Consider the following 56,551-nt stretch of genomic DNA (forward strand, 5'->3'; position numbering starts at 1 on the left):
GCTTTATGCCAAATTCAAAGGCTGGGGCAAAAACGATGGTGACGGTCGCCTGAGTTTTGGCAAGGCAACATGGCAAGCCAGCTGGGCTCTCCTCATGCCGGTGATTGTTTTGGGCGGCATTTACGGCGGGGTCTTTACGCCCACCGAAGCTGCGGCCGTGGCGGTGTTTTATTCATTCATCGTCGGCACCCTGATCTACCGTGAAATAAGTTTCAAAGACATTTACACCATCCTTCGCAAATCGGTCATTTCGAGTGCTGTGATCATGTTCATCATTGCAAATGCCGGGCTGTTCGCCTTCATGATCACCCGTGCAGGCGTGCCAGGCGCCGTTGGTATGTGGCTGGAAGAGGTGTTGCAGTCGCCCATTTATTTCTTGCTAGGCATCAACGCAGCCCTGTTCATCATCGGCATGTTCATCGAAACCGGCGCGGCCATCCTTGTACTGGCTCCCATTCTGGTGCCGGTGGCCGTGCACTTCGGGATCGACCCAGTCCACTTCGGTATGGTGATGGTGGTGAACTTGGCCTTGGGCATGATCACCCCGCCCTTTGGCGTGAACCTGTTTGCCGCTTGCACGGTGGCCAAAATCTCGCTCGATCGTGTCGTCAAAGACCTGATCCCCTTCATCTGCGTGATCCTGGCGTGCTTGATGCTGATCAGCTACGTGCCTGAAATTTCTCTGACTTTGCGGGATATTGTGTTCAACAAATAAAGTTAGAATTTGTATCTGTCAGGAGAGCGCCTGACCTGCTTCATCCCCATGAAACATGGTCAGGCCGCCGAAGGCGCAGGCGGTTTGAAAGCTGCTGAACGCTCAGGCAAAAGGACTGACAAAACGTCTTTTTTAAAGGCGTTACCTCACTGGAGAGAGGTGCCGGGCCATCGGGCCACGGCATCCACCGAAGGAGCAACCCGCAGAACGCCTTGGCATACGAGGCCTCCCGGCGAATCTCTCAGGTAAAGCGGACAGCGAGGGCAAGCCACAGCATCTGCTGTGGTTTTTGATTGCCCTTGGAGTTTTCTGTGACCGCTACCACCAACTTACTCAATACCCCTTTGAACGCCCTGCACCTGGAGTTGGGCGCGCGCATGGTGCCCTTTGCGGGTTACAGCATGCCGGTGCAATACCCGGCGGGCCTGATGGCCGAACACCACCACACCCGCACGGCCGCCGGCTTGTTTGATGTCTCGCACATGGGTCAGCTCAGCCTGTCGGGGCCTGAGGCAGCGGCCGCTTTAGAGAGCCTGATACCCATTGACGTGATGGGCCTGGGCATTCACAAACAGCGCTACGGCCTGCTGCTCAATGACGAGGGCGGCATCGTCGACGACCTGATGTTTGTCAACCGGGATGTGTCGAATGGGGGTGAGCTTTTCGTGATCGTCAACGGTGCCTGCAAGCATGGCGATCTGGCATACATGCAGCAGCGCATTGGCAGCCTCTGCAACATCGAGCCGCAATTTGACCGCGCCCTGCTGGCCCTGCAAGGCCCGCAAGCGGTGACCGCCTTGCAGCGCCTCTTGCCCGGCGTCGAAAAGCTGGTGTTCATGACCGGCGCAGCCTTTGCCGTGGACGGTGCTGACTTGTACGTGACCCGCAGCGGTTACACGGGCGAAGATGGTTTTGAAATTTCGCTGCCTGCGCACGCCGCCGAAGCCTTCGCGCGCCGCCTGCTGGCCCAGCCCGAAGTCAAACCCGTGGGCCTGGGCGCCCGCAATTCGCTGCGCCTAGAAGCCGGCCTGTGCCTGTACGGCAACGACATTGACACCAGCACCACCCCCATTGAAGCGGGCCTGAACTGGGCCCTGCAAAAAGTGCGTCGCACGGGCGGCGCGCGGGCGGGTGGCTTCCCGGGAGCGGCAAAAATATTGGCGCAACTCGACGGCACGGCCCCCCCACAGCGCCTGCGGGTAGGCTTGGTGGGCCTGGAGCGCGTCCCGGTTCGCGAACACGTGGCCTTGCACAACGAGCAAGGCCAAATGGTAGGTGAGGTCACCAGCGGACTGCTGGCCCCCACTGCCGACAAACCCATCGCCTTGGCCTATGTGCAGGCAGAATATTCTGCCTTGGGCACACGCCTGAACGCCATGGTGCGCGGCAAAGCCGTCCCCATGGCTGTCAGCCCCCTGCCCTTCGTGCCCAACCGCTATCACCGCGGCTAAAAAATTTAATCGGCATCTGCCCCCGATTCAACAAACGTTTCAATGACCCCGATTCAAAAATCCAAACCCACCAGGAGCTCTGACATGATCAAGTACACCGAAGACCACGAATGGTTGCAAATTGACGGCGACACCGCCGTTGTCGGCATCACACACCACGCGCAGGATGCGCTGGGCGATGTGGTGTTTGTCGACCTGCCCGAGGTCGGGAAAAGCTTTGCGGCCAAAGAAGTGGCTGGGGTGGTCGAGTCGGTCAAGGCGGCCGCCGACGTTTACATGCCTGTGGACGGCGAGATCATCGAGGTGAACGAGGCCCTGCGCGCCGACCCCTCCCTGGCCAACTCAGACCCTTTGAACCAGGGCTGGTTTTTCAAGGTCAAGCTGTCCAACCCAGCGCAAGCCGACGCCCTGCTGGACGAAACGGCCTACAACCAATTCTCCGCTGGCTAAAAAGTTACCCCGCGCACCCCGTTTTGATCAGGAGCGAATATGCTGATGTCCACACTCAAGCCCTTGGGCGAACTCGAAAATCCATCCGAGTTCATCGCTCGCCACATTGGCATCAGTGCCGCCGATGAGCAGCACATGCTCAGCGTGATTGGCGAAGCCTCTCGCCGCACCCTGATCGAATCCATCGTGCCGCGCAGCATCGCGCGCTCCCAGGCCATGGATTTGCCAGCCCCGATCACCGAAGCCGCTGCGCTGGCCGAGCTCAAAAGCATGGCGCAAAAGAACCAGCTGCTCAAGAGCTTCATCGGGCAGGGCTACTACGGCACGCACACACCGGGCGTGATCCTGCGCAACATCCTGGAAAACCCCGCTTGGTACACCGCTTACACGCCCTACCAGGCCGAGATCAGCCAAGGCCGCATGGAAGCGCTGGTGAACTTCCAGACCATGGTGACCGACCTGACAGCCATGGATATCGCCAACGCCTCCATGCTCGACGAGGCCACCGCAGCAGCCGAGGCCATGACACTGGCGATGCGCACCGTCAAAAGCAAGAGCCGGGTCTTCGTGGTCTCACGCGCCTGCCACCCGCAAACCATCGAAGTGATCCAGACGCGTGCCCAACCGCTGGGCATTGAGGTGCTGGTGCCGCAGAGTGCTGACGCCTTCAGTGCTGCGCTCCAAGCCGAACACTTTGCCGTGCTGGTGCAGTACCCCTGCAGCACTGGGCTGGTCGAAGACCTCAGCGGCTATGCCGCTCAGAGCCATGCGCAGTCGGCCGCGTTCATCGTGGCCGCTGACCTGCTGGCCCTCACCCTGCTCAAGCCCCCTGGCGAAATGGGTGCCGACATCGTGGTGGGCACCACGCAACGCTTTGGCATGCCCATGGGCGCAGGCGGCCCACACGCCGCCTTCATGGCTTGCCGCGACGCCTACAAACGCTCCCTGCCCGGCCGCTTGGTGGGCGTGAGTGTGGACGTGCATGGCAAACCCGCCTACCGCCTGGCACTGCAAACCCGCGAGCAGCACATCCGCCGCGAAAAAGCCACCAGCAACATCTGCACTGCGCAGGTGCTGCCCGCCGTGGTGGCCAGCATGTACGCCGTGTACCACGGCCCCGAGGGATTGAAGCGCATTGCGCGCCGCGTGGCGACTTACACCGCGATCTTCGCGCAAGGCCTGCAGAGCCTGGGGTACAAGTTGCGCAAAGAGACCGCTTTTGACACCGTATGGATCGCCATCGGCGAGTCCTCGGCCTCGCTCATCGCGCGAGCCCAGCAAGCGGGCATGAACCTGCGCAAGGCTTGCGACAAGAGCGTGTCGATTTCGCTGGACGAAACCACCACGCGCGAGGACATCACCGCCCTGTGGCAAATTTTCGCCAGCGAGTCAACCACCCAGGCCTCATCACTGCCCAGTTTCGATGTGTTTGAAAAAGGCGCAGAGCCCCTGATCCCGACCGAGCTCCGCCGCAGCAGTGCCTTCCTCACGCACCCGGTGTTCAACCGCTACCACTCCGAAACCGGCATGCTGCGCTACATCCGCCAGCTGTCCGACAAAGACTTGGCGCTGGACCGCAGCATGATCCCGCTGGGCAGCTGCACCATGAAGCTCAACGCCACCAGCGAGATGATCCCCATCACCTGGCCCGAGTTTGCCAACGTGCACCCCTTCGCCCCAGCAAGCCAGCTGCAAGGCTATGCCCAGCTGGACCAGCAACTGCGCGAGTGGCTTTGCCAGGCCACCGGTTACAAGGGCATCAGCCTGCAGCCCAACGCTGGCTCGCAAGGCGAGTACGCAGGTTTACTGGTCATCCAGGCCTACCACCGCGCACAGGGTCAAGGGCACCGCAACATCTGCCTAATCCCCTCGAGTGCGCACGGCACCAACCCCGCCAGCGCGCAGATGGTGGGCATGCAGGTGGTGGTGACCCAGTGCGATGCCAACGGCAACGTGGACATGGACGACCTGCGCGCCAAATGCGAGCAGCACAGCGACAAGCTTGCCGCAGTGATGATCACCTACCCCAGCACCCATGGGGTGTTCGAGACGCAAGTCAAAGCACTTTGTGAACTGGTGCACCAGCACGGTGGCCGGGTCTATGTGGACGGTGCCAACATGAACGCGCTGGTCGGCGTGGCGGCCCCCGGAGAATTTGGCGGCGATGTGAGCCACCTGAACCTGCACAAAACTTTCTGCATTCCGCACGGCGGTGGCGGCCCCGGTGTGGGCCCCGTGTGCGTGGTGGAAGACCTCGTGCCCTACTTGCCCGGCCATGCCACAGGCGGCCTTCCAGTCAATGGGGTGGGGGCCATCTCTGCCGCGCCCCTGGGCAATGCCGCCGTGCTGCCCATCAGCTGGATGTACTGCCGCATGATGGGCGCCGAGGGACTGAAGCACGCCACTGAATCGGCCATCTTGGCTGCCAACTACATCAGCCAGCGCCTGGCCGACCACTACCCCACCCTGTACGCCAGCCCGACACCCGATGGTCGTCACCTGGTGGCCCATGAGTGCATCCTCGACTTGCGCGGCCTCAAAGACAGCTCAGGGGTGATGGCGGAGGACGTGGCCAAACGCCTGATGGATTACGGTTTTCACGCGCCCACCCTGTCCTTTCCGGTGGTCAACACCTTGATGGTCGAGCCCACCGAGAGCGAAACCCTGCAAGAGCTGGACCGCTTCATTGAGGCCATGATCGCCATCCGCGAAGAAATTCGTCTGATCGAAAACGGCACCTGGCCGCAAGACAACAACCCGCTGAAAAACGCACCGCACACCGCCGACAGCCTGCTGGTTGGCGAATGGGCACGCCCCTATGGCCGAGAGATCGGCGCAGCGCAAGCCCATCGCGTGCCTGGCAGCGTGAAGTACTGGCCCCAGGTGGGTCGGGTCGACAACGTTTATGGCGACCGCAACCTGTTTTGCAGCTGCATTCCAGTGAGCGACTACGCATGAGGGCGTTCATCGTGGTCTCTGACCACGATGAATTGCCTGAATAAATCTTTCTCTTTTTTTCACAACACAAGGCCACACCGTTTAAAATTGGTTTCCCGCATCGGGAGAGACTGTCTCAGTTGTAGACAGCGCCGAAGGAGCAACCGCCCCGGAAACTCTCAGGCCAAAGGACCGATGCAGGCAGGCCCCCAATCTAGGATGGGGCGCCACACACTCTGAAGAGCGACCGAGGTTCGTCACCCGGTTCACCGCAGGAGCAAACTGAACAAAACGTTCGGTGAATCTCTCAGGTTTCAAACAGAGGGGGTCATGCAACACGCATTCGGCGTGCTGCGTGCCTTACTGTTTGAGACGTTGATTTGAGAGAGCTTGCATGAATCATTCAGCAAAACACATGGTCATCATTGGTGGTGGCATCACGGGCGTGACCAGCGCCTACGCCCTGGCCCAACAAGGCATCCAGGTCACCCTGATCGAAAAAAACCGCTACCCCGGCATGGAAACGTCTTATGCCAACGGTGGGCAGTTGTCGGCCTCCAATGCCGAAGTCTGGACCCACCCGTCCACGATCCTCAAGGGCCTGAAGTGGATGCTCAAAAGCGATGCTCCCCTGCTGATGAACCCCACGCCCACCTGGCACAAAATCAGCTGGATGGCCGAGTTCATCGCCGCCATTCCCAAGTACAAAGACAACACGGTGGCCACCGCACAACTGGCCATTGCTTCGCGCGAGCACCACTTTGCCTGGGCCCAAGCCGAAGGCATTGAATTCGACCACAAGCGCGAGGGCATTCTGCACATTTACCGCGACAAAAAAGGCTTCGATCACGCAGGCCAAGTCTCCAAATTGCTGGCGCAAGGCGGCCTGCCCCGCCGCGCGGTCACCCCCGATGAAATGAATGCGATCGAGCCTACATTGCACGGCGATTATTACGGTGGCTATTTCACCGAAAGCGACTCGACGGGCGACATCCACAAGTTCACCTACGGCCTGGCCAAAGCCTGCGAGCGCATGGGCGTGAAAATCCTCAATGAACACGAAGTCCTGAGCGTGGCGGCCAACGGTCAAAGCGCTTTTGTCCAAGTGCAACACGCAGGCGAGACCGACACGCTGACGTTTGACGGCATCGTCATTTGTGCCGGCGTGCACAGCCGCCGCTTGGCTGCGCAACTGGGCGACCGCATCAACATTTACCCGGTCAAGGGCTACTCCATCACGGTCAATCTGCCCGATGCCGCCAGCCAGGGTGCCGCTCCCCAAGTCAGCTTGCTGGACGACGAAACCAAGCTGGTCACCAGCCGCCTGGGCGATGACCGCTTCCGTGTCGCTGGCACCGCCGAGTTCAATGGCATCAACCTGGACATTCGCGCTGACCGCATCCAGCCTTTGATCACCTGGGTCAACCAGTGCTTCCCGGACATCGACACCCGCCGCGTGGTGCCCTGGGCCGGTTTGCGCCCTATGATGCCCACCATGCTGCCGCGCGTGGGCGCAGGCAAAAAATCGAATGTGTTTTACAACACCGGCCACGGTCACCTGGGCTGGACCTTGTCGGCCATCACGGCGCACCAACTGGCTGGTCATGTGATGAACAGCACCAGCAGCGCCATGCGCCCGGCCCTGAAAATTGCCACCGCCTGAACCGCGCTCACACCATGACGCTTCACATCCTGCCCGTCGATTACCTGAACCCGGCTCACCGCTCGGCGCTGGTGATGCTGCTGAACGCCTACGCCCTGGACCCGATGGGCGGTGCACAAGCGCTGGCGCAGGATGTGCAAGACCGCTTGTGCGATGACTTGGCCGCTCGCCCCGATGCAGCCAGTTTCATCGCCTGGCGGGGGGATGCGCCAGTGGGCCTGATCAACTGCATGGCGGGTTATTCCACCTTCAAGGCCAAGCCGTTGTTGAACATCCACGACATCGCGGTGCTGCCAGACTGCCGTGGCCAAGGGGTAGGCCAGGCCCTGCTGGCGGCAGCCGAGCAACTGGCGATCGATCGCGGCTGCTGCAAGCTCACGCTGGAAGTGCTCACGGGCAATGCGCGCGCCCTTCAAAGTTATCTGCGCTTTGGCTTTGCGCCTTATGCCCTCGACCCTGCTGCGGGTCAGGCCAGCTTCATGCAGAAGTGGCTTTAGCCAGCTGCCACTGTTCTTTCAGCCACCGCTTGAACTCAGCGTCGTTCTGAATGCGGCGCAAGTCGCTCGCCAGACTGTCCATGTTTTGGCGCTGGTCAGCCTGAATGCGCTGCAAGGACTGGGTCATCGCCGCCTCATCGGCTTCAGCCCGCACTGGCACACACAATTCACGGCTCAGGCGGCTTTGCAATTGCTCCAGGTCGTCTTCAAGCGCTGCCACCTGCTCCTTGAGCAACAAGGACATGGCCTGTAATTTGTCATCGGCCATGCGTGCTGTGCTTTGGGGGTTGACCTGCGTGACCTGCATTTGCAGGCGCAGCAAGGTGGTCAGGTCGTTTTTTTCATAAGCCGCATTGACCTCACTCATCAGCCCGGTCTTGCGCAAGCGCTCTGATTCAAGGGGCTCACGGTCAGGATGCAAGGCGCTGGCCAACTGCCTGAATATCGTGCGGATGGCGCTTTTGGCATCGGTCTCGCGCGCCATCGCCGAAGAAATTTCACCTTTTTCGACCGCAGCGCTTTTCTTATTCGCTTTGCGGGCCGCGCGCTTGGCGGCCTTGCGTTCCTCGTCGGCTTGTTGCTGGCGTTGCCATTGGCGCATGCCGGCGGCCATCATTTCTTCGGGGGTCTGGTATTGGCTGGGTTTGTCAATCGGCTGGCCCAGGGCTTCTTCAATTTTTTCCCGCAGGCGCTGCGCTGCTTCAGCTTGTTCCTGGGCCGCTTCTTGCGTGTCCTCGTCGCTCACGTACACGTTGGCCAGGGCCTGCACTTGGGGGTCGCTTACAGCCGCCAGCGCCCCGAGCAGGTTGCGCAACTTGCCACGGGCCATGCGTTGCTGCTGCACGGTCAAGTTTGCCGATTGCAAGCGTTCATGCAAAAAGAAAAGCAGGTTTTTGCGGTGCACCTGTGCCTGTTGCACGGACTCTCTCAAGGCCTGAATGTGCGCGTAACGGTGCTGGTCAGACCAAGCCTCAAGACGCTGAATATGCCCGGTCAGCAGCTCGACCCGGGCCAGCAGTTCGTTGAAGCGCTGCTGGGCAGGCGTGAGCTTGGCTTGTGGCGTGGCCTGCACCGCCAAGGCGGACAGGAAAGACAGGGCGTGAGAGGGCGTTTCGGGGGAAGAGGTCATCTGTAGAGCATCGTGCGGCAATCTAACCGTGCCTTTGGATGGTAACGCCTCCCCTTGTCGAAGCGACGCCCTTGCGCCCGTTGATAATCCCCCCACCGATTTGAAATCTGCCCACCCCCATGCCAAGCCCCGCCCCGTTCAAGATCCTGAGCATCATCCCGCCGATGACGCAGCTGAACACGCCCTACCCGTCCACGGCTTACCTGACGGGGTTTTTGCGTTCCCGGGGTTTTGATGCTGCGCAGGAAGACCTGGCGCTGGCCACGGTGCTGGCTTTGCTCAACCGACAGGGCCTGACCGATTTGCGCGATGTGGCGCTGGCCTTGCCTGTCGAAGACCGTTCAGGGCCGGTCAATTTTTTCCTCGACCATTTTGCGGACTACGCCCAGACCATCGACCCGGTGATCGCCTTTTTACAAGGCCGTGACAGCACCCTGAGCCACCGCATCGCGGGGCGGGGTTTTTTACCTGAAGGCCCCCGCTTTGTGGCCCTGGATGCCTACGAAGACGACGGCACAGGCGACCCGATTGGCTGGGCCTTTGGCGCTTTGGGCCAAACCGACCGCGCCCGGCATTTGGCCACCCTGTATTTGAACGACTTGGCCGACGTGTTGCGCGATGCTGTCGATGAGGGTTTTGAGTTCGTGCGCTACGCCGAACGCCTGGCCGCCAGCCAACCCAGCTTTGACGCCTTGGCCGAGGCGCTGGCACAGCCCCCCCATCTGATTGACACCACGCTCGAGCGCCTGGCGCTGCAGGCCATTGACAGGCACCAGCCCCAGCTGGTGCTTTTGTCAGTGCCTTTTCCTGGCTCGGTTTATGCGGCGTTTCGCATTGCCCAATGCATCAAGCGCGCACACCCGGACATCCGCATCGGGCTGGGCGGCGGCTTTGTCAACACCGAGCTGCGCGAACTGGCTGACGCCCGCGTGTTTGACCATGTCGACTACATCACCCTGGACGGTGGCGAGCGGCCTTTGCTCAACCTGATCGAGCACCTGCAAGGAAAACGCAGCACCCAGCGCCTGGTGCGCACCTTCATCAAAAACGACGCTGGCCAGGTTCAATACATCAACCTGCAAGAGCCCGACATCGCCTTTGAAGAGGTGGGCACACCCACCTGGGATGGCTTGCCCTTGCAAAAATATTTGTCGCTTCTGGACATGCTCAACCCCATGAATCGGCTGTGGAGCGACGGCCGCTGGAACAAGCTGACGGTGGCACATGGCTGCTACTGGAAGAAATGCAGCTTTTGCGACGTGAGCCTGGACTACATCAGCCGCTACGAAACGGCCAGCGCCAGCACGCTGGTGGACCGCATCGAGCAAATCGTGGCCGAAACAGGTCAAACCGGATTTCACTTTGTGGACGAAGCGGCGCCGCCCAAAGCCCTCAAAGCACTGGCCGAAGAACTGCTGCGCCGGGGTGTGCAAATTTCGTGGTGGGGCAACATCCGGTTCGAAAAAACCTTCACCCCCGAGCTGTGCGAGTTGCTGGCGCAAAGCGGCTGCATCGCCATGTCGGGTGGGCTCGAGGTCGCCTCTGACCGCTTGCTGCAACTCATGCAAAAAGGCGTCTCGGTCGAACAAGTGGCACGGGTGACCAAAGGCTTTGCCGATGCGGGCGTGCTGGTACATGCCTACCTGATGTACGGCTTTCCGACCCAGACCGTGCAAGACACGGTGGATGCCCTTGAATACGTGCGCCAGATGTTTGAAAACGGCTGCATCCACAGCGGCTTTTTCCACCGCTTTGTGTGCACGGTGCATTCACCCGTGGGCCTGAACCCCGATGCCTACGGCGTCAAGCTGTTGCCCTTGCCCGAGGGCCAGTTTGCGCGCAACGATGTGGGCTTTTTAGACCCCACCCCGCTGGGCCAGGGCATCGACCACGACTTGCTGGGCCAGGGCCTGAAAAAGGCCATCTACAACTTCATGCACGGTGTGGGCGTGGACAACGATGTGCGCCAGTGGTTTGAGCTGCCCAAAGGGCAATGCCCCAAAACCACCGTGCCCCGCCACAAAATCGCCAAAGCGCTGGGCTGAAGCCCGCGTCCTCTCGGAGCTCGCATCACCAGGAGATGGCTTGCCCCTGGTGGTCCACAAACTGTGCACGCCCTGTGGGCTGCAAGCCATCCAGCACGGCCAGCAAACGCCGTGCCGCTTCGTCAGGACGCATCGCATCGTCGCCCACAAACGGCTGGCTCAAGCCCGATTGGACGGTGCCTGGCTGCAAAGCCACCACCACCGCCAGCGGCCTGCGCCGGGCAATTTCGATGGCCGATGTTTGCAGCAGCATGTTGAGTGCAGCCTTGGCCGCGCGGTAGCCATACCAGCCGCCTTTGCGGTTGTCTTCGATGCTGCCCACGCGCGCCGACAACTTGCCCCAAATGACGCGCTGGCCAGTGGCCAACAAGGGCGCGAAGTGCTTGAGCAACAAGCTGGGCCCCACGGCATTGAGGTGCAGCGCGGCCAGCAGGTGTGAGGCATCCAGCTCGTCCAGGCGCTTTTCGGGGCCGCGCCCGTTCACGGTCAAAGCGCCCGTGGCGTCCAGCAGCAAATGGAATGGCCCTTGAGATGCCAACGCCAGCGCGCAGGCCTGGATGCTGGGCTCACTCAGCACATCCAGCCCCGGCATGCTTTGCCGCGACACGCCCAGCACCGCCGCGCAACGCGGGTCGCTTTGCAGTTGCTGCAGCAAGGCGCTGCCAATGGCACCGCTCGCGCCAAACACCAGGGCCCGGTAGCCCTCAGGCAGGGAATGCATCATGGTCGGGTTTTGCTCGCATTGCGGTCTTGCGGTTGGAGGTCGTATGCACAGCGAAAACCGATGTACACCGCATAAAAATCCGCCGGCTTGAAGGCCTGCACATCGGCCTTCATGTTGAAAGCGCCGTACCACCAGGAGCCGCCCACGGTTCGGCGTTCCGGGCCACGGGCCTCGCTGGTCCACTCCCAGACATTGGCGCCCATGTCGTACAAGCCGTTCACCCCTTGGCGGGTGGCACCGGCCGGCGCAGCGCGTGGCCAGGGGTCGGTGTCGCTGGTGTTGGCCCCTTGTGGGCTGTCGCCAGTGCTCCAGGGGTAGGTTCGCCCTTTGACCCAAGGGGCCGGCGGTGCATCGCGCAGTTCGGTAAAACCAGCCTTTTGCCACTCGGCGCCCGTGGGTAAGCGGCCCCCGGCCCAACGGCAATAGGCTTGGGCTTCGGCAAAATCCAGGTGCACTGCAGGCAGCTCGGCACGGCTGGCCACGCCAGCGGCCTGACCATCGGGATGTCGCCAGGACCAGCCGGGGCGTCGCTCCCAGCCAGCCCCGTACTCAAAGCCGCCACCCTCTTTTTCTGCCCGGGTCACGGTGCCGGTGGCCCGCACATAACGCTCAAACTGGCCAATGGTGACCTCGGTCCGGTCAATGGCCCAGTCGCCCAAAGGCACTTTGTCGCCCACCTGGGCCATCGCGCCGTGCATGAAAAAAGCCATGCCGTACAACAAGCCACGCAACCAAGTCGCAGAAAACAACATGGGGTACGTCAAGATGCCGCCTCCCCCGACCAACGCCGCACCCACTTTTGCAAGCGCGGTCGCAGTGGCAAAAACAAGCGGTAAGCCCACTCAAACAACCAAGACATCGGCGGCCAGGCGGACAACCAGCCCAGCCAGCGCCAGCCGGGAAACAACCGCCACATTTGTGAGAACGCCGCTGCCCCACTGAACAAACGCCCCTGGCTGTCGCGCACATGAAATCGGGCCATGGCCGCCTCGCAGCTGAGCCCGCCGGTGTCCTGACCGGTACTGACATCGACCCAGGCCATGGACAGCGCTTGCGGTAAGCGTTGGTAAATGGCGATTTCGCGCCGACACAAAGGGCAGGAGCCATCAAAGTACACCGTCAAAACTGGGGGTACAACGGGCAGGGTTGGGCTCATGTGGCCAGATCTCCACGCACCAGCAAACGCCCTTGCCGGTCCACCACAAAGCCTTCACCCAGGCCAGGGTAGGCACTGGTCAGCCCGGTCATGATGACCTGGTGCGTGACCCACACTTCGGTGCGCCCGGCAGGCATGGCCAGCAAGCGCTCGCGCAAGGCCTGGAGCTGGGCAACCGGATCACCCTGGCCTGCAAAGGTGCTGTTCAGGGCCGACCAATCCTCGTATTGGCCAAACGCCAGCCGGGCCGTGTCTTGGCAACGGCACCATTGGCTGCTGCGCACGGCATCGGGCTTGAAACCATTGGCCTGCATCCAAGCCCCCAAGCCGCGCGAGGCTTTGCGGCCCGCTTCGCTCAGGTTGCGCTGGGTGCTGCACTGGCCCAAGACAAAACCGGGCGGGTCGCCCAAGCCCGCTTCGGTGGCGGCATGGCGAATCAACAACACGCCGCCCTGACGCCGCCAGACCCGGCTCAATTCGGCCAAGTCACCTTTGCTGGCCACTTGCGCCCAGACCGGCAAGGCCAATGAGGCCAGCATCGGAGCCGCCATAGCCGTACTCAGGCTGGTCAACATGGCCCTGCGGTGCAACAGCTTGGCGGTGTGTTCGCTCATGACCAATACCTGCGGCTCAGGACACTTCGCCCGAGGCGATGCGGCGCAATGCCTGCTCGAACACCTCCACCGGCTGCCCACCCGAAATCAGGTGTTTGTCATTGATGATGACGGCCGGCACCGAACGGATGCCTGCTTGCGCGTAAAACTGCTGGCGTTCACGCACCTCGGCGGTGTGGGCATCGCTGTCCAGCACCACTTGCGCCGCGGCCACATCGAGGCCTGCTGCAGCCACAGCCGCGAGCAAGACCTGGGCGTCTTCGATGCACTCTGCGCGGCCTTGATAAGCCTGCAAGAACGCTTTTTTCAGGGCGTGCTGAGCGACTGCACCCTGGCCTTCGGCCCAATGCAGCAAACGGTGGGCATTGAAGGTGTTGTAGACCCGGCCGCGCCCACCGATGTGAAATTCGAAACCAACTTCGGCCCCCCGCGCAGCAATCGTCTGGCGAATCTGTGCCTGCTGCTCGGAAGTCGAGCCGTATTTTTGGGTCAGGTGCTCGCCCAGATCCTGCCCGCCCGGGGCCATGTGGGGGTTCAACTCGAAGGGCTGGAAGTGCAAATCGGCCTGCACATCCCCCTGCAGGCGCTCGAGTGCCATCTCGAGGGCACCCAAACCGACCGCACACCAGGGGCAGGCAATGTCGGACACGAAATCAATTTTGAGGGTTGTCATGGTCAGGATCTTTAAAAGAGTTATTTTCTACGCGTCAGCCAATGACCGCTGGCAGCCAGGCGCAAAAGCCCAGTGCCTGCAGGGGCTGGGCCTCACGCCCTCAGGATGCCCAGCAATGCTGCATGGAATGGCTCAGGGGCTTCATATTGAACCCAATGCCCGGCGGCGGGCACGGTGTGCCATTGCCCCCAACGGGTCGACAAGCCTTGCATGGCCGCTTGCAGTTCGGGCAGTCGGCCACGGTACAAGGCATCGTGCTCACCATAAATGGCGCTCACTGGCACCTGAAATCTCGGCAAAGTGCGGGCCACGATGTCGGTGGACGACAGGCGGCGGCGCGGCATGCGGTCGCGCTGCACATTGGCCGTGTGCAAGGCCAAGGCCAGGGTGTCAAGGCTTTCGGGGCGCTGCAGCATCAAGGCCATTAGGTTGTGCCGGTGCACCTGTTCTTGCGCCTCGGCGGTGGTCAAATGCCGCCAACCTTTGAGCGGGACGCGCTCGGACACCGTCAGGCCCATGCCCGGCGCACCCACCAACACCAAGCGGACGGCATCCTGGGGGTGATCGGCCAACCACAAGGCGGCGGCCATGCCACCAAATGAAAAACCCACCAGACTCACTGGCCCGGCGCAAAACCCATCGGCCTGCAGCTGCAACAGGCCTGCGTGCAAATGGGCGGGCAAAGCGTCCACATCGTTGCAGCCTGCGGGCAAGTCCGAGTCGCCAAAGCCAGGCAAGTCGGGCACCAGCACACGCCAGCCGGCCTTGACCAGGGGGGCAATGTTGCGCACCCAGTGTGTCCAACTGCCGCTGCCACCGTGCAACAACACCACCGTCGGTTGCAAGGCCCCACCCACGGCATGCCAAGCGTGCCAAACCGTGGCGACGCCGTTCAGACGGGTTTCCAGCCGCTGGGCTTGGGCCAGCGCCAGGCTCAAATCAGAGGGCAGAAAATTGGGCAGCACGGCACAACTCATGTCGAAATTCATGGAACTATTCATGGCGAAATCGGTGGCTCAAGCGGCTGGGCGCTGAAAGAACTAAGGGGTCCGCACAAGGCGCGGATGTTGCAAACGCCAAACCTTGTAAGCCGCTGCCGTGGCCACGATGCTGGTAAGACAGCTGACCCAAAAAACGCTTTGCAGGCCCCAGCGCTCGCTGATCACACCGCCCAGCAAGGCCCCCAAAACGCCCGGAAAACCGTAAGCCACCACGGTGTAAAGCGCCTGTCCGCGCCCACGCAAACGGCCCGGAAAGTGGTGTGAAATCAAGGCGATGCAGACCGTGTGGTGCGTGGCAAAGGTGATGGCGTGCAAGGTCTGCGCCAGCAGCAAAACCCATAAGACATCGGCCCACGTCACGGTCAACCCCATGCGCAGCAACATGGTGAGCGAACACAGCACCAACCAGCCAGTCAATGAAACACGGGGCAACCAGCGCGACTGGGTGAAAAACCACACCACCTCCACCGCCACCGAGACGGCCCACAGCACACCGATCATGGTTTTGCTGTAGCCCAAGGAATCCAGGTAGAGCGAGAAAAACACATAAATACCGATGTGCGAAAGCACATGGAAAAAGGTGGAGACAAAAAACCACTGCACCGGTTTTAGACGCAACACTGGTCCCACTGGCACATGCACATGCACATGGTGCGCAGATTCCTTGATGTCCGGCATCCAACAGACACTCAACAACACCGCGCCCAAAGTCAGAACCGTCCAGCCCGGAAAATGCCGCATGCCAAAAGCCTCAAACCAGGCGCCCGCCAAAAACACCGTGACCAAAAACCCCATGGAGCCCCACAAGCGCACACGCCCATAACGTTTGGTGTCAAAAGCCCCGCCCTGACTGACCAGGTGGGCCATGGCCGCTTCACTCATGGGCATCATGGAGCTGGTGTGGGTGAACATGACCAAAAAGACCAGGCCCAGCCCCAAAGGACCCCAGTCCAGAAACAGCAAACAAGCCGATGCAAAGGCCACGCCGGCCCCAATGCGCAACAACTTGACGCGCTCACCCGTGCGGTCGCTCAAGGCCCCCCAGGCATAGGGTGCAAACAAACGGGTGGCCGCCTGCACGGCTGTGAGCAAGCTGATGGTCAGCAGGCTCAGGCCCATGTCTTTCAGCCACAGCGGCAGGTAGGGATTGAAAAACCCGATGTGGGCGAAGTAACTGGCCGACAGGGCGGCAAACGGCAAGAGCTGACGGCGTTGCGTCATGCCTTATGGCTTGACAGCGGCAATAGGGGCCAAAGAGTGCTCAACATCGCCACACTGGGCGCGGTGCTGCAAGGCGTGCTCCATGACCACCAGCGCCAGCATGGCCTCGGCAATCGGCGTGGCCCGGATGCCCACACAGGGGTCGTGGCGGCCTTTGGTGATGACTTCGGTTGGCTGGCCATTCGAGTCGATCGAGTCACGCGCAATCAAAATCGAACTGGTGGGCTTCACGGCAATCGACACCTCGATGTCTTGACCGGTGCTGATGCCCCCGAGCACGCCACCGGCGTTGTTGCCGACAAAACCATCGGGCGCGAGCGTGTCCCCGGCAAAGCTGCCTTTTTGCGTGACACAGCCAAAGCCAGCGCCGATCTCCACACCCTTGACGGCATTGATGCCCATCATGGCGAAAGCAATGTCGGCATCGATCTTGTCAAACAAGGGCTGGCCCAGGCCGACCGGCACAGCACGGGCCACCACGCGCAAGCGGGCACCGCAAGAATCGCCCGACTTGCGCAGCGCGTTCATGTAGTCCTCCAGCGCCGAGACATCGGCGACCGGGGCAAAAAACGGGTTGGCCTGCACGTGGTCCCAGCTCTCAAAACCAATCGGCATGTCGCCGATCTGGGTCATGCAGCCCACAAACGTGGTGCCGAATTTTTCCTTCAGCCACTTTTTGGCCACCGCGCCTGCGGCCACCATGGGCGCAGTCAGCCGAGCCGATGAGCGCCCACCGCCACGCGGGTCACGCAAGCCGTATTTGCGCCAATAGGTGTAGTCGGCATGCCCCGGCCGAAAGGTCTGCAGGATGTCGCCATAGTCCTTGCTGCGCTGGTCGGTGTTCTGGATGAGCAGGCAAATCGGGGTGCCGGTGGTCAGGCCCTGGTACACGCCCGAGATGATTTGCACCGCGTCGGGTTCGTTGCGTTGAGTGACGAATTTGCTGGTTCCGGGCCGGCGCCGGTCCAGGTCGGGCTGGATGTCGGCCTCAGACAGCGGCATGCCAGGAGGGCAGCCGTCGATCACGCAGCCAATGGCCGGGCCATGGGATTCACCAAAATTGGTGACCGAGAAGAGATTTCCAAAGGTATTGCCGCTCATGGGGTGGGATTATCCCAGAGCGGGGGCTTGGGCTGGCCAGGCCCCCTCAAAGTTTGACGTCTTCGGACTCGGGGGCCGAGCCATCGGGCCAATCGCGGATGTAGGCCTTGAGCATCTTGTTTTCAAAGTTCTGGCTGTCCACCACGGCCTTGGCCACGTCATAAAAGCTGATGACGCCCATGAGCATGCGCTGGTCCATGACGGGCATGTAGCGGGCATGGTGCTCCAGCATCATGCGGCGCACTTCGTTGATGTCGGTGTCTCCGGAGCAGGTCTGGGGTTGCGCGTCCATGGCTTCGCGCACGGTTGTGGCACCCACCTGACCGCCGTTTTTGACGATCTGCTGGATCACCTCACGGAAAGTCAGCATGCCCAACAGATCGCCATTCGCCATGACCACCAGTGAGCCCATGTCTTTTTCGGCCATGTCGTTCATGGCCCGAGACAAAGGTTCATCGGGATGCACCGTGAACAGTGTGCCGCCCTTGACGCGGAGGATGTCGCTGACTTGCATGGTGTGTCTCCTGAGGGTCGATCCGGTTTAGATGACATGCCAATATAGCCCACAATGAACGCTGATAGTCAGGCCAAAAGCTTGCCAAACACTTTGTATTTTTTCGGAGACCCCTCATGGCTGGTTACAGTGACCCCGGTTTTGACACCTTGGCCCTTCACGCAGGCGCCGCGCCCGACCCGAGCACCGGCGCCCGGGCGGTCCCCATCCACCTGACCACATCGTTTGTCTTTGAGTCCACCGACCAGGCCGCAGCGCTTTTTAACCTCGAGCGCCCGGGCCATGTCTATAGCCGCATCAGCAACCCGACCAACGCGGTGCTGGAGCAACGCATCTCTGCTCTGGAAGGCGGCATTGGGGCCATCACCACGGCCAGCGGACAAGCGGCTTTGCACCTGACAATCGCCACCCTCATGGGCGCAGGCTCGCACATCGTGGCGTCCACCGCTTTGTATGGTGGCTCACACAACTTGCTGCACTACACCCTGAGCCGCTTCGGCATCAGCACCACATTTGTCAAACCTGGCGATCTGGAAGCCTGGCGTGCCGCCGTGCAACCCAACACCAAACTGTTTTTTGGTGAGACCGTGGGCAACCCCGGGCTGGACGTGCTCGACATCCCGGCCATCAGCGCGATTGCGCACGACAACGGTGTGCCGCTGCTGGTCGATTCCACCTTGACCTCACCCTGGCTGATCCAGCCTTTTGACCACGGAGCCGATCTGGTCTACCACTCGGCCACCAAGTTCCTGTCGGGCCACGGCACGGTGGTCGGCGGCGTGGTGGTCGATGGCGGCAGTTTTGACTGGGACAAGTCCGGCAAGTTTGCCGAACTGAGCCAGGCCTATGCGGGCTTTCACAACATGGTGTTCAGCGAAGAAAGCACCGTGGGGGCATTTTTGCTGCGGGCCCGGCGCGAAGGCCTGCGTGACTTTGGTGCCTGCATGAGCCCGCACACCGCCTGGCTGATTTTGCAAGGCATCGAAACCCTGCCCCTGCGCATGGCCAGGCACATGGAAAACACCACCAAGGTGGTTGAGTTTTTGGCCTCGCACCCCTTGGTGAGCCGGGTCGGCCACCCCATGCTGGAAAGCCATCCCTCGCACGCGCTGGCGCAAAAGCTGCTGCCGCGTGGCGCGGGCTCGGTCTTCAGCTTTGACATCAAGGGCTCACGCGCCCAGGGGCAAAAGTTCATTGAAACCCTCAAGGTCTTCAGCCACCTGGCCAACGTGGGCGACTGCCGCAGCCTGGTGATTCACCCGGCCAGCACGACCCATTTCCGCATGACCGACGAGGCCCTGGTCGCCAGCGGCATTGGCCCGGGCACGATCCGCCTGTCCATCGGGCTGGAAGACCCGGCAGACTTGATCGACGACCTGAAAAAAGCCTTGAAGGCGGCGGAGAAAGCCGCATGAAAACCTCTGTTCAAGGCCACGACCTCTACGCCTACACCGGTGGCAAGCCCTTCAACCCGGCGCAGCCCACGGCCGTCTTCATCCACGGCGTGCTGAATGACCACAGCGTCTGGATTTTGCAAACCCGCTACATGGCCCACCACGGCTGGAATGTGCTGGCGATTGACCTGCCCGGCCATTGCAAAAGCGACGGCCCACCGCCGCACAGCGTGCAACAGGCCGCCGACACCGTGATCGCCCTGCTCGACGCGCTCCAGGTCGAAAAAGCCGCCCTGATCGGGCACAGCTTTGGCTCGCTGATCGCGCTGCAAGCCACTGCACAAGACGCCCAGGCCCACCCCGGGCGCATCGGCCACTTGGTGATGGTGGGCACGGCCTACCCCATGCGGGTTTCGCCCGCCCTGCTGGAACAATCAATCAGCGCCCCATTCAAGGCGATTGACATGGTCAACAGCTTTTCGCATTCCACGCTGGCACCGCCGCCCTCGGCTTTGGGCCCCGGCACCTGGCTTTATGGCGGCAGCAAGGCGCTGATGCGGCGCGTGCTGGCCAGCAACACCCAGGCCAACGTGTTCAACATTGGCTTCAAGGCCTGCGACAGTTACAACGGCGGCGAAATGGCCATGCCCCAAGTTCAATGCCCTGTGTTGTTTGTGCTGGGCGATGCTGACCAAATGACGCCGCCCAAAGCGGCGCAAAGCCTGATCGCCCTGTGCGCCAAGCCCAAGGTGGTCAAGCTGCCTGCAGGCCACTCGCTGATGACCGAAGCGCCTGAAGGCGTGCTGCAAGCCCTCAAGGATTTTTTAAAAACATGACCCTCAGCATCACCCCGCCCATGAGCACCCTGCGGGCGCAACAGATCGCCCAAACTCTCGACCTGCGCGCCCTCCCCCCTGATTTTTTGAACAATCCGTACGGGGTGTACGCCGCATTGCGAGAGGCCGAGCCGTTCAAACGCATGCCCGATGGCGCGTATTTCCTCACGCGCCACGCCGATCTGGTGGCGGTGTACCGCGATGCCAAAGTGTTCAGCTCCGACAAGCAGGTTGAATTTGGCCCCAAATACAACCATGCGCCCTTCAACCAGCCCCCCTACGCCCCACCGGGTGGTGTGGCCCCGCTGTTTGAGCACCACACCAACAGCTTGGTTTTCAACGACCCGCCACTGCACACCCGGGTGCGGCGTCTGATCATGGGCGCCCTGACGCGCCGCGCCATCGAGGCCATGGAGCCCGGCCTGGTGCAACTTGTCGACAGCCTGCTGGACAAGATCGAGGGCCAAGGCGGCGGCGACCTGATCGAAGACTTTGCATCGGCCATTCCGGTCGAGATCATCGGCAACCTGCTGGACGTGCCCCATGCCGACCGTGAGCCGCTGCGCGGCTGGTCGCTGGCCATTCTGGGCGCGCTGGAGCCGACCCTCACCCCCGAGCAAGAAGCCTTGGGCAACCGCAGCGTGAACGAGTTTCTGGCCTACCTGCGCGCGCTGGTCGCCCAGCGCCGCCAACACCCGGGCGACCCAGAGCACGATGTGCTGACCCGGCTCATCCAAGGGGAGGAAGGCGGCGACGCCCTGAGCGAAGTCGAGTTGCTGCAAAACTGCGTGTTCTTGCTCAATGCCGGGCACGAAACCACCACCAACCTGATCGGCAACGCGCTCATCAGCCTGCAGGAATGGCCGGCGCAGCGCGATCGGCTCAAGGCCGACTTGCTGGCGGCCGCCTCCAGCGAAGAACGTGAGCAGATCCTTAACCTGGCGGTGGACGAATTTTTACGCTTCGAGTCGTCCAACCAGCTCAGCAACCGACGCGCCCTGCAAGCCACCCAGGTCAACGGGGTCGATCTGCCTGCAGGGGCCTTGATCACGCTGTGCATCGGCGCGGCCAACCGCGACCCCGCTGTGTACCCCCAGCCCGAACAGCTCGACCTGCGCCGCACCGGCAACAAGCACCTGGCTTTTGGGTTTGGTGTGCACCAGTGCGCAGGCCTGAGTCTGGCGCGGCTCGAAGGGCGCATCGCCATCGGGCGGTTTTTGCAGCGCTTTCCGGATTACCAGCTGACCCAGGCCCCGGTGCGTGGCGGCCGTGCACGGTTTCGTGGCTTTTTAAGCGCGGCCTTTCGCACAGCCTGAGTTCCTTCGGAGCATCCTCGCACCGCAAGCCCTCCAGCACCCAGGCTTCGAGGGGGTTTAGCGGCTGAGCTGATTGGCCTCGGGCAGCAACTGCGCCACCACAAGGTGCTCAAGTCCTGTTTGCAGCCACACTGGGTCTGCCGCTGACGCACGCAACACCAGCAGCCGCTCAGCCAAGGGCGCCACGCTGGTCTGTGCCGGGTCCATCAGCAACACTTGTCGGGCTTGCCCCTGGTCGTTTTGCTCGGTCAGGCGGCCCACCCAATCGAGGCTTTGCAAAACATCGAGCACCTGCCGCAGCTCGCTTGCCTCCACGCGCAAGCGCAATGCCAATTCGTCCGTGCTAAAACCTCGCTGCTGAGATGCCTTGGCGGCGTTCAACTCGGCCAACACCTCCAGTGCCAGCCTGAAGCCCCAGCCTGGGCCATCGGGCTTGCGCCAGGTCTGCCGGCCCAATTCGGGCAGGCTGGAAGCCAGCACCGCACCCAGCAAGACAATCAGCCAGGTCACATAAATCCAGACCAGCAAAATCGGCAGCGCTGCAAAAGCGCCATAAATGACCGAATAAGTGGGCACCTGCAGCAAGTAAACGGCCAACAATTTCTTGGCCAGTTCCAGCCCCCCGGCCACCAAAAAGCCGGCGGTGATGGCATGGCGCCAACGCACACGGGTGTAAGGCACATAAAAATACAAGCCACTGACACAGGCGGTCAGCAGCAGAAACTCAAAACTGTCGAGCAACCAACGCACTGAGCCCGGCAACACATCCACCACATCGCGCGAGGCCGTCACCACATAAGAAGTGATGGCCAGGCTGGCGCCCAAAAACAAGGGCCCCAAAGTGATGGCGGACCAATACAGCAAGACCCTTTGCGGCAAAGGCCGCTGACGCCGCAAGCGCCAGATTTGCCCCATGGTGCGTTCGATCGTCACCATCAAGGCCACAGCGGTCATCAGGACTGCCACCAATCCAACCGTTCCCAATCGGCTGGCCTTGCGAGAAAACTGCGTCAGGTAACTGAGCACCTGGCGGGCAATGCTCTCAGGCACCAGGCTCTCGATCAGCCAGCGCTGGATCGTGTCCTGAAATTTTCCAAAGACAGGAAAGGCCGCAAAGACGGCCAGGCCCACCGCAAACAGCGGCACCAAGGCGAGCACGGTGGTGAAAGTGAGGGAACTGGCGCTCACGCCCAAGCGGGCGTCGCGAAAGCGCTCGGCCAAAACGCCCGCCATCTGACGCCAGGGGAAAACCATCAATTCTTGCCACCACAGCGACAACTGTGCTTTCCATGTGGACTTCAGGGGGTTCGATTGCATGCCCGGTATGATGCCACCGCAATGAACACCACCTCCGAAAACAAACCTGCCGGCGTCGATTTCACCCGTTGGATGGCCGTTGGCAGCCTGCTGGGCCTGATCATTCTGGGCCTGGCCTGGGAACTTTGGCTGGCCCCCCTGCGGGAGGGTGGCACTTTGTGGGCCATCAAGGTCTTGCCTTTGTGTATCCCCCTGGCGGGCCTGCTGAAAAACCGCATGTACACCTACCGCTGGGTCAGCATGCTGGTCTGGCTTTACTTTACAGAGGGCGTTGTGCGGGCCTGGGGCGATGCCTGGCCATCCAACGCACTGGCCGGACTGCAAATCCTGTTGTGCACCACCTTGTTTGTGGCTTGTGCGCTGCATGTGCGGATCCGCTTCAAGGCGGCCAAGGCCACGGGCAATTTTGTGCCCGTGCCCAGAGACTGAGCGCCCCCGACCAAAGCCGCTGACCAAAAATTGCTTCCCCCGACACGCCAGACCATGACCGTTCCAAGCACCGCCCAAATCGCCTTGATGGCCTTGCTGCGCCAGATTTGCGGCCCAACCCATGTGCTGACCCACCAAGACCCGGGTGCCGACTTGAGCCCCTGGGAACAAGACTGGCGCAAACGCGTCAAAGGCCTGGCCTTGGCGGTGGTGCGCCCTGGCAACACGCAAGAAGTGGCATCCGTGGTCAAGGCCTGCGCGGCGGCGGCCACCCCCATCGTGCCCCAAGGCGGCAACACCGGTCTGGTGGTCGGCGGCGTGCCTGACGCATCGGGCAACCAGATCGTGCTCAGCATGACGCGCATGAATGCCGTACGGGCCATCGACAAGGACAACCTCACCATCACCGTGGATGCCGGCTGTGTTTTGCAAAACCTACAAGCTGTGGCAGAGAACGCCGGTTTTTTGTTCCCCCTGAGTTTGGGGGCCGAGGGCAGTTGCACCATTGGCGGCAACCTGGGCACCAACGCAGGCGGCACGCAAGTGGTGCGCTACGGCAACACGCGCGACCTGTGTCTGGGCCTGGAAGTGGTGACCGCCCAAGGCGACATCTGGCACGGCCTGAGCGGCTTGCGCAAGGACAACACGGGCTACGATCTGCGCAACCTGATGATCGGCAGCGAAGGCACGCTGGGCATCATCACCGCCGCCACCCTGAAGCTTTACCCCCAGCCCGCGGCACAGCTCACCGCCTGGGCCGCTGTACCCACTTTGCAAGCTGCCGTGCAACTGCTGGGCCTGGCCCACCAGCGGCTGGGGCCTGGCCTCACGGGTTTTGAAGTCATGAACCAGTTTGCGCTCGGCCTGGTCCACAAGCATTACCCGCAACTGCGCGTGCCACTGTGGCAAGCCACACCTTGGTGCGTGCTGCTCGAAAACTCTGACAGCGAAAACGAACAACATGCCCGCAGCCAGTTTGAAGCCTTGCTGGAAGCGGCCATGGAACAAGCTTGTGTGACCGATGCCGTGGTGGCCGAAAACCTGGCCCAGGCACGCGGCCTGTGGCACATCCGCGAGAGCATCACCCTGGCCCAGGCCACGGAGGGCTTGAACATCAAACACGACATCAGCATCCCGGTGTCGCGCATTCCGGCCTTTGTGCTTGAGACCGATGCCCTGCTGGCCCGCGAAGTGCCCGGTGTGCGCATGGTTGACTTTGGCCATCTGGGCGATGGCAACCTGCACTACAACGTGCAAGCGCCTGAGGGTGTGGATGGGCCAGCCTTTTTGCGTGACTTTGAAGACAAGGTCAACACCCTGGTGTTCGACCAGGTGGCCAAGTTTGATGGCTCCATCAGCGCCGAGCATGGCGTGGGCGAACTCAAGGTGGGCAAACTGCCACTTTACAAAGACCCCACGGCGCTGGCCATGATGCGGGCCGTGAAAAAAGCACTGGACCCGCAAAACCTGATGAACCCAGGGCGGGTGCTGGGCTAAAGCGCCCAGCCTTAGCCCAGCCCCAAAGGATCACTTCACCACAGCTGCATCGCTCAGTTTCTTGAGCAAGGCCATGCGACGGTTCTGGACCACGGCGGTTTGCAGCTGGTTTTTGCTCTCTTCAAAGCCAGGCACCTGGTAGGGGCGCTTGGCCATCAACTTGACCACATGCCAATAAGGGCCCACCTGAATCGGCGCTGCCGACACGGCACCGGGTGCCAGATTGACCACCACGTTCGAAATCGCCGGGGCGATCTGATCGGGCAAGAACCAGCCCAGCTCGCCCCCTTTGTCTTTGCTCGGGTCCATCGAGCGGGCCTTGGCCACCACATCAAACGCCTGCCCTGAACGCACCGCCGTCATCACACTGCGGGCATCCGCATCGGACGCGACAACAATGCTCGAAATCTGAAACTGCTGGAGATCGCCTGCAGACATCAGGGCCTTGACCTGCCGTTCGTATTCGGCCTTGAGTTCGGCCTCGGTGACCGAGTTTTTGGTGAATTCGTCGTTCAAGACCAGGTCGATCAACAGGTTTTGGCGCAAACCCTGCAGCGCATCCTGGGTGGCGGGCAGCTTGTCGAGGCCACGCTTTTGGGCCTCTTGAACCATCAACTCACGGGCTATGAATTCTTGCCTCAAGGCGGCACGCAGTTCAGGCGTGTCTTTTTGGCCCTGGGCCACATTGGCTTCGATGTTGCGTGCCATCAGCCGGGCTGGAATACTCACCCCGTTGACCACGGCAAGGGGCGCATCGGCCGAGATGGCTGTTCCTGCAAAACACAAAGACAAGGCCAGACCCAGTGCGGAGACCGCCCACTTTGATTAAAACTTCATGACTCACTCCAGAGATTGATTGAACCTGGGCAATGGCTACCCAGGCTTTTTGACAATGCGTACCCACACGCACTGTTGCCCAACGAGCATAGCAAATTGCATCGGGAATCGACGCTCGTCAGAGGTTTTTGAAGGTATTTCCATGGCGGGAGTGGTGCCCTCATCGCGATGGGTGGCTGGGGTTTGCGGTTGTTCAAATACCCATACCGATTTTTTGTTGATACATGTTGACACATTGATTCACGCCACATAAACTGAGCTTCAATTTCACAGGGGTTGTAACAATGAACACAGCGGTCGTGTCGGTTGACCAGACAGTGCAGGAGTGGGGCAACGGCCTGGCGGTTCGCATCACTGCCAAGGTGGCCAAAGCTGCACGATTCACGCGGGGCCAGCCCATCAAGGTGGAGGTCGTGGAGGGGGGAGTTTTTCTTCGCGCCGCAGGTAAACCCAAGTTGACGCTGGCTCAAAAACTCAAAGCATTTGATCCTTCACAGCATGGCGGCGAAGTCATGGCCACAGGCCGCGTGGGCGCGGAAGTGTTCTGATGGCGGCCGCCAGCAAACTGTGGGTTCCAGACCGCCGCGACATGATCTGGATCAACTTCAATCCGCAAGTGGGCTCGGAGATGAAAGACGAACACCCCATGCTGGTGTTGTCACCCAAAGCGTTCAATGAAAGGACGAACCTCCTGATCGGATTGCCCATGACACATGCTCAGAGCAACGAAAGCAATCCGTTCGCGGTCAAATTCACGACGACAAAAGGCGAATTCTGCTACGTGCTGGCACACCAACCCAAATCGTTTGCATGGCGAGATCGCGGGGCACGTCCACACACTTGGAAGCAAGTGCCCCCTGGCATTTTTGAAGCGGCATGCGAAGAGTTGAACGGGATCATTTCGATCTGTGCCTAAAGGCCGCTCGTGGCATGCAATGAATCGCCCCCGATGGCGAGCTCCTGCAAATCTGGCGATGACTTGCACCGGCACATGCAGTGGGTAGCCGATGCTGCGGATCGATTCGAGTCGTAGCGGCTGTAACTGACCAGGCGGGCTTGGTCAAATGTGGCCGTGCCGGTGGTGTCCGTCCACCAGGCTTTCTCGAGGATGTGGTCTTTGGCCAAGACTTGCGAATGAAAAAATGCCGCCAGCAAGACACCCCCCCAAACACACGATGCGTTTAAAAAGTGAACCCCAAGGGCATTGACTGGACATGTCTTCTTTTGGGTTACAGGTGACCGATTCCAGCCAGAATGTTAACAATGTCGCGCCCTCTAGGGCGCCCAGCCGCCGAGTTGCCAGGCGCTTGGCTTAAACTTGCGCCCCATGAACACCCCTGCCCGCCCCATCCGCAGCCAGTACGAAGACTTCATGCGCCACGTGTACAGCACTGGCGTGCAAAAGGGCGACCGCACCGGCACTGGAACGCGCAGTGTGTTTGGCCACCAGATGCGCTTTGACCTGAACGAAGGCTTTCCGCTGGTGACCACCAAGAAGGTTTTTTTGAAGGCCATCATCGTTGAGCTGCTGTGGTTTTTGCGCGGCGACAGCAACGTGAAATGGCTGCAAGAGCGTGGCTGCTCCATCTGGGATGAGTGGGCGCGTGAAGATGGCTCGCTCGGTCCTGTTTATGGTGTGCAGTGGCGCAGCTGGCCCACCCCAGACGGTGGTCACATCGACCAGATCAGCGATGTGATGAAGACGCTCAAAACCAACCCCGATTCGCGCCGCATCATCGTGAGCGCCTGGAACGTGGCCGAACTCGACAAGATGGCCCTGATGCCCTGCCACGCTTTCTTCCAGTTCTACGTGGCCCCACCGCAAAACCCGGGTGAAAAAGCCAAACTCAGTTGCCAGCTTTACCAGCGCAGCGCCGACATTTTTCTGGGTGTGCCCTTCAACATTGCCAGCTACGCTTTGTTGACGCACATGGTGGCCCAGCAGTGCGACATGGACGTGGGCGACTTCATCTGGACGGGGGGTGACTGCCACATTTACAGCAACCACCACGAGCAGGTGGAACTGCAACTGAGCCGCGCGCCCATGGCCTACCCCACGCTCAACATCAAACGCCGCCCGGATTCCATTTTGGATTACGCGTACGAAGATTTTGAAATGCTGGCCTATGAATGTCACCCGGCCATCAAAGCACCGGTGGCGGTCTGAACCTGTGGCTCTGAAACCGCATGGGCCTTCGGGCCTGCCTGAATGAAACTTCACCTGATTTATGCACGCGCCCGAAACGGCGTGATTGGTGCGAACAACACCCTGCCCTGGCATTTGCCCGAAGACCTGGCGCACTTCAAGCGCACCACGCTGGGCCAGCCCGTCATCATGGGCCGCAAGACCTGGGATTCGCTGCCGCCCAAATTCAGGCCCTTGCCGGGTCGGCTCAACATCGTGGTGACACGCCAGGCCGACTGGCAAGCCGAAGGCGCCCTCAAAGCCGGCTCTGTCGATGAAGCCATGGCCCTGTGCCCGGCCGACGCCGATGCCTGGGTGATTGGCGGCGCCGAAATTTACGCCCAAGCAGCACCGCTGGCCTGTACCGCCGTGGTCACCGAAATCGAGCAGGATTTTGAAGGCGATGCCTTTGCACCCGAGTTGGGCGCTGGCTGGCACGAGGTTCAACGCGAAAGCCATACGGCCGCCAACGGCATGGGCTTTTCATTTGTGACCTACCAACAAAAACCCGTGACTTAACGCCTGCGGGCCTTCAAAATGAAAATCGCTACCTGGAATGTGAACTCTTTGTCGGTGCGCCTGCCTCAGGTGCTGGACTGGCTGGCCGCGCAAAAAGCCGAAGGCGGCGTGGACGTGCTGGCCCTGCAAGAGCTCAAGCTTACCGACGACAAGTTCCCCCTCGCCGCGTTCACCGAGGCGGGTTACCAGGCGCAATGGTTCGGCCAGAAGACCTACAACGGCGTGGCCTTGATCTCAAGCACTGAGGGTGCTGATCTGGTCAAGAACATCCCCGGTTTTGAAGACGACATGTCGCGCGCGATCGGGGCAACCTATCCCGACGGAGTGGGCGGCAAGGTGCGGGTGATCGGCGCGTATTTCCCCAACGGGCAAGCCCCGGACAGCGATAAATTTGTCTACAAGATGCGCTGGCTCGACGCATTGCATGACTGGGTCGCCAGCGAAATGCAACATCACCCAAACTTGGTGCTGTTGGGCGACTACAACATCACCTTTGACGCGCTCGACATGTGGGACCCTGTGGCGCTGGCGGGCACCATCCACTGCACCGACGCTGAGCGCGAAAAGCTGCAAGCGCTGATCGACTTGGGCCTGACCGACAGCTTCCGGCTATTTGAGCAGCCTGAAAAAAGCTACAGCTGGTGGGACTACCGCGAGTTCGCATTCCGCCGCAACCGGGGCCTGAGGATCGACCATATTTTGATTTCTGAGCCACTCAAGGCCCGCGCCACCGCTTGCGTGATCGATCGGGCACCGCGTAAAAACGAGCGCCCCAGCGACCACGCCCCCGTGGTGCTTACGCTGACATGACTCAGGCCGCTTGCGGCATCAAAAATTCCCGGCTGATGCGGCCGCCCAGCACGTTCACGCGCTCCAGAAATTGCGTCAGGTAAGCGTGCAGGCCAGTGGCCAGAATCTCGTCAATGCGGCCAAAGGCCAACTCCGCACGCAAGCGCCCTGCGTGGCGCAAGGTGTCGCTGTCGGGGTCGTGCGAAACCAGCTTCAAATTCGACAAGACCTCATTCAGACTGGCGTGCAGCGAGCGGGGCATGTCCGGGCGCAAGATCAGCAACTCGGCCACCCGCTCGGGCCGGATCACATCGCGGTACACCTTGCGGTAAACCTCAAAACCGCTGACGCTGCGCAAGATCGCGCTCCAGTGGTAGAAGTCGTATTCTTGTGTGACCTCGGCTTCGACACCGCTGTAGTTGGGTGCCCCGAAAAAATCGTTTTGCATGGCATGGAACTTCACATCCACCAACCGCGCCGTGTTGTCGGCCCGCTCTAAGAAGGTGCCCATGCGCATGAAGTAAAGCGACTCGTCCATCAGCATGGTGCCCACCGTCACGCCGCGTGACAGATGAGAGCGAAACTTCACCCATTCAAAAAACTGCCCAGGGTCGCGCTCGAATTCACCGCTTTTGAGCATGCGGTTGACTTCGAGCCAGGTCTGGTTTTGCGTCTCCCAAACCTCAGTGGTCAGGGTGCCCCGCACGGCGCGGGCGTTTTCACGCGCAGCCCGCAGGCACGAGATGATGGACGAGGGGTTGTCCGAGTCCTTGACCATGAAGGCCATCACTTCGCGGGGGTTGATGGTTTTGTACAGCGCCAGGTACGAAGGCAGCAACTCGCTGATGGACAAAATGCCTTCCCAGCCAGCTTCAACCGCGGCAGCGGACTGGGGCAGCAAGGAGGTTTCGTAACTCACATTCAGCATGCGGGCGGTGTTCTCGGCCCGCTCCATGTAGCGAGACATCCAGAACAGATGGTCAGCGGTTCTTGAAAGCATGTGCGTCTCCCTTTTTAGTCTTGCAATATCCAGGTGTCCTTGGTGCCGCCGCCCTGGCTGCTGTTCACCACCAAAGAGCCTTCTTTCAGCGCCACGCGAGTCAGCCCGCCTGGCACCATCTGCACGCTGCGGCCACTCAGCACAAAGGGGCGCAGGTCGATGTGGCGCGGCGCGATGCCACTGTCCACAAACGTGGGGCAACTCGACAAACTGAGTGTGGGCTGCGCGATGTAGCCCTCGGGGTTGGCCAGCAAGGCGGCACGAAAGCGCTCGATCTCGGCCTGGGTGGCGGCAGGCCCGACCAGCATGCCGTAGCCCCCTGCGCCATGCACCTCTTTGACCACCAGGTCTTTCAAGTTGGCCAGGGTGTACTTCAAGTCATCGGGCTTGCGGCACATGAAAGTGGGCACGTTTTTCAGGATCGGCGCCTCGCCCAGATAAAACTTGATCATGTCGGGCACGTACGGGTAGACCGACTTGTCGTCGGCCACGCCTGTGCCCACCGCATTGCAAATTGCCACATGACCGGCTTTGTAGGCCTCCATCAGACCCGCGCAGCCCAGGGTAGAGGTGGGACGAAACACATTCGGGTCGAGGAAGTCGTCATCCACCCGGCGGTAAATCACGTCCACGCGCTTAGGCCCCCGCGTGGTGCGCATGTAGACGAACTGGTCTTTCACGAACAGGTCTTGTCCTTCCACCAGTTCCACGCCCATTTGCTGTGCCAGAAATGCGTGCTCAAAATAGGCGCTGTTGTACATGCCCGGCGTGAGCACCACCACCGTGGGTTCGGCCGTGGTGGCAGGACTGCTGGCGCGAAGGGTCTCGAGCAGCAAGTCGGGGTAATGCGCTACCGGGGCCACGCGGTGCTGACTGAACAACTCGGGGAACAGCCGCATCATCATCTTGCGGTCTTCCAGCATGTAGCTCACGCCACTGGGCACGCGCAAATTGTCTTCAAGCACGTAGTACTCGCCATGGCCTTGCGCATCGGCTGCACGCACGATGTCGACGCCGCTGATGTGCGAATAAATGTGGTTGGGCACATCCACCCCCACCATTTCAGGGCGGAACTGGGCGTTTTTTTCGATCTGCTCGCGCGGGACCACCCCGGCGCGCAGGATCTCCTGGTCGTGGTAGACGTCGTGGATGAAACGGTTCAGGGCCGTGACACGCTGCACCAGGCCCGCTTCCATGTTTTTCCACTCCTGGGCGGCAATGACGCGGGGGATCAGGTCAAAGGGGATCAGGCGCTCGGTGCCCCCTTCGTCCTTGTTGTTGTCTTCGTCCAACTCGCCATACACAGCAAAGGTGATGCCCACCCGGCGAAAGATCATCTCGGCTTCTTCGCGGCGAGAAGCCATGGTCTGGCTGTCTTGAGCTTGCAGCCAGCGGGCATAGGCCAGGTAATGGTCTCTGACTTCACCGGTATCGCCTGCGGCAGGCAAGCGGCTGTACATCTCATCGAATTGACGCATGGCTCTTTACTCCTGTTGATTCTTTAGCAAGATGCATACCCATCCCGACCATCGGGCTTCAAGGAGGAATAACGTGGTGCCAGTAGCGCCTGGCCAGCACCCGCTCGCACTGCACGCGCTGGGGCGTCTGGCTTTGCCACAATGCCGCACCACATTGAATGGACGTCACCAGCACGATACCCTGTTGGTGATACCGCGTCACCACCGCTTCGGCCGGGTGGGCAAAGCGGTTGCGGTAACCCGCCTGCACCAGCGCCAGCTTGGGCTCAAGCGCCTGCAAAAAGGGCCCTGTTGAAGAGGTCTTGCTGCCGTGGTGAGGCACCAAGAGCAGGTCGACCGGGAGCAGGCCCTGTTGCACCAAGGCTTGCTCTTGCGGCGCCTCGATGTCACCCGCCAGCAAGACCGAGCTTTGGCTGTTGCTGATGCGCAAGACGCAACTGACCGCATTGGGTTTGGGTCCTTTGGAGACAGGCGCACCAGTTTGTGCAGCCATAGGGGCCTGCGGGTGCAGCACCTCGAACAACACACCGTCCCATTCCCAGGATTGGCCGACTTGGCAACGGGTCCAGCCAGGCCGCGTTCGGTGCAAAACGTGTTCATCTTCCAGCGACGACCACAAAACCGCCTGGGGCTGCATGGCCAGCACCGCCGCTGCGCCCCCGGTGTGGTCACTGTCGCGGTGGCTGAGCATCAGGACATCGATGCGCTCGCCCATCTGCGCCAGCAAGGGCACCAGCACCCGATGCCCGGCATCGCTTTCGGCCGAATAACGCGGCCCCGCGTCGTACAGCAGGCTGTGCTTGGCCGTGCGCACCAACACCGCATTGCCCTGCCCCACATCGGGCGCGAGCAGTTCAAACGTGCCCGCCAGAGGACGCGCCGGCGTCCAGAACAACACCGGCCACAGGAGGGGCAGGCACAGCAGCTTCCAGGACAGCGGCACTTTGAGCACCAGGCCCACCGCCCCCAGCAGCGCCAGCACCGCAAGGCCCCAAGGGGCAATGGCTGTTGACACGCTGGCCATCGGCAAGGTCGCCAGCCAAGCCAAAAAGCTGCTCATGGGTTGCAAGGCCCAGAGCGCCAACACCCAGGCGCCAGACCAAACCACCCCCAGCATGGCCAAGGGGGTGACCACCAGGGTCACCCAGGGAATCGCCAGCAAATTGGCCAACAACCCCACCACAGACACCTGGCCAAAAAACAGCAGCGTCAAGGGTGCCAAAGCCAAAGTGACTGTGGCCTGCTCGCGCAGCAAAGCCAGACTTTTGTGCAGGACTGCATGACCACTGCCCTGAAAACTGTGCGCACCCAGTCGGTGCATCAATGACAAGCGCAGGCTGCCCACGCGCCATGCCGGTGCATCGCCCTCAGCCCGTTCTGGTGCGTCGGGCCCTTGGGCTTGGCGATGCGAACCAGAAGCCATCAACACCCCGACCGCCACAAAACTCAACCAGAAACCTGGCTGCAGCAAGGCCCAAGGGTCCCACGCAAGCACCACCGAGCCGGCCAGCAACCAGACCAGCGCGCCATGCCAATGGCGAGCCGAGACCTTGAGCAAGACCACCACCCCAAGCATCCACAGCGTGCGCTGGGCGGGCACACCCCAGCCGCTGAACAAGGCATAAAACCCCGCCAATCCCCAACCCGACAAAGCCCCCACATGGGCTGCCGGCCAGCGCAAAGCCCCCGCAAATCCCCACAAGGCAGAATGGCGCCAGCACCAGGCCACCAGCGCAGAAGCCAGCCAGGCGAACATGGTCACGTGCAGGCCCGAAATGCTCATCAAATGCGCCACGCCCGTGGCCCTGAACACATCCCAGTCGCTGCGGTCAATCGCGGCCTGATCGCCCGTGACCAGAGCCGCCACAATGCCTGCCAGTCTGGCGGCGTCCGGGTTCGAGGCCGCCCCTGCGGCAGACAAATGGGCCAACAACCGATCTCGCACCGACTGACGCCAAGCCTCGATCGGGTGAGCCCATGTGGACGCAAGCCGCACCGGTGCAGGGTCTTTGGCACCCGAGCGCACATAGCCCGTGGCGCGAATGCCCTGCTCCCACAACCACAACTCGTAGTCAAAACCCCGTGGGTTCATGTTGCCGTGAGGCGCCTTCAGGCGCACCCGCAAGCGCCAGCGCTCACCGGCCTTGACGGGCTCGGGCAAGGGGGATGTGTTCCAGCCGCTGTCGTGCGTGCCGTCCTGCCCATACCAGCCCAAATACACCTGCGAGGGCAAAGAGCTGGGCAAGTTCACCACGTGGGCCACACCGGTTTTATCGACTCGCCAGGCTTGCTCGACCTGGAAGCGAAAGCGCCAGCCCAAATCTTGGCGCTGCGGCATGGCCTGCACCACGCCCACCACATCCAGGTCCTGGCCCTCCAGCGCGGGATCGATGGCGGCCGACCGGGTGTGTGCGTGCAGTCCGGTGAAGGCAAAAGACGCAGCGGCCCAAACCAGGCACCAGGCCAGGGCGCCCAGCCAGGCAGGCTTGGCCATTCGACGCAGAGGCAGCCCAAAAACCAAAGCCAAGGCCAGCATGACCGCATAGCCCATGACAGACCAAAGCGCCTCTTGCTGCAACTGCAGTGCCACACCCACGCACCAGGCCAGCAAGCCAAGCCCCAAACCACGGGCCCAACCCATGGTGGCCATCGACATCATGTGAACACCGGCCACCGGCCTTGCGTGTCACAGGCAGGCGCCTGCCATTCACCCTGCGTGCAGCATCGCTTCATGGACAGCCTCCCTGATTTGGCTGGTTTTTAAAACTGTCGCTTCGGCGCTCTTTTGGTGAGGAGAGGGTCGTCCGTCACTTGAAGTGACTGTTCTTGACCGCATCCTGGCGCGTGTCTTGCTAGTTTAGGCAGCCCAAGCTGCATTTGTCATGCGTGCAGCCCCTGTTGCGCAATTAAAGATATGTCGATACAAGTTGCCCTGCACCACGTTACCCACTACGAATATGACCGCTCGGTGCAACTCGGGCCCCAAGTCATCCGCTTGCGCCCTGCCCCGCACAGCCGCAGCCGCATCCTGTCTTACAGCCTCAAGGTCGAGCCCGCAGAACATTTCATCAACTGGCAGCAAGACGCCTTTGCCAATTACCAGGCGCGACTGGTCTTTCCGGGCAAAACCACCGCGTTCAAGGTCACGGTGGATGTGGTCACCGAAATGGCCGTGTTCAACCCGTTTGACTTCTTTCTCGAGCCCTCAGCCGAAGAGGTGCCGTTCAAGTATTCGGACAGCCTCAAAGAAGAGCTGCAGTCTTATCTGGACAAAGACAGCAAAACCCCGCTGTTCAAAAAATACCTGGCCAGCATGGACCGCAAGCGGCAACGCACCATCGATTTTCTGGTGCAAATCAACCAGCGTCTGCACCAGGACATCCGCTACACCATCCGCATGGAGCCGGGCGTGCAAACGGCAGAGGAAACCCTGCAGCTCGGCAGCGGTTCATGCCGCGATACGGCCTGGCTGATGGTGCAACTGTTCCGTCACATGAACGTTGCGGCCCGCTTCGTTTCGGGCTACCTGATCCAGCTGGCCCCGGATGTGAAATCACTCGACGGGCCGAGCGGCACCGAAGTCGACTTCACCGATCTGCACGCCTGGTGCGAGGTCTATTTACCCGGCGCAGGCTGGGTGGGGCTTGACCCCACATCGGGCCTGCTGGCAGGCGAAGGACACATCCCTCTGGCCTGTACCCCCCAGCCGTCTGCCGCCGCACCTATTGAAGGCGCGATGGACGAGGCCGAGGTCGAGTTTCACCACGAGATGCGCGTCACGCGCATCCACGAATCGCCCCGTGTGACCCGCCCCTACAGCGACGAGCAATGGGCCGATGTGCTGACACTGGGCGAACAGGTCGACGCGCAACTGGTGGCGCAAGATGTGCGCCTGACCATGGGGGGCGAGCCCACCTTTGTGTCCACGCAAGACCGGGACGGCGCCGAATGGAACACCGACGCCTTGGGCCCTACCAAACGGGGCTTGGCCACCGAATTGGTGCACAAACTCCGCCAGCAATACGGCCAAGGCGGCTTTTTGCACTTTGGCCAGGGCAAGTGGTACCCGGGTGAGCAACTGCCGCGCTGGGCACTCAGCATTTATTGGCGCGCCGACGGCAAACCCTGCTGGCAAGACCCCTCCGTGTTTGCTGACGAACGCGAACCCAGCCATTGCAGCCCTGCCGATGCCCTGCGCTTCATGCAGGAACTGACCGCCCAGTTGGGCCTGCCGGATGACACGGTGTTGCCCGGCTACGAAGACACCTGGTATTACCTCTGGCGCGAACGCCGCCTGCCCGTGAACGTGGACCCGTTTGACGCCCGGCTGGACGACGAGATGGAACGGATCCGTTTGCGCCGCATCTTCAGCCAGGGGCTGGACCAGGCTGTGGGCTATGTCTTGCCGCTGCGGCCTGTCGACACCGACAACCCGCAAACCAGCAGCTGGAAAACCGGGCGCTGGTTTTTGCGTGACGAACGCATGTACCTGATGCCCGGCGACTCGGCCATGGGCTGGCGCTTGCCACTGGACTCCTTGCCATGGGCGGAACCGACCGAACGCTGGCACATGATCGAGCAGGACCCGTTTTCGCCGCGCAACGCATTGCCTGCTGCCCCGGTGACCCTGCAATCGCGCGCGGCCTCCCACAAGCCGGCGCCAGCGACACCGGCTGCCCAACCGGCCGCGAAATTTGAATCTGACCCGACTGTGGTGCGCACAGCCCTTTGCGTGGAAGTGCGCGACCCACGCCGAGCCAATGGCCCCATGGCCGAAGCCGAGGCACAAAAGCAAGGCCAAGCATCCGGTGTGCTTTACGTTTTCATGCCGCCCCTGGCCAAACTGGAGGACTACCTGGCACTGGTCAGCGCCGTCGAAGCCACCGCCAGAACACTGGGCATGAAGATCGTCATGGAGGGCTACCCGCCGCCACGCGACCCGCGCCTCAAGCTGCTGCAAGTCACGCCTGACCCTGGTGTGATCGAGGTCAACATTCACCCGGCCCACAACTGGAAAGAACTGGTCGATCACACCGAATTCCTCTACCAGGCTGCATTTGAAACCCGCTTGTCGGCTGAAAAGTTCATGACCGATGGCCGCCACACCGGCACGGGGGGCGGCAACCACTTCGTGCTGGGTGGTGCCACACCCGACAACAGCCCGTTCTTGCGCCGCCCCGAGTTGTTGGCCAGCCTGATCCTTTACTGGCACAACCACCCGAGCTTGAGCTATTTGTTCAGCGGCATGTTCATCGGCCCGACCAGCCAGGCCCCGCGCGTGGACGAAGCGCGCAATGACCAGGTCTATGAGCTGGAAATCGCCCTGCGCGAGATCGTTAAAAACCGGCAAAAGTTGGGCGCCGACATGGCCCCCTGGGTGGTCGACCGAACCCTGCGCAACATTTTGGTGGACGTCACCGGCAACACCCACCGCAGCGAGTTCTGCATTGACAAGATGTACTCGCCCGACTCCTCGACCGGGCGCCTGGGCCTGCTGGAGCTGCGCGCCTTCGAGATGCCGCCCCATGCCCGCATGAGCATCGTGCAGCAACTGTTGTTGCGTGCGCTGGTCGCCCGTTTTTGGGACGAACCCTATTCGGCTCCCGTGACGCGTTGGGGCACCGAGTTGCACGACCGTTTCATGCTGCCGCACTGGATCCACAAAGACTTTGACGATGTGCTGACTGAACTGGGTGATGCAGGTTTCCATTTCGACCCAAGCTGGTTCGCGCCGCATTTCGAGTTTCGCTTTCCGAGGGTGGGCGAGCTGCGTGTGGATGGCGTGCTGCTGACCCTGCACAACGCGCTGGAGCCCTGGCACGTGATGGGTGAAGAAAGCAGCGCAGGCGGTACCGCCCGCTATGTGGACTCGTCACTGGAACGCATCGAGGTGCATGTGTCCGGCATGAACCCGTCTCGCCACACCGTCACTGTGAATGGCAAGCCTTTGCCCCTGCAACCGACGGGCGTGGTGGGTGACTACGTGGCCAGCGTGCGCTTCAAGGCCTGGAACCCCCCTTCGTCGCTGCACCCCAGCATTGGTGTGCAGGCACCGCTGACAGTGGACCTGGTGGACACCTGGATGAAACGTTCTCTGGGCGGCTGCCAGTACCACGTGGTTCACCCAGGCGGGCGCAACTACGACAGCTTTCCGGTCAACGCCTATGAGGCGGAAAGCCGTCGCCTGGCCCGCTTCTTTCGCATGGGACACACGCCCGGTGCCATCCGCAAGCTGGCCGCATTGGGTCCCAACACCAGCTTGCACGCCAGCCCCGAGTTCCCGTACACGCTGGACTTGAGACGGGTCTGATCAGCGACAATGGTTTGATGAATGACCCCTCGCCCCGCCAGGAGAACGCCAGCGAAGCGCAAGCCATGACATGGCTTGAGCTTCAGCATGAGCGCGCCCCAGCGGGGCATTGGGACGAACTGCGGGGCAAAACCACCCCACCCACCGAGGCCAAGAAGGAAAGCAAGGACGATCTTTCCAATTCCATCAGTGGGCCATGGCAGACCTTCATTGCCCCCCTGGACATGGAAGCCACAGGTCGACTGGCGGACCTGAACACCCGCATGGCCAACCTGCAGCGGCAAGTGCGTGACAACGGCATCACCTACAACGTGTATGCCGCCGCTGACCAGCCGCAACGCCCTTGGTCGCTCGACCTGTTTCCGCTCATGTTGGGGCCAGTCGACTGGCAACAAATCGAAGCTGGCGTGATGCAGCGCATGGAACTGCTCGAACGCATCATGGCCGATGCCTATGGGCCGCAACAACTGGTGCTCAGTGGCCAGTTGCCGGCGGCCTTGGTGCAAGGCCACCCGGCCTACTTGCCCGCCATGCACGGTGTCGCACCTGTGGGCGGGCGCTATTTGTCTTTGGCTGCGTTTGATTTGGCCAGGGGCCCTGACGGTTGCTGGTGGCTGTTGTCGCAGCGCACACAAGCGCCATCGGGTCTGGGTTATTTGCTGGAAAACAGGCAAATCGTTTCGCGGCTTTTTCCACAAGCCTTCGAGGCTTTACCGGTGCAACGGCTGGCCGAAACCTACAGCACGCTGATCGATGGCATCAAGGCCCGCAGCCCCGCGGGTGCCTCGGCCCACATTGCCCTGCTCACACCCGGACCCTACAACGAAACCTATTTCGAGCACGCTTATTTGGCCCGCTATCTGGGCCTGAGCCTGGTACAGGGCAATGACCTGACCGTGCGCGACGAAAAGCTCTACCTGAAAACCTTGCAAGGCCTGCAACCCGTGGACGGTCTGCTCAAGCGGGTCGACGACGACTGGCTTGACCCGCTTGAGCTGCGGGCTGACTCCACATTGGGCGTGCCAGGCCTGCTGCAAGCTGTGCGCAGCGGCAACGTGCTGGTGGCCAACACGCCGGGCTCGGGCTTTCTCGAATCGAATGCGCTGCTGGGTTTCATGCCTGCGCTGGCGCGAGACCTGCTGGGCGAAGAACTGCAGCTGCCCGCCATTCCGAGCTGGTGGTGTGGCGAACCGGCGGCCCTGCAAGATGTGCTGCCTCGCATTCACAGCTGCGTGATCAAGCCCACCTACCCCTACAACACCGACCGCCAAAGCTTTGAACCCGTGCTGGGCCATCGCTTGTCGCGCAGCCAGGAAGACGAATGGGCCGAGCGCATCTTGCGCGACCCCGATGCCCACACCCTGCAATCGTGGTTGCCGCTGTCACACCAACCCACCTGGCAAACTGGACAAAACGGGGCCTATGGGGGCGATGGAGGTGCACCCAGCATCCAGTCTCGCCCTGTGGTGCTGCGCGTGTTTGCCGTAGCCGATGCCCAAGGCGGCTGGCAAGTTTTGCCCGGTGGCCTGGCCAGGCTGGGCACCCGCGAGGGCATTGCCTCGATGCAGCGCGGTGGCAGCAGCGCCGACGTCTGGGTGCAATCGACGAGCCCTTCTCAGTCGCAAAGTCAAAGTCAAAGTCAAAGTCAAAGTCAAAGTCAAAGTCAAAGTCAAAGTCAAAGTCAGTCTGGCAGCGACTCGGCATTGCAACGCCAGCGTCTGGTCACCAGCCGCGCCGCTGAAAACCTGTTCTGGATGGGCCGCTACACAGAACGCACTGAAAACACCTTGCGGCTGGTGCGGCTCTGCCTGGAAATTCTGGGCAGCGAAAACCAGCGCCTGCCTTGCCTGCTGGATTTCATCACCCGCATGGCCACGCGCCATGGTCTGGTGAGGGCGGGCGTACCCGCGGCATCGCAAGCGCATCGGGTGTTCGAGCGCTCACTGGTTGCGGGTCTGTGGGACAAGGCGCTCGCCACCAGTGTCGGTTTCAATTTGCGCTCGGTGCGGCTGTCGGCTGCTTCGGTGCGAGAACGTCTGTCGCCCGAACACTGGCGGCTGCTGGAGCAGGCAGAGTCACGCTTCTTCAATGCCAGCGACCTCGGCGAAGGCCCACAAGAAACGGTGCAAGTGCAAGGTCTGCTGGCCGAAACCAGCCAGATGCTGGCCGCGCTGACCGGCGCGCAAACCGACCGCATGAGCCGCGACGACGGCTGGCGTCTGCTGTCCATGGGCCGCCACATCGAGCGTCTGGAATTTTTGTCCGGGGCCTTGAGCGAAGCCGTTCAACTGGGCCTGCTCGGTGAGCAGGCCGGGTTTGATGCGGTGCTCTACCTGTTTGACAGCACCATCAGTTTTCATGCCCAGTACCAGCAAAGCCGCACACCGCAAGCCCTGGTTGATTTGTTGGTGACGCACTCCGACAACCCCCGATCATTGGGCTGGGTAGCGCACACCCTGCGTTCACGCTTACTGCGCCTGGGCCATCTGGCTGAGGGCGCCACTTTGCCCCTGGCCGAACGGGTTCCGCAACTGATTGACCTGTCGCCCGAGTCGTTGTGGCCACTGTTCCAGAACGCTGCGCGCCCCGACAGCAGCTTGCCACTGCACGCCACACTGAAGCATTGCCAGACTGCGGCCCGCGAGGTGTCTGACGAACTGTGCGCTCTGTTTTTCACCCACAGCGGCGAAGCCCGTTACAGCGTTGGCGCCTGACCGACCGACCCTCACCCATGCGCCTGGCCATCACCCACGAAACCCGCTACCGTTACAGCCCGTCGGTGCAAACCGCACAACATGTAGCCCATCTGCAACCGTCACAAACGCCTTGTCAAAAAGTCATCAGCCACTGGATGCACGTCGAGCCTGCCGCCTCGGTCCATCACAACATCGATGCTTTTTTCAACCACCGGGCCTATTGGTCGCTGACGAATCCGCACGACGGACTGGTGGTCCGGGCACACAGTGAAATCGTCACCTCGGCCCTTCCTGCAACAGGGGCCACGAACACGAACAGCCAAAGCTGGGAATCGGTGCGCGAGCATTTCCGCTACCGGGGTGGGCATGCAGGTGACGTGCACGGCGGGCTTGTTTTTGGATCGCACCATGCGCCTGTGAACGAGGCTTTCTTGGCCTATGCGCAAAGCAGCTTCACGCCCGGCCGTCCGCTGATGCAAGCGGCGCAAGATCTCAGCGCACGCATGCACCGCGACTTTCGCTACGAATCAGAAAGCACCGACATCAACACCCCCGCGCTCGAAGCACTGGAAAACAAACGCGGCGTGTGCCAGGACTTTGCCCACATCCTGCTGGCCTGCCTGCGCTCGCTGGGCCTGCCCGCCCGCTACGTGAGCGGCTACCTGCTCACCCAACCGCCCCCAGGCCAGCCCCGTTTGGTGGGCAGCGATGCCTCGCACGCTTGGGCTGCCGTGTACCTGCCCGAACTGGCCAGCCATGCCTGCCAGGGCTGGCTGGACCTGGACCCCACCAACAACCGAAGTGGACTGGCCAGTCCGGGCGAAGACTATGTGCAACTGGCTGTGGGCCGGGATTTTGCCGATGTGTCGCCCCTGCGTGGGGTGTTGCAAGGCGGCGGTGCGCACACGCTGGAGGTGGCGGTCACTGTCGCCCCGTTGGCATAAAAGAGCAGGTCTCACGCTGGCTTGAACTTGCTTCGCCCACCTTCTTCTCAAAAGTGCGGCCCAAAGAGACCGCCTGGCAACACAGCAGCCACTGCCCGGATTCAGCGACAATCCACTTTGATTTTCCCAGTCCCTGTGGGAATCCGCCTTCAACCCACCCAAGAGACATGCCATGAGCGTTTACGACAGACTGAAATCCCTCAACATCGAACTGCCCCCCGTGGCCACACCTGCTGCGGCGTATGTGCCCTTTGTACAAACCGGTCAGCTGATTTTTCTGTCCGGTCACATCGCCAAAAAAGACGGCAAGGTCTGGGCAGGTCAATTGGGCAAGAACATCAGCACCGCCGAGGGTCAGCAAGCCGCTCGTGCCGTGGCGATTGACCTGATGGGCACACTGCACGCCGCCGTGGGAGACCTGAACAAAATCAAACGCATCGTGAAAGTGATGAGCCTGGTCAACTCGACCGGTGACTTCACCGAACAACACCTGGTGACCAACGGCTGCAGCGAATTGCTGGGCCAGGTGTTTGGCCCCCAGGCCGGCGCCCATGCTCGCAGCGCTTTTGGCGTGGCACAAATCCCGATGGGGGCTTGTGTCGAGATCGAACTGATCGCAGAAATCGGCTGAGTTTTTGTCCCCTTTCCACCCACTTCAAAGAGATCCCTGATGACCATTTCCATGTCCAGCGCCTGTTTGCCCGTCAGCACCCGCATGCTCACCAACCTGAGCCACATCCTGGCCAAGGCCGAGCAATTTATTGAAGCCAAAAAGATCGACCCCACAGCACTGACCACCTACCGCTTGGCCCCCGACATGTTCCCGTTCACGCGCCAGGTGCTGATCGCCTGCGACGCGGTGAAAAACGGCGTGGCTCGCCTGACCGGCATCGAAGCGCCCAAATTTGAGGATAACGAAACCACTTTGGCGCAATTGCAAGAACGCATCCAGAAAACCCTGGCCTTCATCGCCAGCGTTCCTGCTGCAGCACTGGACGGCACCGAAGACAAGGAAATCACTTTCCCCGCAGGCCCGGGCAAAACCCGCACCCTGAGTGGTCAGGCCTACCTGTGCCATTGGATGCTGCCCAACCTGTATTTCCACATCACGACGGCTTACACCATCCTGCGCCACAACGGCGTGGATGTGGGCAAGATCGATTACCTGCTGGGTGCGCAGGGCTGATAAAGCTTCAGGCCGGACAGCCTCACTCCACCCGCGTCACCCGATTCGGCTTGAAGCCCAGATCCGCCACTTTGCCCTTTTTGGCCCGTGCGACTTTGGCGTTGTTCAGGCTGCGGATTTCGAGCGTTTCTTCGCGCTCTTTGCCACCGCGGCCGATGCCTGCGATCTTCACGCTGCGGGTGTAGGCCGCTGCACCCGCCAGGGTGTCTTTGGCTTCCAGGTCGATGAGCATCAGGCCCCGGCCGCCTTTTTCCATGGTTTTGAGTTCGCTGATTTCAAAGCTCAGCACGCGCCCGCCGGTGCTGGCACAGCACACGCTGGTGGCAGCAGGCATGGCGGGCTTGTCGGCCGCAAGCGTGGCGCTGAAGCCGCTCACATGGCTGGGGGGACACACGGTTTCGCCCTCGCCCAGGCTGATGAAGGCTTTGCCTGATTTGTTGCGCGAAATCATGTTCTCGACCGAGGCCAAGAAGCCATAGCCGCCAGAGCCGCTCAGCAGCAGTGTTGCGTGGGCTGGGCCGGCAAAGTAGTGGGCGGGCTGGGTCCCGGTTTCCAGCTCAATCAGGGTCGTGATGGGCTGGCCATCGCCGCGGGCGCCGGGCAATGTGGCCACGGGGACGCTGTAAACGCGGCCCGTGCCGTTTTTGGCTGTGCCGAATATCAGCAGCGTGTCCACCGTGCGGCATTCAAAGGTGCCGTACAAAACGTCACCCGCCTTGAAGGCGAAGCTGGTGGCGTCATGCCCGTGGCCGGAGCGCGCACGCACCCAGCCTTTTTCGGAGATGACGACCGTCACGGGTTCGTCCACCACCTTGACTTCGGCCACGGCTTTTTTCTCTTCCTGAATCAGCGTGCGGCGCGGGTCGGCAAAGGTTTTGGCGTCTTGTTCGATCTCTTTGATCATCAGGCGGCGCAACGTGGCTGGGCTGCCCAAAATTTCTTCGAGCTTGCCCTGTTCACCGCGCAGCTCTGTCAGTTCCTGTTCGATCTTGATGGCTTCCAGCCGGGCCAGTTGGCGCAGCCGGATTTCAAGAATGTCTTCGGCCTGGCGGTCGCTGAGTTTAAAAGCCTCCATCAGCGCAGGCTTGGGCTCATCGCTGTGACGGATGATGCGGATCACCTCGTCGATGTTGAGCAACACCAACTGACGGCCTTCCAAAATATGGATGCGGTCCATCACCTTGTTCAAGCGGTGTTGGCTGCGGCGGGTGATGGTGATTTGGCGGAAAGTGACCCACTCCACAATCATCTGGCGCAGCGACTTTTGGATCGGCTTGCCGTCAATGCCGACCGAGGTCATGTTGATCGACGAGGACGTTTCCAAGCTGGTGTGCGCCAACAATGCGGTGATGAGTTCTTGCTGTTCGATGCGGCTGGTTTTGGGCTCGAACACCAGGCGCACAGCGGCGTCTTTGCTGGATTCGTCGCGCACCACGTCGAGCACATTCAAGATGCTGGCCTTGAGCTGCATCTGGTCGGTGCTGAGGGCTTTTTTACCGGCTTTGACTTTGGGGTTGGTGAGCTCCTCGATCTCTTCGAGCACGCGCTGCGAGCTGACGCCTTGCGGCAGTTCGGTCACCACCAACTGCCATTGGCCGCGGGCGAGTTCTTCGATCTTCCAGCGGGCGCGCACTTTCAGGCTGCCGCGACCGGTGCGGTAAGCGTCGGCAATGTCGCTGGCCGGGCTGATGATCTGGCCTCCACCGGGGAAGTCGGGGCCAGGAATGATGGCCATCAGCTCGCTGTCGGTCAGCTTGTCGTTCTTGATCAAGGCCACGCAGGCTTCGGCCACTTCGCGCAGGTTGTGGCTGGGGATTTCAGTGGCCAGGCCCACGGCAATGCCGCTGGCACCGTTGAGCAAGGTGAAGGGCAAGCGCGCAGGCAACTGGCGCGGCTCTTCGGTGGAGCCGTCGTAGTTGGGAATGAAATCCACCGTGCCCATGTCGATCTCGTCGAGCAACAAGCTGGTGATGCGCGACAAACGCGCTTCGGTGTAACGCATGGCGGCAGCGCCATCACCATCGCGGCTGCCAAAGTTGCCCTGGCCGTCGATCAGCGGGTAGCGCTGCGAAAAATCTTGCGCCATGCGTACCAGCGCGTCATAAGCGGCGGTGTCGCCGTGCGGGTGGTATCGGCCCAGCACATCGCCCACCACGCGGGCGCTCTTGACAGGCTTGGCGGCAGTGTTGTTGTTCGGGCCGCTGTAAGACAAACCCATGCGGTCCATCGAATACAAAATGCGCCGCTGCACCGGCTTTTGGCCATCGCAGACATCGGGCAAGGCGCGGCCTTTGACGACGGACAGGGCGTATTCCAGATACGCGCGCTGGGCGTAGGCGCCGAGGTGATCGCCCGTATTGGGGTTATCTGGGGCGTTATCGGTGGCTGCGGTTTCAGGGGGGAGTAAATCAAAGGTCATGTTTCAATTCCGGTGCGGCTCAGACATCGATTTCGATGCTGTCACCGTGCAATTCCATCAGCTCGCGGCGGGCTGCCGCTTCGCCTTTGCCCATCAACTGCATCATCAGGTTTTCGGTGCCGGCGTTGTCCAGCGGGCCCAGCTCGATGGGCAGCAGGCGACGGGTGTCGGGGTTCAGCGTGGTGTCCCACAGTTGTTCGGCGCTCATCTCGCCCAAACCCTTGAAGCGGCTGATGCTCCAACCGCCTTCTTTCACACCGTCTTTGCGCAATTTGTCGAGGATGGCGGTCAGCTCGCCGTCGTCCAGCGCGTAGGCTTTGGAGGCGGGCTTTTTGCCGCGCGCAGGCGCATCAACCCTGAACAGCGGGGGCCTGGCCACGTACAGGTGCCCGGCTTCAATCAGCTTGGGGAAATGCCGGAAGAACAGCGTCAGCAGCAGCACCTGAATGTGCGAGCCGTCCACGTCCGCGTCAGACAAAATGCAAACCTTGCCGTAGCGCAGGTTGCTCATGTCAGGCGTGTCGTTGTGGCCATGCGGGTCCACGCCGATGGCCACCGAAATGTCGTGGATTTCGTTGTTGGCAAACAAGCGGTCGCGGTCCACTTCCCAGGTGTTGAGCACTTTGCCGCGCAGGGGCAAGACCGCTTGGCATTCCTTGTTGCGGCCCATCTTGGCGCTGCCGCCGGCCGAGTCGCCCTCGACCAGAAACACCTCGTTGTGCAGGATGTCTTTGCTCTCACAATCGGTCAGCTTGCCGGGCAGCACGGCCACACCGGAGCTCTTGCGCTTTTCGACTTTTTGGCCTGCCTTTTGGCGTGTTTGCGCAGCCTTGATGGCCAACTCGGCCAATTTTTTGCCGTAGTCCACATGTTCGTTCAGCCAGAGTTCGAGCGTGGGGCGCACAAAGCTGGAGACCAGACGCACCGCGTCACGTGAATTCAGGCGTTCCTTGATCTGGCCTTGAAACTGCGGGTCGAGCACCTTGGCGCTCAGCACAAAGCTGGCACGGGCAAACACGTCTTCCGGCATGAGCTTGACGCCTTTGGGCAGCAAACCGTGCAGCTCGATGAAACTCTTGACGGCGGTGAACAAGCCATCGCGCAACCCGCTGTCGTGGGTGCCGCCTGCACTGGTGGGAATCAGGTTGACGTAGCTCTCACGCACAGGCGAGCCGTCTTCGGTGAAGGCCACGGCCCAGCTGGCGCCCTCGCCCTCTGCAAAGCTCTCGTGGTTGGCGTCGGCAAAACCTTCGCCTTCAAACAAGGGGATCACGGGCTCGCCGTTCAGCGTTTGCATCAAATAGTCGCGCAAACCGGCTTTGTATTGCCATTGCTGGGTTTCTTTGGTTTTCTCGTTCACCAAAGTCACCGTCACGCCCGGCATGAGCACGGCCTTGCTGCGCAGCAGGTGCGTCAACTCGTTCATGGGCAAGGCGCTGGATTCGAAATACTTGGGGTCGGGCCAGGCCCGCACAGTGGTGCCCTGTTTGCGGTCGCCCTCGATTGCGGCGCGGGCCACCAGGGGCTCGGTCACGTCGCCTCCCGAGAACACCAGACGGGCCACTTTGCCCTCGCGGTAGCTGGTGGCTTCCAGCCGCGTGGACAACGCATTGGTCACGCTCACGCCCACGCCATGCAAACCGCCAGAGAAGCTGTAGGCGCCACCCTTGCCCTTGTCGAACTTGCCGCCCGCATGCAAGCGGGTAAAGACCAACTCAATCACAGGGGCATTTTCTTCAGGGTGCAGGCCAAAGGGAATGCCCCGGCCATCGTCTTCGATGCTGACCGATCCGTCGGCGTGCAGGATGACTTTGATCTTTTTGCCATGCCCCGCAAGCGCCTCGTCGGCGGCGTTGTCCAGCACCTCCTGAATGACGTGCAGCGGGTTGTCGGTTCGGGTGTACATGCCCGGTCGTTGCTTGACAGGCTCCAAGCCTTTCAGGACGCGGATGGAGCCTTCGGAGTACTCGTTGGAGGTTTTGACGGTAGATTGGGTGGCCATGGTGGCGGATTGTAGTGGGATTTCCCGACGTTTACTGGATGAAAAAACAGTGATTGACGCTGAGGATTGACATTGGATATTTGCGCGACCCCGTCCATCTGCGACATTGGTTAAAGTCCGGGGATGCAACACAAACCCCTTTCCTTGACCCAATTACTGGCCTGTGGCGCGGCCATTGTCACCCTGTCCATGGGCATTCGCCATGGCTTTGGCCTGTGGCTACAACCCATTACCCAGGCACAAGGCTGGGGACGCGAAGAGTTTGCTTTTGCCATGGCCATCCAGAACCTTTCCTGGGGCTTTATGGGCATTTTTGCCGGCATGGTGGCGGACAAGTTCGGCGCGTTCCGGGTCATTGTGTTGGGCGCCCTGATCTATGGCGTGGGCCTTTTGGGCATGGCCTGGGCCACAGACCCCTGGGTGTTTGCCTTGTTCACCGGGGTCATCATCGGCACAGCCCAAGCCGGGACCACTTACGCCGTGATTTACGGAGTGATTGGCCGCAATGTGCCTGCCGAACGCCGTTCATGGGCCATGGGCGTGGCGGCGGCGGCAGGCAGTTTTGGCCAGTTTTTGATGGTGCCCATTGAGGGGCTTTTGATCAGTCAGATGGGCTGGCAGACAGCGCTCGTCATTTTGTCGGCAGCGGCTTTGTTGATCATTCCCTTGGCCTGGGGCCTGCGCGAACCGGCCTTGAACACGCCCGGTCAGGTCAAGCGCGACCAGACCATTGGCCAGGCCTTGAAAGAAGCCTTCAAGTACCCGAGCTTTCAGTTGCTGATGGCCGGTTATTTTGTCTGTGGCTTTCAGATCGTGTTCATCGGCGTGCACATGCCCAGCTACCTGAAAGACCATGGTTTGGCGCCCCAGGTGGCCAGCTATGCGCTGGCCTTGATCGGTCTGTTCAATGTGTTCGGCACCTACATCGCCGGCACGCTGGGCCAAAAAATAGCCAAGAAAAAGATCCTGGCTTTCATTTACGCGGCGCGATCGGCGGCAATTGTGCTTTTCCTGTGGGCGCCTCTCACGCCCACCAGCGTTTACATTTTTTCGTCTGTGATGGGTTTGCTATGGTTGTCCACCGTGCCCCCGACCAATGCGGCCGTGGCTCAGATTTTTGGCATTTCCCATTTGTCGATGCTCAGTGGGTTCATCTTTTTCAGCCACCAGATCGGCTCGTTTATGGGGGTCTGGCTCGGGGGCTATCTGTACGACAAAACCGGCAGCTACGACATCGTCTGGTATCTGGCGGTTGCCTTGGGGGTATTTGCGGCATTGGTCAATTTGCCGGTTCGTGAAAGCCCGATCCACCGCCACGCCCCGAACGCAGCATGAACATCCCCAAAACAAGTTGGCTGTTGCTCGCAGCGGTCCTGGGCCTGACGTTTTGGCTTTACGCCAAGCCAGAAGTGGTGATCATGCTGTCCGAGCAGTTGTGGTCTTGCTTCTAATTTTTTGAAAAACTGACTTGATGCACGGTACCGAAAACCCCTCTGCTTGGCTGCAACGCTGGGCTCACTTGATCACCCCTGGCAGCCGCGTGCTCGATGTGGCTTGCGGCGCTGGACGCCACATGCGCTGGCTGGCCGCGCAGGGCCACGCGGTCACCGGGGTAGACCGCAACCCCGATGCCGTGGCCCTGGCGCAGGCTTTTGGCAGCGTCAATTGCGCTGACATCGAAAACGGGCCTTGGCCATTCCCTGGGCAAAGCTATGGCGCCGTCATCGTGACCCACTACCTGTGGCGCCCGCTGTTGCCCCAAATCGTGCAAAGCCTTGCGCCTGGTGGCGTGCTGATTTATGAAACCTTTGCCACGGGCAACGAGACCGTGGGCAAGCCTTCGCGGCCAGACTTTCTGTTGCAACCGGGCGAGTTGCTGCGGGCCACAGAAGGTTTGCACACGGTGGCCTACGAAAACGGCTTCGAGACCCTGCCAGACCGATTCATGCAGCGCATTGCCGCAGTGCGTCCCCTGCCGACGGCCGATGCAGAGCGTTGGCTTTTGCGCGCAAATTGAACCCGCCCCGGGTCTTTCCGGTCATTTCTGGCTGCACGCCACCCAGCCAAGGTGAATAAAACCGGTCAGCACTCGTTAGAATGGCTTTTTCTGCTCAGAACCCTCGGACATGACCACAGAATTTCGCCCCATCAAAGGCAGCATTCCTGCCCTGATCACTCCCATGCTCGCAGACGGCAAAGTGGACTACCCCACCTTGCGAAAACTGATCGACTGGCATGTGGCCGAAGGAACCGATGCCATTGTGGTGGTGGGCACTTCGGGTGAATCGCCCACCGTCACGGTGGATGAACACTGCGAAATCATCCGCGTCTCGGTCGAGCAGGCCGCCAAACGCATTCCCATCATTGCGGGCTGTGGCGCCAACTCCACGGCTGAGGCCATCGAATTGGCCAAATTTGCCCACAAAGTCGGTGCCGACGCCCAACTGCAGGTCGTGCCCTACTACAACAAGCCCACGCAAGAAGGGCTGTTCCAGCACTTCAAAGCGATTGCCGAGTCCGTGCCTGAGCTGCCCGTGATCCTGTACAACGTGCCGGGGCGCACGGTGGCCGATCTGCAGCACGACACCGTACTGCGCCTGGCCCAGGTGCCCGGCATCATCGGCATCAAAGAAGCCACCAGCAACATCGAACGCGCTCAATGGCTGATCCGGGATGTGCCGAAAGCATTCGCCGTTTTCTCGGGTGATGATGCAACGGCTGTGGCCCTGATGCTTTGCGGCGGTGCCGGCAACATCAGCGTGACCGCCAACGTGGCACCACGGCTGATGCACGAGTTGTGCGAGGCAGCCACCCGTGGCGACGTCAAAGAAGCCATGCGCATCCAGTTCCAACTGTTGCCGGTGCACAAACATTTGTTTGTAGAGGCCAACCCCATCCCTGTGAAATGGGCCATGAACCGCATGGGCCTTTGCGGCCCCACATTGCGCTTGCCCATGACCGAGCTGTCTGATGCCCAGCGGCCAGTGGTTGAGGCCGCCCTCAAGGCCAGCGGCCTGATTTGATTTCCATCGAAGGATTGCTTGTGAAATTGTCCCATCGCTTAATGTCTTACGTCCCCTTGCAACGCACAGCCGTTGCAGCAGCCCTGATCATTCTGCTCAGTGCCTGCTCGATTTTGGAAGAAGACAAAATTGATTACAAAAGCGCTGCCAAAGCCCCCACACTCGATATCCCGCCCGACCTGAGCCAGTTGCGCAGAGACTCGCGTTACGCCATTGAAAGCAACTCTGCCACGGCTTCCGGTTTTCAAAGCGCTGGCGCACGCGTTGCTGACGCCGGCACCGCATCCAACAGCTTGGGCGACGTGAAGATGGAACGCCAGGGCAACCAGCGCTGGCTGGTGGTGGCCAGACCTGCCGACAAGGTCTGGGAGCCACTGCGAGAGTTTTGGACCAGCAATGGCTTCACACTGGTGACCGACTCCCCTGACGTCGGCATCATGGAGACCGATTGGGCAGAAAACCGGGCCAAGATTCCGCAAGACATTATCCGGCGCACCTTGGGCAAAGTGTTGGACTCTTTGTACTCCAGTGGCGAGCGGGACAAGTTCAGAACCCGGGTAGAACGCAATGCCCAAGGTGGCGTAGAGATTTACATCACCCACCGCGGCATGGTCGAAAACTACACCAGCGCCCAAAAAGAACAAACCATCTGGCAACCCCGGGCCAGTGACGCCGAGCTCGAAATCGAATTTCTGCGGCGCCTGATGGTCAAACTGGGCGCCACTGCGGAGACTGCAAAAACTGCCGGCGCCGCTGCTGCACCTGCGGCCGTGGCCAATGTGAGCACTGTGGATGGACAAGCCACCATCCAGATCAACGACACACTCGACCGTGCGTGGCGACGTATTGGGGTGGCCCTGGACCGGACAGGTTTCACGGTGGAAGACCGTGACCGCACCCAAGGCGTCTATTTCGTGCGCTATGTGACGCCTGGCAGCACCGATGACAAAGAGCCCGGATTTTTTGCCCGCCTATTCAGCAGCAAAAAAGAAGTCACGCCTTTGTCGCGTTACCGCATCACCCTCAGTGCAAAGGGCAACGACAGCAGCATCGTTCGCGTGCTGGATGCCAATGGAAAACCTGAGACTTCGGGCAATGCCGAGCGCATTTTGAAACTGCTGGCCAACGAATTGCGCTGATTTCGCACCGTCTGCTCTGGGCATAAGCCCCTCTCAAATGGCTGCCACCCATAAAAAAACCCCGCAAAGCGGGGTTTTTTTATGCTTTCCCGGTCAAGCCGGGAAAGCGACCAGCAATTACTTGCCAGCAGGTGCGGGTGCAGCAGCAGGCGCTGGTGCAGCAGCAGGCGCTGGTGCAGCGGCTGGGGCTGCAGCAGGTGCAGCAGAAGCATCAGCAGCAGGTGCTGCAGCTGGTGCAGCAACAGGTGCGGGTGCAGCAGGTGCAGCGGCTTCTTCTTTTTTGCCGCAAGCGGACAAAGCAGCAGCAGCGATGATGGCAGCTAAAACGAGGGACTTGTTCATGGCGATTTTCCTTATGGGTTGAAAACAATTTCCGGAAACTGTCGAAAACAAACTTGAAGATTGCTCTGACCGAGACAAAAGCACTCGAGCTCTCTTGTCTCAGCTTCAAATTATATCGTTTTCCCTAGTACCCCGTCTAACTGACACCTCAAACCTGACGCGAAACATTCAAACAGCCCTTTTATGCGGGAATGTCCTCAGGGGGTTTCAACCAATCAGCGGCCATCCAGTCGAGCACGGCTTCTTGAGCAGGTTGACTCAAAATAGCGCACGAAGCCGCATCAAGAACGCGTTTATCTGCTAATTGACGCAAAATGCGAGCATCTTTGCCACCCACCCTGAAGCTTTCACCGTTGATGAAGACGTGCCGTTCGTCGTACATCATTTTGGTGCGCCGATCGAGTCGCACCCCTGACGCCAAATCATGGGCAAGGGCGGCCGAGCTTTCAAACCAGACATTCGATTTCGGCTCGGTCAAGTATTCCCCCAGTAAGCTGTCCAGCAAGTCTGGGTTTTTAAGGGCTTTGTCGACCACTTGACGCGCGAAGTCTGCCAAAGCGGGGGGGATAGCCGCTGGAGAGGACGCTGCCAACTGACCTGGGTCGCGGTAAAGGCCATCGCCCAGGCCGTCAAAGGCTTCATCGGCCAGGCCCAGCAAAAGTTCACGGGCCAGTTCTCCTTGTTGAGGCGCCCTGAAGCCGATCGACCAGGTCATGCACTCGCCTTCGGCAATGCCGTCGTGCGCGTATTTGGGGGGCAAATAAAGCATATCGCCAGGGTTGAGCACAAACTCCTCTTCAGCTTCAAAATTTTGCAAAATTTTGAGGGGTACACCCAACTGCAGACTCAAATCTTTCTGACGGCCAATGCGCCAACGTCGCTGGCCATGGGCTTGCAGCAAAAAAACGTCGTAGCTGTCGAAGTGCGGGCCCACACCGCCGCCATCGGTGGCGTAGCTGATCATCAAATCGTCCAGTCGCGCATCGGGCAAAAATCGAAACTGCTGCATCAATTCGTGCACGCCATCGTGGTGCAAGTCGACGCCTTGCACCAGAAAAGTCCATTTTTTCTGACTGAAAGGCGGCAAACTGCGCTTGCTCAAGGGCCCGTGCTTCATGCGCCAGCCTTTGGCCGAATCCACGATCAAGCGTGATTCAACGCCCTCCTGACCCGCCAGTGCGACCAAGGAAGTGCGATTGATGCAGGGCACAAAACCCGGCATGGCATTTCTGACCAACAAAGGTTTTTTTTGCCAATGGCGCTTCATGAATTGCTGGGGCGTCAGACCCCCCAGAAGGGCCAATGGTTGTTCAGTGTTCATTCGGGTTCCAGTCGAGGGCCTTGTCAAAAATGAATGGCCCCACATCTCAAAACGATGGTGGCCAAAAAGTGGCCTCCAAACTGCGACAATTGTCCTATGGAAATCAAGACACCTTCTGTGGTCGCACTGACCTGGACACTCAAAGACACGCTGGGCGAAGTTCTGGACAAACTGGACGAGCCTGTGGAATTTTTCATTGGCGGTAAAGACCTGCTGCCCAAAATCGAGGAAGCCCTGCAAGGCCACGAACGTGGCGCCAAAATCGACCTGCATCTGGAGCCTGAAGATGCCTTTGGCGACTTTGAGGAACAGTTGCTCTTCTTGGAGCCCCTGGCCTTGTTTCCCCAAGGCCTGGAGCCGGGCCTGACGATCGAGGGCACGGCTTTGCCCGAGGGTTGCAACCCGGAGGCTCCCCGCAATGTGCTTTACACCGTGACCGAGATCTACCCGGAGCATGTAGTGCTGGACGGCAACCACCCCCTGTCGGGCATTGCTCTGCGTTTGCACCTGAAAGTCGAATCGGTGCGCGAGCCCACTGAAGCTGAAGTGGGCAGCGGCAGTTGTGGCACGGGCTTTTTCAAAATTGAAGTGGGTGACGAAGGCACGCCCACAGCACCCACCCTGCACTGAGCCTGTCTTGCAGGCCTTACTTAGGTCTTGCCGGTCGAACCGTAACCACCCTCGCCGCGTTCGCTGGGGGCATCAAACTCGGTCACAACATTGAATGTGGCTTGCAGCACCGGCACGATCACCATCTGCGCAATGCGCTCCATGGGCTCGATGGTGAAGGCCACATCGCTGCGGTTCCAGGCGCTGACCATCAATTGCCCCTGGTAATCGCTGTCGATCAGCCCGACCAAATTGCCCAACACGATGCCATGCTTGTGGCCCAAGCCCGAGCGCGGCAGCAGCATCGCAGCATAAGCCGGGTCCTTGAGGTGCACCGCAATGCCAGTGGGCACGAGCTGCCAAGCATTCGGCTGCAAGGTCAGCGGAGCATCCAGACACGCGCGTAAATCGAGGCCTGCACTGCCGGGAGTGGCGTAGGCTGGCAGGTGCTCAGCCATGCGCGGGTCGACGATTTTGAGATCAATGTTCATGTTAAGTCCTGAATCTTTGCATGGGGCCCGCCGCTTCAGCAGCATGGTCGTTTTCTAGCGCAAGCGCCTGGCTCAAACACCGATCAAGCCAACCGTCGGGCAATGTCGGCAATCAGTTGCACAGCGAGTTCTTGCTTGCTGGCACGGGGTAATTCGCGGGCACCGGCTTCGTCAACCAGCAGCAAGGCGTTGTCATCTTGTCCAAAAGTGGCGGGGCCAAGGTTGCCCACCAACAAGGGCACGCCTTTGCGCAGCCGCTTGGCCGTGGCGTGGGCCAGCAAGTCGTGGCTTTCGGCTGCAAAGCCCACACAGAACAGCTCGCCCGCAACCGCTCTGGGCGAGTGGGCCACGGTCGCGAGAATGTCCGGGTTCTCAACAAACCCCAGTTGTGGCGTTTGGCCGGAGCCGTCTTTCTTGATTTTCTGATCGGCCAAATTTGCGGGCCGCCAATCGGCCACGGCGGCCGTTGAAATGAAGATCTGGGCAGTGCCCACCTGCTGCTGCACTGCGTCCAGCATTTGCTGGGCAGAACGCACATCCACACGCGCCACCCCTCGGGGCGTGGCCAAATGCACCGGCCCAGCCACCAAACTCACCTCGGCCCCCGCCATGCGGGCCGCACGTGCGATGGCGAAGCCCATCTTGCCGCTCGACAAATTGGTAAGGCCCCGGACCGGATCAATGGCCTCATAAGTCGGGCCAGCCGTCACCAACACCGTTTTGCCAGCCAACAGCTTGGGCGAAAAGAAGGCCTCCAGGTCTTCCAGAATTTCTTCGGCTTCAAGCATCCGGCCATCACCCGTTTCGCCGCAAGCCTGGTCACCCTGCCCCACATCGAGCACATGGATGCCATCCACACGCAGTTGCGCCACATTGCGTTGCGTGGCTGGGTTGGACCACATTTCTCGGTTCATGGCCGGTGCGACCAGCAAGGGAACTTTGTCGAGGGGACGGGCCAGACACATCAGGCTGAGCAATTCGTCAGCGCTGCCATGCAAGAGTTTGGACAAAAAATCCGCACTGGCAGGGGCTACCAAAATGGCATCCGCGTCGCGACTGAGGTTGATGTGGGCCATGTTGTTGGCCTCTCGACTGTCCCACTGAGAGGTGTAAACCGGCCTGCCCGAGAGGGCCTGCATGGTCACAGCTGTCATGAAGTACTCGGCGGCCTCGGTCATCACGACCTGCACCGTGACGCCCGCCTTGACCAAGGCGCGGCAGAGTTCTGCCGACTTGAAGGCCGCAATGCCGCCTGACAAGCCCAGAACGATGTGTTTTCCAGCCAATGTGCTCATGCGTGGAAATGTAGCAGAGACCCAACATGACCATGAACCAGCGCCTCTGCACCGAAGGCGTTGCTGAAGCCAGCCTGCGCGCCAGTCCACAGCGCTGCGAGCAGGCTGGGGCAGGCCGGATCGGGCGATTTGGCGAGCGAAGCGAGTATGAGCCGGACCGGTCTGCCCCAACCTGACGGCAGATGACGACACCCCACGCAAAAACCCCGAACCCGACTGTCTATAATCACGATTTCCACCTACCGGGTGCTCATGGCTCCCGTCTTGGACATGACCAAATTTGTCTTCGTTACCGGCGGTGTGGTGTCTTCCCTGGGCAAGGGAATCGCCTCCGCATCGCTCGCCGCCATCCTTGAATCGCGCGGCCTCTCTGTCACCCTGATCAAGCTAGACCCTTACCTGAATGTGGACCCCGGCACCATGTCGCCCATCCAGCACGGGGAGGTGTTTGTGACCGACGATGGTGCTGAAACCGACCTGGATCTGGGCCACTATGAGCGCTTCATCAACACCCGGATGAAGAAGGCCAACAACTTCACCACCGGGCAGATTTACAAAAGCGTGCTCGAAAAAGAGCGCCGGGGCGATTATCTGGGCAAGACCGTGCAGGTCATCCCGCACGTCACCAATGAAATTCAGGACTTCGTCAAGCGCGGCGCCGGCTTTGGCACGCCCGAGGCGGTCGATGTGGCCATCGTCGAGATCGGTGGCACCGTGGGCGACATAGAGTCGCTGCCCTTCCTCGAGGCCGTGCGCCAACTCAGCTTGCGCTTAGGGCCCAACAACGCCGCATTCGTCCACCTGACCTATGTGCCCTGGATCGCCGCAGCGGGTGAACTCAAGACCAAACCGACTCAGCACACGGTGCAAAAACTGCGCGAAATCGGCATTCAGCCCGATGCGCTGCTGTGCCGTGCAGACCGCTACATCCCGGACGACGAGCGCGACAAAATCTCGCTGTTCACCAACGTGCAAAGCTGGGGCGTGATCTCCATGCCCGACGTGGACACCATTTACAAAGTGCCTCGCGTGCTGCACGAACAAGGCCTGGATGGCCTGATCTGCGACAAACTGCGCCTGAGCACACCACCGGCCAATCTCAAACGTTGGGATGATTTGGTGCACGACACGGAACACCCACAAGGTGAAGTGACGATCGCCATGGTGGGCAAATATGTGGAGCTGTCCGACAGCTACAAGTCGGTCAACGAAGCCCTGCGTCATGCTGGCATGCGCAACCATGTGCGCGTGAAGATCGAGCACATCGACTCAGAAACCATCACCCC

General features: G+C 60.9%; 50 protein-coding genes and 4 riboswitches (1 of these 54 cut by a window edge). Of the genes, 29 read left to right on the top strand and 21 right to left on the bottom strand.

All coding sequences use genetic code 11. The features are described 5' to 3' along the window. The 6 genes from ACIQ3A_RS01095 to ACIQ3A_RS01120 all read left to right on the top strand — a co-directional run. Positions 1 to 715: TRAP transporter large permease (locus tag ACIQ3A_RS01095; RefSeq protein ID WP_396429906.1), on the top strand; the 715-nt coding region annotated here is incomplete at its 5' end. Between the two features lie 9 nt (positions 716 to 724). Continuing rightward, positions 725 to 843: riboswitch (glycine riboswitch) on the top strand. 11 nt (positions 844 to 854) lie between these two features. Beyond that, positions 855 to 983: riboswitch (glycine riboswitch) on the top strand. Positions 984 to 1,026: 43 nt separating this feature from the next. Continuing rightward, positions 1,027 to 2,166 carry a glycine cleavage system aminomethyltransferase GcvT gene (gene gcvT, locus ACIQ3A_RS01100; RefSeq protein WP_396429907.1) on the top strand — a complete coding sequence of 380 codons (1,140 nt, stop codon included), beginning with the start codon at positions 1,027 to 1,029 and terminating at the stop codon, positions 2,164 to 2,166. An 84-nt stretch (positions 2,167 to 2,250) separates the two neighbouring features. Further along, the gene (gcvH, locus tag ACIQ3A_RS01105; protein WP_396429908.1) at positions 2,251 to 2,616 is read left to right on the top strand and encodes a glycine cleavage system protein GcvH; all 366 of its coding nucleotides are present in this window, start codon (positions 2,251 to 2,253) and stop codon (positions 2,614 to 2,616) included. A gap of 39 nt (positions 2,617 to 2,655) precedes the next feature. Further along, positions 2,656 to 5,574 (top strand): aminomethyl-transferring glycine dehydrogenase, encoded by a 2,919-nt coding sequence (gcvP, locus tag ACIQ3A_RS01110; protein WP_396429909.1) that lies wholly within the window; start codon positions 2,656 to 2,658, stop codon positions 5,572 to 5,574. Between the two features lie 91 nt (positions 5,575 to 5,665). Then, a riboswitch (glycine riboswitch) is annotated at positions 5,666 to 5,758 on the top strand. Between the two features lie 21 nt (positions 5,759 to 5,779). After that, a riboswitch (glycine riboswitch) is annotated at positions 5,780 to 5,885 on the top strand. A gap of 62 nt (positions 5,886 to 5,947) precedes the next feature. Continuing rightward, positions 5,948 to 7,216 (top strand): D-amino acid dehydrogenase, encoded by a 1,269-nt coding sequence (locus ACIQ3A_RS01115; RefSeq protein WP_396429910.1) that lies wholly within the window; start codon positions 5,948 to 5,950, stop codon positions 7,214 to 7,216. A gap of 14 nt (positions 7,217 to 7,230) precedes the next feature. Further along, positions 7,231 to 7,713, top strand: coding sequence for a GNAT family N-acetyltransferase (locus ACIQ3A_RS01120; RefSeq protein WP_396429912.1), 483 nt, complete (start codon positions 7,231 to 7,233; stop codon positions 7,711 to 7,713). Here the strand turns inward: ACIQ3A_RS01120 and ACIQ3A_RS01125 are convergent. Continuing rightward, the gene (locus ACIQ3A_RS01125) at positions 7,694 to 8,842 is read right to left on the bottom strand and encodes a hypothetical protein (RefSeq protein WP_396429913.1); all 1,149 of its coding nucleotides are present in this window, start codon (positions 8,840 to 8,842) and stop codon (positions 7,694 to 7,696) included. The genes ACIQ3A_RS01120 and ACIQ3A_RS01125 overlap by 20 nt on opposite strands. Positions 8,843 to 8,961: 119 nt before the next feature. On the opposite strand from ACIQ3A_RS01125, the gene ACIQ3A_RS01130 reads away from it, so the two are divergent. Further along, complete coding sequence (locus ACIQ3A_RS01130) at positions 8,962 to 10,887, top strand: B12-binding domain-containing radical SAM protein (RefSeq protein WP_396429914.1); 1,926 nt, start codon at positions 8,962 to 8,964, stop codon at positions 10,885 to 10,887. A 25-nt stretch (positions 10,888 to 10,912) separates the two neighbouring features. Here the strand turns inward: ACIQ3A_RS01130 and ACIQ3A_RS01135 are convergent, their stop codons facing one another. From ACIQ3A_RS01135 to ACIQ3A_RS01175, 9 genes are all read right to left on the bottom strand, one after another. Further along, positions 10,913 to 11,611 carry an SDR family NAD(P)-dependent oxidoreductase gene (locus ACIQ3A_RS01135; protein WP_396429915.1) on the bottom strand — a complete coding sequence of 233 codons (699 nt, stop codon included), beginning with the start codon at positions 11,609 to 11,611 and terminating at the stop codon, positions 10,913 to 10,915. Next, the gene (locus ACIQ3A_RS01140) at positions 11,608 to 12,363 is read right to left on the bottom strand and encodes a formylglycine-generating enzyme family protein (RefSeq protein ID WP_396429916.1); all 756 of its coding nucleotides are present in this window, start codon (positions 12,361 to 12,363) and stop codon (positions 11,608 to 11,610) included. Before ACIQ3A_RS01140 ends, ACIQ3A_RS01135 begins: the two co-directional genes overlap by 4 nt. An 8-nt stretch (positions 12,364 to 12,371) precedes the next feature. Beyond that, complete coding sequence (locus tag ACIQ3A_RS01145) at positions 12,372 to 12,767, bottom strand: thiol-disulfide oxidoreductase DCC family protein (RefSeq protein WP_396429917.1); 396 nt, start codon at positions 12,765 to 12,767, stop codon at positions 12,372 to 12,374. Further along, entirely contained in the window at positions 12,764 to 13,381 is a 618-nt protein-coding gene (locus tag ACIQ3A_RS01150; protein WP_396429918.1) for a histidine phosphatase family protein, read from the bottom strand. Before ACIQ3A_RS01150 ends, ACIQ3A_RS01145 begins: the two co-directional genes overlap by 4 nt. Before the next feature lie 16 nt (positions 13,382 to 13,397). Next, on the bottom strand, positions 13,398 to 14,054 hold the full coding sequence (locus tag ACIQ3A_RS01155; protein ID WP_396429919.1) for a DsbA family oxidoreductase: 657 nt from the start codon (positions 14,052 to 14,054) through the stop codon (positions 13,398 to 13,400). A gap of 92 nt (positions 14,055 to 14,146) precedes the next feature. Then, positions 14,147 to 15,043, bottom strand: coding sequence for an alpha/beta fold hydrolase (locus tag ACIQ3A_RS01160; RefSeq protein WP_396429920.1), 897 nt, complete (start codon positions 15,041 to 15,043; stop codon positions 14,147 to 14,149). 51 nt (positions 15,044 to 15,094) lie between these two features. Next, positions 15,095 to 16,276 (bottom strand): MFS transporter, encoded by a 1,182-nt coding sequence (locus ACIQ3A_RS01165; RefSeq protein ID WP_396429921.1) that lies wholly within the window; start codon positions 16,274 to 16,276, stop codon positions 15,095 to 15,097. Positions 16,277 to 16,279: 3 nt separating this feature from the next. Next, the gene (gene aroC / locus ACIQ3A_RS01170) at positions 16,280 to 17,377 is read right to left on the bottom strand and encodes a chorismate synthase (RefSeq protein WP_396429922.1); all 1,098 of its coding nucleotides are present in this window, start codon (positions 17,375 to 17,377) and stop codon (positions 16,280 to 16,282) included. Between the two features lie 46 nt (positions 17,378 to 17,423). Continuing rightward, a complete protein-coding gene (locus tag ACIQ3A_RS01175; protein WP_396429923.1) occupies positions 17,424 to 17,891 on the bottom strand; it encodes a CBS domain-containing protein in 468 nt (155 codons plus the stop codon). A gap of 116 nt (positions 17,892 to 18,007) precedes the next feature. Here ACIQ3A_RS01175 and ACIQ3A_RS01180 point away from each other — a divergent pair, with 116 nt between their 5' ends. Genes ACIQ3A_RS01180 through ACIQ3A_RS01190 form a run of 3 tightly spaced genes read left to right on the top strand, consistent with a single transcriptional unit; the run spans position 18,008 to position 21,437 of the window. Next, positions 18,008 to 19,306: an O-acetylhomoserine aminocarboxypropyltransferase gene (locus ACIQ3A_RS01180; RefSeq protein ID WP_396429924.1), complete on the top strand. Its 1,299-nt coding sequence runs from the start codon at positions 18,008 to 18,010 to the stop codon at positions 19,304 to 19,306. Further along, complete coding sequence (locus ACIQ3A_RS01185) at positions 19,303 to 20,121, top strand: alpha/beta fold hydrolase (protein ID WP_396429925.1); 819 nt, start codon at positions 19,303 to 19,305, stop codon at positions 20,119 to 20,121. The genes ACIQ3A_RS01180 and ACIQ3A_RS01185 overlap by 4 nt, the downstream gene beginning before the upstream one ends. Next, a complete protein-coding gene (locus ACIQ3A_RS01190) occupies positions 20,118 to 21,437 on the top strand; it encodes a cytochrome P450 (RefSeq protein ID WP_396429926.1) in 1,320 nt (439 codons plus the stop codon). Before ACIQ3A_RS01185 ends, ACIQ3A_RS01190 begins: the two co-directional genes overlap by 4 nt. Positions 21,438 to 21,494: 57 nt before the next feature. Here the strand turns inward: ACIQ3A_RS01190 and ACIQ3A_RS01195 are convergent, their stop codons facing one another. Continuing rightward, entirely contained in the window at positions 21,495 to 22,754 is a 1,260-nt protein-coding gene (locus tag ACIQ3A_RS01195) for a YihY family inner membrane protein (RefSeq protein WP_396429927.1), read from the bottom strand. A 21-nt stretch (positions 22,755 to 22,775) separates the two neighbouring features. Between ACIQ3A_RS01195 and ACIQ3A_RS01200 the strand changes: the two genes are divergently transcribed. Beyond that, positions 22,776 to 23,183: a DUF2069 domain-containing protein gene (locus tag ACIQ3A_RS01200; RefSeq protein ID WP_396429928.1), complete on the top strand. Its 408-nt coding sequence runs from the start codon at positions 22,776 to 22,778 to the stop codon at positions 23,181 to 23,183. Between the two features lie 54 nt (positions 23,184 to 23,237). After that, positions 23,238 to 24,680 (top strand): FAD-binding oxidoreductase, encoded by a 1,443-nt coding sequence (locus tag ACIQ3A_RS01205; protein ID WP_396429929.1) that lies wholly within the window; start codon positions 23,238 to 23,240, stop codon positions 24,678 to 24,680. Between the two features lie 30 nt (positions 24,681 to 24,710). On the opposite strand, the gene ACIQ3A_RS01210 is transcribed toward ACIQ3A_RS01205, so the two are convergent. Further along, positions 24,711 to 25,472, bottom strand: coding sequence for a peptidylprolyl isomerase (locus ACIQ3A_RS01210; RefSeq protein ID WP_396429930.1), 762 nt, complete (start codon positions 25,470 to 25,472; stop codon positions 24,711 to 24,713). A gap of 329 nt (positions 25,473 to 25,801) precedes the next feature. Here ACIQ3A_RS01210 and ACIQ3A_RS01215 point away from each other — a divergent pair, with 329 nt between their 5' ends. The 5 genes from ACIQ3A_RS01215 to xth all read left to right on the top strand — a co-directional run bounded on the left by ACIQ3A_RS01215 (position 25,802) and on the right by xth (position 29,031). Continuing rightward, positions 25,802 to 26,065, top strand: coding sequence for a PbsX family transcriptional regulator (locus tag ACIQ3A_RS01215; protein ID WP_396429931.1), 264 nt, complete (start codon positions 25,802 to 25,804; stop codon positions 26,063 to 26,065). Next, complete coding sequence (locus ACIQ3A_RS01220; protein ID WP_396429932.1) at positions 26,065 to 26,433, top strand: type II toxin-antitoxin system PemK/MazF family toxin; 369 nt, start codon at positions 26,065 to 26,067, stop codon at positions 26,431 to 26,433. The genes ACIQ3A_RS01215 and ACIQ3A_RS01220 overlap by 1 nt, the downstream gene beginning before the upstream one ends. 411 nt (positions 26,434 to 26,844) lie before the next feature. Further along, positions 26,845 to 27,684 (top strand): thymidylate synthase, encoded by an 840-nt coding sequence (locus ACIQ3A_RS01225; RefSeq protein WP_396429933.1) that lies wholly within the window; start codon positions 26,845 to 26,847, stop codon positions 27,682 to 27,684. A 42-nt stretch (positions 27,685 to 27,726) separates the two neighbouring features. Next, positions 27,727 to 28,221: a dihydrofolate reductase gene (locus ACIQ3A_RS01230; RefSeq protein ID WP_396429934.1), complete on the top strand. Its 495-nt coding sequence runs from the start codon at positions 27,727 to 27,729 to the stop codon at positions 28,219 to 28,221. Positions 28,222 to 28,239: 18 nt separating this feature from the next. Then, the gene (gene xth / locus ACIQ3A_RS01235; RefSeq protein ID WP_396429935.1) at positions 28,240 to 29,031 is read left to right on the top strand and encodes an exodeoxyribonuclease III; all 792 of its coding nucleotides are present in this window, start codon (positions 28,240 to 28,242) and stop codon (positions 29,029 to 29,031) included. A 1-nt stretch (position 29,032) separates the two neighbouring features. Here the strand turns inward: xth and ACIQ3A_RS01240 are convergent, their stop codons facing one another. Genes ACIQ3A_RS01240 through ACIQ3A_RS01250 form a run of 3 tightly spaced genes read right to left on the bottom strand, consistent with a single transcriptional unit; the run spans position 29,033 to position 34,138 of the window. Continuing rightward, positions 29,033 to 30,010 (bottom strand): alpha-E domain-containing protein, encoded by a 978-nt coding sequence (locus ACIQ3A_RS01240; RefSeq protein WP_396429936.1) that lies wholly within the window; start codon positions 30,008 to 30,010, stop codon positions 29,033 to 29,035. Positions 30,011 to 30,024: 14 nt separating this feature from the next. Next, positions 30,025 to 31,488, bottom strand: coding sequence for a circularly permuted type 2 ATP-grasp protein (locus tag ACIQ3A_RS01245; protein ID WP_396429937.1), 1,464 nt, complete (start codon positions 31,486 to 31,488; stop codon positions 30,025 to 30,027). Positions 31,489 to 31,546: 58 nt separating this feature from the next. Next, the gene (locus tag ACIQ3A_RS01250) at positions 31,547 to 34,138 is read right to left on the bottom strand and encodes a DNA internalization-related competence protein ComEC/Rec2 (protein WP_396429979.1); all 2,592 of its coding nucleotides are present in this window, start codon (positions 34,136 to 34,138) and stop codon (positions 31,547 to 31,549) included. Positions 34,139 to 34,402: 264 nt separating this feature from the next. On the opposite strand from ACIQ3A_RS01250, the gene ACIQ3A_RS01255 reads away from it, so the two are divergent. The 5 genes from ACIQ3A_RS01255 to ACIQ3A_RS01275 all read left to right on the top strand — a co-directional run bounded on the left by ACIQ3A_RS01255 (position 34,403) and on the right by ACIQ3A_RS01275 (position 42,624). Next, entirely contained in the window at positions 34,403 to 37,798 is a 3,396-nt protein-coding gene (locus tag ACIQ3A_RS01255; RefSeq protein WP_396429938.1) for a DUF2126 domain-containing protein, read from the top strand. Positions 37,799 to 37,815: 17 nt separating this feature from the next. Continuing rightward, on the top strand, positions 37,816 to 40,512 hold the full coding sequence (locus ACIQ3A_RS01260; RefSeq protein WP_396429939.1) for a circularly permuted type 2 ATP-grasp protein: 2,697 nt from the start codon (positions 37,816 to 37,818) through the stop codon (positions 40,510 to 40,512). A gap of 17 nt (positions 40,513 to 40,529) precedes the next feature. Then, positions 40,530 to 41,438, top strand: coding sequence for a transglutaminase domain-containing protein (locus tag ACIQ3A_RS01265; RefSeq protein ID WP_396429940.1), 909 nt, complete (start codon positions 40,530 to 40,532; stop codon positions 41,436 to 41,438). 172 nt (positions 41,439 to 41,610) lie between these two features. Further along, a complete protein-coding gene (locus ACIQ3A_RS01270) occupies positions 41,611 to 42,069 on the top strand; it encodes a RidA family protein (protein ID WP_396429941.1) in 459 nt (152 codons plus the stop codon). 39 nt (positions 42,070 to 42,108) lie between these two features. Then, positions 42,109 to 42,624 (top strand): DUF1993 family protein, encoded by a 516-nt coding sequence (locus tag ACIQ3A_RS01275; RefSeq protein ID WP_396429942.1) that lies wholly within the window; start codon positions 42,109 to 42,111, stop codon positions 42,622 to 42,624. 22 nt (positions 42,625 to 42,646) lie between these two features. Here ACIQ3A_RS01275 and parC read toward each other — a convergent pair whose 3' ends face one another. Then, positions 42,647 to 45,043 (bottom strand): DNA topoisomerase IV subunit A, encoded by a 2,397-nt coding sequence (gene parC / locus ACIQ3A_RS01280; protein WP_396429943.1) that lies wholly within the window; start codon positions 45,041 to 45,043, stop codon positions 42,647 to 42,649. Positions 45,044 to 45,062: 19 nt separating this feature from the next. Next, a complete protein-coding gene (locus ACIQ3A_RS01285; RefSeq protein WP_396429944.1) occupies positions 45,063 to 47,045 on the bottom strand; it encodes a DNA topoisomerase IV subunit B in 1,983 nt (660 codons plus the stop codon). Between the two features lie 123 nt (positions 47,046 to 47,168). Here ACIQ3A_RS01285 and ACIQ3A_RS01290 point away from each other — a divergent pair, with 123 nt between their 5' ends. The 4 genes from ACIQ3A_RS01290 to bamC all read left to right on the top strand — a co-directional run bounded on the left by ACIQ3A_RS01290 (position 47,169) and on the right by bamC (position 51,207). Continuing rightward, positions 47,169 to 48,380 (top strand): MFS transporter, encoded by a 1,212-nt coding sequence (locus tag ACIQ3A_RS01290; RefSeq protein ID WP_396429945.1) that lies wholly within the window; start codon positions 47,169 to 47,171, stop codon positions 48,378 to 48,380. 136 nt (positions 48,381 to 48,516) lie between these two features. Continuing rightward, a complete protein-coding gene (locus tag ACIQ3A_RS01295) occupies positions 48,517 to 49,062 on the top strand; it encodes a class I SAM-dependent methyltransferase (RefSeq protein WP_396429946.1) in 546 nt (181 codons plus the stop codon). A gap of 109 nt (positions 49,063 to 49,171) precedes the next feature. Beyond that, on the top strand, positions 49,172 to 50,068 hold the full coding sequence (gene dapA / locus ACIQ3A_RS01300; RefSeq protein ID WP_396429947.1) for a 4-hydroxy-tetrahydrodipicolinate synthase: 897 nt from the start codon (positions 49,172 to 49,174) through the stop codon (positions 50,066 to 50,068). Between the two features lie 41 nt (positions 50,069 to 50,109). Beyond that, entirely contained in the window at positions 50,110 to 51,207 is a 1,098-nt protein-coding gene (gene bamC, locus ACIQ3A_RS01305) for an outer membrane protein assembly factor BamC (RefSeq protein ID WP_396429980.1), read from the top strand. 117 nt (positions 51,208 to 51,324) lie between these two features. Here the strand turns inward: bamC and ACIQ3A_RS01310 are convergent, their stop codons facing one another. Together ACIQ3A_RS01310 and ACIQ3A_RS01315 are read right to left on the bottom strand one after the other, a co-directional pair. Continuing rightward, complete coding sequence (locus ACIQ3A_RS01310) at positions 51,325 to 51,549, bottom strand: hypothetical protein (protein ID WP_396429948.1); 225 nt, start codon at positions 51,547 to 51,549, stop codon at positions 51,325 to 51,327. Positions 51,550 to 51,730: 181 nt separating this feature from the next. Beyond that, positions 51,731 to 52,870 (bottom strand): JmjC domain-containing protein, encoded by a 1,140-nt coding sequence (locus ACIQ3A_RS01315; protein WP_396429949.1) that lies wholly within the window; start codon positions 52,868 to 52,870, stop codon positions 51,731 to 51,733. Positions 52,871 to 52,966: 96 nt separating this feature from the next. Here ACIQ3A_RS01315 and ACIQ3A_RS01320 point away from each other — a divergent pair, with 96 nt between their 5' ends. After that, complete coding sequence (locus ACIQ3A_RS01320) at positions 52,967 to 53,500, top strand: peptidylprolyl isomerase (RefSeq protein WP_396429950.1); 534 nt, start codon at positions 52,967 to 52,969, stop codon at positions 53,498 to 53,500. Positions 53,501 to 53,520: 20 nt separating this feature from the next. Here the strand turns inward: ACIQ3A_RS01320 and dut are convergent, their stop codons facing one another. Beyond that, positions 53,521 to 53,970 (bottom strand): dUTP diphosphatase, encoded by a 450-nt coding sequence (dut, locus tag ACIQ3A_RS01325; protein ID WP_396429952.1) that lies wholly within the window; start codon positions 53,968 to 53,970, stop codon positions 53,521 to 53,523. Between the two features lie 83 nt (positions 53,971 to 54,053). Next, entirely contained in the window at positions 54,054 to 55,265 is a 1,212-nt protein-coding gene (gene coaBC, locus ACIQ3A_RS01330; RefSeq protein ID WP_396429953.1) for a bifunctional phosphopantothenoylcysteine decarboxylase/phosphopantothenate--cysteine ligase CoaBC, read from the bottom strand. Between the two features lie 32 nt (positions 55,266 to 55,297). Here coaBC and ACIQ3A_RS01335 point away from each other — a divergent pair, with 32 nt between their 5' ends. Beyond that, positions 55,298 to 55,441 carry a hypothetical protein gene (locus ACIQ3A_RS01335; RefSeq protein WP_396429954.1) on the top strand — a complete coding sequence of 48 codons (144 nt, stop codon included), beginning with the start codon at positions 55,298 to 55,300 and terminating at the stop codon, positions 55,439 to 55,441. Between the two features lie 94 nt (positions 55,442 to 55,535). Further along, a protein-coding gene (locus tag ACIQ3A_RS01340) for a CTP synthase (protein WP_396429981.1) crosses the window boundary here: on the top strand, positions 55,536 to 56,551 show its 5' portion. 631 nt of this gene lie beyond the right edge of the window; the window shows 1,016 of its 1,647 coding nt (coding positions 1-1,016); it begins with the start codon at positions 55,536 to 55,538; its stop codon lies off the right edge, out of view.

Origin of the sequence: Limnohabitans sp., from assembly GCF_044361985.1 — a bacterium.
Lineage (GTDB): Bacteria > Pseudomonadota > Gammaproteobacteria > Burkholderiales > Burkholderiaceae_C > Limnohabitans_A.

Coding starts and splice junctions, on each gene's coding strand:
- gcvH (WP_396429908.1), top strand. CDS start 2,251: ATGATCAAGTACACCGAAGACCACGAATGGTTGCAAATTGACGGCGAC.
- gcvP (WP_396429909.1), top strand. CDS start 2,656: ATGCTGATGTCCACACTCAAGCCCTTGGGCGAACTCGAAAATCCATCC.
- ACIQ3A_RS01115 (WP_396429910.1), top strand. CDS start 5,948: ATGAATCATTCAGCAAAACACATGGTCATCATTGGTGGTGGCATCACG.
- ACIQ3A_RS01120 (WP_396429912.1), top strand. CDS start 7,231: ATGACGCTTCACATCCTGCCCGTCGATTACCTGAACCCGGCTCACCGC.
- ACIQ3A_RS01125 (WP_396429913.1), bottom strand. CDS start 8,842: ATGACCTCTTCCCCCGAAACGCCCTCTCACGCCCTGTCTTTCCTGTCC.
- ACIQ3A_RS01130 (WP_396429914.1), top strand. CDS start 8,962: ATGCCAAGCCCCGCCCCGTTCAAGATCCTGAGCATCATCCCGCCGATG.
- ACIQ3A_RS01135 (WP_396429915.1), bottom strand. CDS start 11,611: ATGATGCATTCCCTGCCTGAGGGCTACCGGGCCCTGGTGTTTGGCGCG.
- ACIQ3A_RS01140 (WP_396429916.1), bottom strand. CDS start 12,363: ATGTTGTTTTCTGCGACTTGGTTGCGTGGCTTGTTGTACGGCATGGCT.
- ACIQ3A_RS01145 (WP_396429917.1), bottom strand. CDS start 12,767: ATGAGCCCAACCCTGCCCGTTGTACCCCCAGTTTTGACGGTGTACTTT.
- ACIQ3A_RS01150 (WP_396429918.1), bottom strand. CDS start 13,381: ATGAGCGAACACACCGCCAAGCTGTTGCACCGCAGGGCCATGTTGACC.
- ACIQ3A_RS01155 (WP_396429919.1), bottom strand. CDS start 14,054: ATGACAACCCTCAAAATTGATTTCGTGTCCGACATTGCCTGCCCCTGG.
- ACIQ3A_RS01160 (WP_396429920.1), bottom strand. CDS start 15,043: ATGAATTTCGACATGAGTTGTGCCGTGCTGCCCAATTTTCTGCCCTCT.
- ACIQ3A_RS01165 (WP_396429921.1), bottom strand. CDS start 16,276: ATGACGCAACGCCGTCAGCTCTTGCCGTTTGCCGCCCTGTCGGCCAGT.
- aroC (WP_396429922.1), bottom strand. CDS start 17,377: ATGAGCGGCAATACCTTTGGAAATCTCTTCTCGGTCACCAATTTTGGT.
- ACIQ3A_RS01175 (WP_396429923.1), bottom strand. CDS start 17,891: ATGCAAGTCAGCGACATCCTCCGCGTCAAGGGCGGCACACTGTTCACG.
- ACIQ3A_RS01180 (WP_396429924.1), top strand. CDS start 18,008: ATGGCTGGTTACAGTGACCCCGGTTTTGACACCTTGGCCCTTCACGCA.
- ACIQ3A_RS01185 (WP_396429925.1), top strand. CDS start 19,303: ATGAAAACCTCTGTTCAAGGCCACGACCTCTACGCCTACACCGGTGGC.
- ACIQ3A_RS01190 (WP_396429926.1), top strand. CDS start 20,118: ATGACCCTCAGCATCACCCCGCCCATGAGCACCCTGCGGGCGCAACAG.
- ACIQ3A_RS01195 (WP_396429927.1), bottom strand. CDS start 22,754: ATGCAATCGAACCCCCTGAAGTCCACATGGAAAGCACAGTTGTCGCTG.
- ACIQ3A_RS01200 (WP_396429928.1), top strand. CDS start 22,776: ATGAACACCACCTCCGAAAACAAACCTGCCGGCGTCGATTTCACCCGT.
- ACIQ3A_RS01205 (WP_396429929.1), top strand. CDS start 23,238: ATGACCGTTCCAAGCACCGCCCAAATCGCCTTGATGGCCTTGCTGCGC.
- ACIQ3A_RS01215 (WP_396429931.1), top strand. CDS start 25,802: ATGAACACAGCGGTCGTGTCGGTTGACCAGACAGTGCAGGAGTGGGGC.
- ACIQ3A_RS01220 (WP_396429932.1), top strand. CDS start 26,065: ATGGCGGCCGCCAGCAAACTGTGGGTTCCAGACCGCCGCGACATGATC.
- ACIQ3A_RS01225 (WP_396429933.1), top strand. CDS start 26,845: ATGAACACCCCTGCCCGCCCCATCCGCAGCCAGTACGAAGACTTCATG.
- ACIQ3A_RS01230 (WP_396429934.1), top strand. CDS start 27,727: ATGAAACTTCACCTGATTTATGCACGCGCCCGAAACGGCGTGATTGGT.
- xth (WP_396429935.1), top strand. CDS start 28,240: ATGAAAATCGCTACCTGGAATGTGAACTCTTTGTCGGTGCGCCTGCCT.
- ACIQ3A_RS01240 (WP_396429936.1), bottom strand. CDS start 30,010: ATGCTTTCAAGAACCGCTGACCATCTGTTCTGGATGTCTCGCTACATG.
- ACIQ3A_RS01245 (WP_396429937.1), bottom strand. CDS start 31,488: ATGCGTCAATTCGATGAGATGTACAGCCGCTTGCCTGCCGCAGGCGAT.
- ACIQ3A_RS01250 (WP_396429979.1), bottom strand. CDS start 34,138: ATGGCCACCATGGGTTGGGCCCGTGGTTTGGGGCTTGGCTTGCTGGCC.
- ACIQ3A_RS01255 (WP_396429938.1), top strand. CDS start 34,403: ATGTCGATACAAGTTGCCCTGCACCACGTTACCCACTACGAATATGAC.
- ACIQ3A_RS01260 (WP_396429939.1), top strand. CDS start 37,816: ATGAATGACCCCTCGCCCCGCCAGGAGAACGCCAGCGAAGCGCAAGCC.
- ACIQ3A_RS01265 (WP_396429940.1), top strand. CDS start 40,530: ATGCGCCTGGCCATCACCCACGAAACCCGCTACCGTTACAGCCCGTCG.
- ACIQ3A_RS01270 (WP_396429941.1), top strand. CDS start 41,611: ATGAGCGTTTACGACAGACTGAAATCCCTCAACATCGAACTGCCCCCC.
- ACIQ3A_RS01275 (WP_396429942.1), top strand. CDS start 42,109: ATGACCATTTCCATGTCCAGCGCCTGTTTGCCCGTCAGCACCCGCATG.
- parC (WP_396429943.1), bottom strand. CDS start 45,043: ATGACCTTTGATTTACTCCCCCCTGAAACCGCAGCCACCGATAACGCC.
- ACIQ3A_RS01285 (WP_396429944.1), bottom strand. CDS start 47,045: ATGGCCACCCAATCTACCGTCAAAACCTCCAACGAGTACTCCGAAGGC.
- ACIQ3A_RS01290 (WP_396429945.1), top strand. CDS start 47,169: ATGCAACACAAACCCCTTTCCTTGACCCAATTACTGGCCTGTGGCGCG.
- ACIQ3A_RS01295 (WP_396429946.1), top strand. CDS start 48,517: ATGCACGGTACCGAAAACCCCTCTGCTTGGCTGCAACGCTGGGCTCAC.
- dapA (WP_396429947.1), top strand. CDS start 49,172: ATGACCACAGAATTTCGCCCCATCAAAGGCAGCATTCCTGCCCTGATC.
- bamC (WP_396429980.1), top strand. CDS start 50,110: ATGTCTTACGTCCCCTTGCAACGCACAGCCGTTGCAGCAGCCCTGATC.
- ACIQ3A_RS01310 (WP_396429948.1), bottom strand. CDS start 51,549: ATGAACAAGTCCCTCGTTTTAGCTGCCATCATCGCTGCTGCTGCTTTG.
- ACIQ3A_RS01315 (WP_396429949.1), bottom strand. CDS start 52,870: ATGAACACTGAACAACCATTGGCCCTTCTGGGGGGTCTGACGCCCCAG.
- ACIQ3A_RS01320 (WP_396429950.1), top strand. CDS start 52,967: ATGGAAATCAAGACACCTTCTGTGGTCGCACTGACCTGGACACTCAAA.
- dut (WP_396429952.1), bottom strand. CDS start 53,970: ATGAACATTGATCTCAAAATCGTCGACCCGCGCATGGCTGAGCACCTG.
- coaBC (WP_396429953.1), bottom strand. CDS start 55,265: ATGAGCACATTGGCTGGAAAACACATCGTTCTGGGCTTGTCAGGCGGC.
- ACIQ3A_RS01335 (WP_396429954.1), top strand. CDS start 55,298: ATGAACCAGCGCCTCTGCACCGAAGGCGTTGCTGAAGCCAGCCTGCGC.